This window comes from Stenotrophomonas sp. 2201_Sma, assembly GCF_056486685.1.
Genome location: NZ_CM151329.1, coordinates 2359490 through 2416337 on the forward strand (window position 1 = coordinate 2359490; position 56848 = coordinate 2416337).

The 56848-nt window shown below is 66.2% G+C and carries 50 protein-coding genes (1 of these 50 only partly in view); 29 read left to right on the forward strand and 21 right to left on the reverse strand.

Features of this window, described 5'->3' with window-relative positions; genetic code table 11:
* The first annotated feature begins 122 nt into the window (after positions 1 to 122).
* From ACZLIF_RS11110 to ACZLIF_RS11125, 4 genes are read left to right on the forward strand one after another with little or no spacing between them, the layout of a single operon-like run.
* Positions 123 to 2486 carry a TonB-dependent receptor plug domain-containing protein gene (locus ACZLIF_RS11110; protein ID WP_241685945.1) on the forward strand — a complete coding sequence of 788 codons (2364 nt, stop codon included), beginning with the start codon at positions 123 to 125 and terminating at the stop codon, positions 2484 to 2486.
* A gap of 5 nt (positions 2487 to 2491) precedes the next feature.
* A complete protein-coding gene (locus ACZLIF_RS11115) occupies positions 2492 to 3955 on the forward strand; it encodes a DUF3526 domain-containing protein (RefSeq protein WP_128988190.1) in 1464 nt (487 codons plus the stop codon).
* A complete protein-coding gene (locus ACZLIF_RS11120) occupies positions 3952 to 5310 on the forward strand; it encodes an ABC transporter permease subunit (protein ID WP_128988189.1) in 1359 nt (452 codons plus the stop codon). The genes ACZLIF_RS11115 and ACZLIF_RS11120 overlap by 4 nt, the downstream gene beginning before the upstream one ends.
* 9 nt (positions 5311 to 5319) lie before the next feature.
* Positions 5320 to 6030, forward strand: a complete 711-nt coding sequence (locus ACZLIF_RS11125; protein WP_053515807.1) for an ABC transporter ATP-binding protein — start codon at positions 5320 to 5322, stop codon at positions 6028 to 6030.
* Here the strand turns inward: ACZLIF_RS11125 and ACZLIF_RS11130 are convergent.
* The 3 genes from ACZLIF_RS11130 to ACZLIF_RS11140 form a co-directional block, all read right to left on the reverse strand.
* Complete coding sequence (locus ACZLIF_RS11130) at positions 6027 to 7868, reverse strand: asparagine synthase-related protein (RefSeq protein WP_128988188.1); 1842 nt, start codon at positions 7866 to 7868, stop codon at positions 6027 to 6029. The genes ACZLIF_RS11125 and ACZLIF_RS11130 overlap by 4 nt on opposite strands.
* Positions 7869 to 7881: 13 nt before the next feature.
* On the reverse strand, positions 7882 to 8583 hold the full coding sequence (locus ACZLIF_RS11135; RefSeq protein ID WP_128988187.1) for a lasso peptide biosynthesis B2 protein: 702 nt from the start codon (positions 8581 to 8583) through the stop codon (positions 7882 to 7884).
* Positions 8584 to 8661: 78 nt separating this feature from the next.
* Positions 8662 to 8823, reverse strand: coding sequence for a hypothetical protein (locus tag ACZLIF_RS11140; RefSeq protein ID WP_164972351.1), 162 nt, complete (start codon positions 8821 to 8823; stop codon positions 8662 to 8664).
* 192 nt (positions 8824 to 9015) lie between these two features.
* Between ACZLIF_RS11140 and ACZLIF_RS11145 the strand changes: the two genes are divergently transcribed.
* The gene (locus ACZLIF_RS11145; RefSeq protein WP_128988186.1) at positions 9016 to 9942 is read left to right on the forward strand and encodes a ParB N-terminal domain-containing protein; all 927 of its coding nucleotides are present in this window, start codon (positions 9016 to 9018) and stop codon (positions 9940 to 9942) included.
* Between the two features lie 126 nt (positions 9943 to 10068).
* On the opposite strand, the gene ACZLIF_RS11150 is transcribed toward ACZLIF_RS11145, so the two are convergent.
* Together ACZLIF_RS11150 and ACZLIF_RS11155 are read right to left on the reverse strand one after the other, a co-directional pair.
* The gene (locus ACZLIF_RS11150) at positions 10069 to 13797 is read right to left on the reverse strand and encodes an autotransporter outer membrane beta-barrel domain-containing protein (protein WP_478461944.1); all 3729 of its coding nucleotides are present in this window, start codon (positions 13795 to 13797) and stop codon (positions 10069 to 10071) included.
* Positions 13798 to 14266: 469 nt separating this feature from the next.
* Complete coding sequence (locus ACZLIF_RS11155; protein WP_128988184.1) at positions 14267 to 15268, reverse strand: glycoside hydrolase family 43 protein; 1002 nt, start codon at positions 15266 to 15268, stop codon at positions 14267 to 14269.
* Positions 15269 to 15373: 105 nt separating this feature from the next.
* Here ACZLIF_RS11155 and ACZLIF_RS11160 point away from each other — a divergent pair, with 105 nt between their 5' ends.
* The 18 genes from ACZLIF_RS11160 to ACZLIF_RS11245 all read left to right on the forward strand — a co-directional run bounded on the left by ACZLIF_RS11160 (position 15374) and on the right by ACZLIF_RS11245 (position 35830).
* Positions 15374 to 16303 (forward strand): 2-dehydro-3-deoxygalactonokinase, encoded by a 930-nt coding sequence (locus ACZLIF_RS11160; RefSeq protein WP_053515818.1) that lies wholly within the window; start codon positions 15374 to 15376, stop codon positions 16301 to 16303.
* A gap of 104 nt (positions 16304 to 16407) precedes the next feature.
* Positions 16408 to 17550 (forward strand): aldose epimerase family protein, encoded by a 1143-nt coding sequence (locus ACZLIF_RS11165; RefSeq protein WP_128988183.1) that lies wholly within the window; start codon positions 16408 to 16410, stop codon positions 17548 to 17550.
* A 116-nt stretch (positions 17551 to 17666) separates the two neighbouring features.
* Positions 17667 to 18815, forward strand: a complete 1149-nt coding sequence (locus ACZLIF_RS11170; RefSeq protein WP_128988182.1) for a cellulase family glycosylhydrolase — start codon at positions 17667 to 17669, stop codon at positions 18813 to 18815.
* Positions 18816 to 18890: 75 nt separating this feature from the next.
* On the forward strand, positions 18891 to 21602 hold the full coding sequence (locus ACZLIF_RS11175) for a TonB-dependent receptor (RefSeq protein ID WP_128988181.1): 2712 nt from the start codon (positions 18891 to 18893) through the stop codon (positions 21600 to 21602).
* Between the two features lie 93 nt (positions 21603 to 21695).
* Positions 21696 to 22418: a FadR/GntR family transcriptional regulator gene (locus ACZLIF_RS11180; protein WP_053515824.1), complete on the forward strand. Its 723-nt coding sequence runs from the start codon at positions 21696 to 21698 to the stop codon at positions 22416 to 22418.
* 10 nt (positions 22419 to 22428) lie between these two features.
* The gene (locus tag ACZLIF_RS11185; protein ID WP_128988180.1) at positions 22429 to 23064 is read left to right on the forward strand and encodes a 2-dehydro-3-deoxy-6-phosphogalactonate aldolase; all 636 of its coding nucleotides are present in this window, start codon (positions 22429 to 22431) and stop codon (positions 23062 to 23064) included.
* Positions 23061 to 24209, forward strand: a complete 1149-nt coding sequence (gene dgoD, locus ACZLIF_RS11190) for a galactonate dehydratase (protein WP_065175640.1) — start codon at positions 23061 to 23063, stop codon at positions 24207 to 24209. The genes ACZLIF_RS11185 and dgoD overlap by 4 nt, the downstream gene beginning before the upstream one ends.
* Positions 24210 to 24214: 5 nt before the next feature.
* On the forward strand, positions 24215 to 24979 hold the full coding sequence (locus tag ACZLIF_RS11195; protein ID WP_128988179.1) for an SDR family NAD(P)-dependent oxidoreductase: 765 nt from the start codon (positions 24215 to 24217) through the stop codon (positions 24977 to 24979).
* Positions 24976 to 25911, forward strand: coding sequence for an SMP-30/gluconolactonase/LRE family protein (locus tag ACZLIF_RS11200; protein WP_478461946.1), 936 nt, complete (start codon positions 24976 to 24978; stop codon positions 25909 to 25911). The genes ACZLIF_RS11195 and ACZLIF_RS11200 overlap by 4 nt, the downstream gene beginning before the upstream one ends.
* Positions 25908 to 27467 carry a sodium/sugar symporter gene (locus tag ACZLIF_RS11205; RefSeq protein WP_128988177.1) on the forward strand — a complete coding sequence of 520 codons (1560 nt, stop codon included), beginning with the start codon at positions 25908 to 25910 and terminating at the stop codon, positions 27465 to 27467. Before ACZLIF_RS11200 ends, ACZLIF_RS11205 begins: the two co-directional genes overlap by 4 nt.
* A gap of 5 nt (positions 27468 to 27472) precedes the next feature.
* Positions 27473 to 28525: a sialidase family protein gene (locus tag ACZLIF_RS11210; RefSeq protein ID WP_128988176.1), complete on the forward strand. Its 1053-nt coding sequence runs from the start codon at positions 27473 to 27475 to the stop codon at positions 28523 to 28525.
* A 153-nt stretch (positions 28526 to 28678) separates the two neighbouring features.
* Positions 28679 to 29353, forward strand: coding sequence for a response regulator transcription factor (locus tag ACZLIF_RS11215; RefSeq protein WP_053515840.1), 675 nt, complete (start codon positions 28679 to 28681; stop codon positions 29351 to 29353).
* Complete coding sequence (locus ACZLIF_RS11220; RefSeq protein WP_478461947.1) at positions 29350 to 30705, forward strand: sensor histidine kinase; 1356 nt, start codon at positions 29350 to 29352, stop codon at positions 30703 to 30705. The genes ACZLIF_RS11215 and ACZLIF_RS11220 overlap by 4 nt, the downstream gene beginning before the upstream one ends.
* An 88-nt stretch (positions 30706 to 30793) precedes the next feature.
* Positions 30794 to 31627: a hypothetical protein gene (locus ACZLIF_RS11225; RefSeq protein ID WP_128988175.1), complete on the forward strand. Its 834-nt coding sequence runs from the start codon at positions 30794 to 30796 to the stop codon at positions 31625 to 31627.
* A 131-nt stretch (positions 31628 to 31758) separates the two neighbouring features.
* On the forward strand, positions 31759 to 32982 hold the full coding sequence (locus tag ACZLIF_RS11230) for an efflux RND transporter periplasmic adaptor subunit (protein ID WP_128988174.1): 1224 nt from the start codon (positions 31759 to 31761) through the stop codon (positions 32980 to 32982).
* Complete coding sequence (locus ACZLIF_RS11235) at positions 32982 to 34952, forward strand: MacB family efflux pump subunit (protein ID WP_128988173.1); 1971 nt, start codon at positions 32982 to 32984, stop codon at positions 34950 to 34952. The genes ACZLIF_RS11230 and ACZLIF_RS11235 overlap by 1 nt, the downstream gene beginning before the upstream one ends.
* A gap of 86 nt (positions 34953 to 35038) precedes the next feature.
* The gene (locus tag ACZLIF_RS11240) at positions 35039 to 35419 is read left to right on the forward strand and encodes a BA14K family protein (RefSeq protein WP_128988172.1); all 381 of its coding nucleotides are present in this window, start codon (positions 35039 to 35041) and stop codon (positions 35417 to 35419) included.
* Between the two features lie 33 nt (positions 35420 to 35452).
* Positions 35453 to 35830, forward strand: a complete 378-nt coding sequence (locus ACZLIF_RS11245; RefSeq protein WP_065182286.1) for an EF-hand domain-containing protein — start codon at positions 35453 to 35455, stop codon at positions 35828 to 35830.
* A gap of 79 nt (positions 35831 to 35909) precedes the next feature.
* Here the strand turns inward: ACZLIF_RS11245 and ACZLIF_RS11250 are convergent, their stop codons facing one another.
* The 11 genes from ACZLIF_RS11250 to ACZLIF_RS11300 form a co-directional block, all read right to left on the reverse strand.
* On the reverse strand, positions 35910 to 36332 hold the full coding sequence (locus ACZLIF_RS11250; RefSeq protein WP_065182287.1) for an H-NS histone family protein: 423 nt from the start codon (positions 36330 to 36332) through the stop codon (positions 35910 to 35912).
* Positions 36333 to 36409: 77 nt separating this feature from the next.
* Positions 36410 to 37891 (reverse strand): OprO/OprP family phosphate-selective porin, encoded by a 1482-nt coding sequence (locus ACZLIF_RS11255; protein WP_128988171.1) that lies wholly within the window; start codon positions 37889 to 37891, stop codon positions 36410 to 36412.
* 32 nt (positions 37892 to 37923) lie between these two features.
* The gene (locus ACZLIF_RS11260; RefSeq protein ID WP_478461948.1) at positions 37924 to 38952 is read right to left on the reverse strand and encodes an alpha/beta hydrolase; all 1029 of its coding nucleotides are present in this window, start codon (positions 38950 to 38952) and stop codon (positions 37924 to 37926) included.
* Positions 38953 to 39150: 198 nt separating this feature from the next.
* On the reverse strand, positions 39151 to 40101 hold the full coding sequence (locus ACZLIF_RS11265) for a DUF2268 domain-containing putative Zn-dependent protease (RefSeq protein ID WP_128988169.1): 951 nt from the start codon (positions 40099 to 40101) through the stop codon (positions 39151 to 39153).
* 19 nt (positions 40102 to 40120) lie between these two features.
* Positions 40121 to 40804, reverse strand: a complete 684-nt coding sequence (locus tag ACZLIF_RS11270; RefSeq protein ID WP_128988168.1) for a hypothetical protein — start codon at positions 40802 to 40804, stop codon at positions 40121 to 40123.
* A gap of 11 nt (positions 40805 to 40815) precedes the next feature.
* Positions 40816 to 41412 carry an NADPH-dependent FMN reductase gene (locus tag ACZLIF_RS11275; protein ID WP_128988167.1) on the reverse strand — a complete coding sequence of 199 codons (597 nt, stop codon included), beginning with the start codon at positions 41410 to 41412 and terminating at the stop codon, positions 40816 to 40818.
* 81 nt (positions 41413 to 41493) lie between these two features.
* Positions 41494 to 42717: a hypothetical protein gene (locus ACZLIF_RS11280; RefSeq protein ID WP_128988166.1), complete on the reverse strand. Its 1224-nt coding sequence runs from the start codon at positions 42715 to 42717 to the stop codon at positions 41494 to 41496.
* Positions 42714 to 45245, reverse strand: a complete 2532-nt coding sequence (locus ACZLIF_RS11285) for a TcfC E-set like domain-containing protein (protein WP_128988165.1) — start codon at positions 45243 to 45245, stop codon at positions 42714 to 42716. The genes ACZLIF_RS11280 and ACZLIF_RS11285 overlap by 4 nt, the downstream gene beginning before the upstream one ends.
* A gap of 83 nt (positions 45246 to 45328) precedes the next feature.
* Positions 45329 to 45826, reverse strand: a complete 498-nt coding sequence (locus ACZLIF_RS11290; RefSeq protein ID WP_128988164.1) for a CS1 type fimbrial major subunit — start codon at positions 45824 to 45826, stop codon at positions 45329 to 45331.
* A 66-nt stretch (positions 45827 to 45892) separates the two neighbouring features.
* Complete coding sequence (locus ACZLIF_RS11295) at positions 45893 to 46636, reverse strand: molecular chaperone (protein ID WP_128988163.1); 744 nt, start codon at positions 46634 to 46636, stop codon at positions 45893 to 45895.
* 170 nt (positions 46637 to 46806) lie between these two features.
* On the reverse strand, positions 46807 to 47295 hold the full coding sequence (locus ACZLIF_RS11300) for a hypothetical protein (protein WP_128988162.1): 489 nt from the start codon (positions 47293 to 47295) through the stop codon (positions 46807 to 46809).
* 307 nt (positions 47296 to 47602) lie between these two features.
* Here ACZLIF_RS11300 and ACZLIF_RS11305 point away from each other — a divergent pair, with 307 nt between their 5' ends.
* A complete protein-coding gene (locus ACZLIF_RS11305) occupies positions 47603 to 47908 on the forward strand; it encodes a hypothetical protein (protein ID WP_128988161.1) in 306 nt (101 codons plus the stop codon).
* Positions 47908 to 48177, forward strand: a complete 270-nt coding sequence (locus ACZLIF_RS11310) for a hypothetical protein (RefSeq protein ID WP_128988160.1) — start codon at positions 47908 to 47910, stop codon at positions 48175 to 48177. The genes ACZLIF_RS11305 and ACZLIF_RS11310 overlap by 1 nt, the downstream gene beginning before the upstream one ends.
* Before the next feature lie 60 nt (positions 48178 to 48237).
* Here ACZLIF_RS11310 and ACZLIF_RS11315 read toward each other — a convergent pair whose 3' ends face one another.
* The gene (locus ACZLIF_RS11315) at positions 48238 to 48882 is read right to left on the reverse strand and encodes a LuxR C-terminal-related transcriptional regulator (RefSeq protein WP_164972354.1); all 645 of its coding nucleotides are present in this window, start codon (positions 48880 to 48882) and stop codon (positions 48238 to 48240) included.
* On the opposite strand from ACZLIF_RS11315, the gene ACZLIF_RS11320 reads away from it, so the two are divergent.
* Both ACZLIF_RS11320 and ACZLIF_RS11325 read left to right on the forward strand, forming a co-directional pair.
* Positions 48850 to 49602, forward strand: coding sequence for a response regulator (locus ACZLIF_RS11320; RefSeq protein WP_241685943.1), 753 nt, complete (start codon positions 48850 to 48852; stop codon positions 49600 to 49602). The genes ACZLIF_RS11315 and ACZLIF_RS11320 overlap by 33 nt on opposite strands.
* Before the next feature lie 266 nt (positions 49603 to 49868).
* A complete protein-coding gene (locus ACZLIF_RS11325) occupies positions 49869 to 52295 on the forward strand; it encodes an ATP-binding protein (RefSeq protein ID WP_128988157.1) in 2427 nt (808 codons plus the stop codon).
* On the opposite strand, the gene ACZLIF_RS11330 is transcribed toward ACZLIF_RS11325, so the two are convergent.
* Positions 52269 to 53843 (reverse strand): alpha/beta fold hydrolase, encoded by a 1575-nt coding sequence (locus ACZLIF_RS11330; RefSeq protein WP_478461952.1) that lies wholly within the window; start codon positions 53841 to 53843, stop codon positions 52269 to 52271. The genes ACZLIF_RS11325 and ACZLIF_RS11330 overlap by 27 nt on opposite strands.
* Before the next feature lie 206 nt (positions 53844 to 54049).
* Between ACZLIF_RS11330 and ACZLIF_RS11335 the strand changes: the two genes are divergently transcribed.
* Together ACZLIF_RS11335 and ACZLIF_RS11340 are read left to right on the forward strand one after the other, a co-directional pair.
* A complete protein-coding gene (locus ACZLIF_RS11335; protein WP_128988155.1) occupies positions 54050 to 54964 on the forward strand; it encodes a hypothetical protein in 915 nt (304 codons plus the stop codon).
* Between the two features lie 92 nt (positions 54965 to 55056).
* Positions 55057 to 55752 (forward strand): HAD family hydrolase, encoded by a 696-nt coding sequence (locus ACZLIF_RS11340; RefSeq protein ID WP_478461953.1) that lies wholly within the window; start codon positions 55057 to 55059, stop codon positions 55750 to 55752.
* 5 nt (positions 55753 to 55757) lie between these two features.
* Here the strand turns inward: ACZLIF_RS11340 and ACZLIF_RS11345 are convergent, their stop codons facing one another.
* The 3 genes in view from ACZLIF_RS11345 to ACZLIF_RS11355 are tightly spaced (each overlapping or abutting the next) and all read right to left on the reverse strand, a layout consistent with a single transcriptional unit that may run on beyond the window.
* The gene (locus tag ACZLIF_RS11345; RefSeq protein WP_128989715.1) at positions 55758 to 55979 is read right to left on the reverse strand and encodes a hypothetical protein; all 222 of its coding nucleotides are present in this window, start codon (positions 55977 to 55979) and stop codon (positions 55758 to 55760) included.
* A complete protein-coding gene (locus tag ACZLIF_RS11350; RefSeq protein WP_128989713.1) occupies positions 55976 to 56401 on the reverse strand; it encodes a VOC family protein in 426 nt (141 codons plus the stop codon). Before ACZLIF_RS11350 ends, ACZLIF_RS11345 begins: the two co-directional genes overlap by 4 nt.
* Positions 56352 to 56848 carry the 3' portion of a helix-turn-helix transcriptional regulator gene (locus ACZLIF_RS11355; protein ID WP_128989711.1) on the reverse strand. It continues 25 nt past the right edge of the window, so only the last 497 of its 522 coding nucleotides appear in the window; its start codon lies beyond the right edge, outside the window — the gene reads right to left on this strand; its stop codon occupies positions 56352 to 56354. The genes ACZLIF_RS11350 and ACZLIF_RS11355 overlap by 50 nt, the downstream gene beginning before the upstream one ends.

Here is a 56848-nt window from a genome sequence, read left to right on the forward strand (position 1 = left end):
CGTCTCGGCGGTCCACAGGGCAAGGCAGTCCCTGTACAATTGAATGATATGATATAACATCGCCATCAAGCGCACGTGACCGTGCTGCAGGCCGATATCGGATGAGAGTGATGGACCGGGGAATGGAACAGGTATTCAAGGGCGGTAGGCGCGCGTTGCTGGCGGCGAGCATCGCCGCCGCGCTGCAGATCGGAGCACCAGCCCAGGCGCAGAACGCGGGCACCGACGACGACGCACCCACGGCCACCCTGGACAAGGTGCTGGTGATTGGCAGCAACATCCGCGATGCCGTCGGCGCTGGTGCGTCGCCGGTCATCGTGATCGACCGGGAGGCCATCGACCGCACTGGCGTGGCCTCCCTGCAGCAGCTGTTCGAGAAGCTGCCGCAGAACTTCGGTGGCGGCGCCAATGGTGCCAATGTGGCCAATCTCGGTGTTGACCGTGATACCGGCAACAACTTCGGCCAGGGCACCGCGATCAACCTGCGTGGCCTGGGTACGGGCACTACGCTGACCCTGGTCAACGGCCATCGCGTGACCTCATCGAACCGCTACCAGTATGTCGATGTATCGCTGATTCCACTCAGTGCGGTCGAACGCGTGGAGATCCTCACCGATGGTGCCTCTGCCATCTACGGCACCGATGCCGTCGGTGGCGTCGTCAACATCATCCTGCGCCAGGACTTCACCGGCTATGAGTCGTCGCTGCGGTACGGCACGGTCACCACCGGCAACATGGACGAGTACCAGGTGTCGCAGTCCGCAGGGTGGGCGTGGGACCGCGGCCGTGTGCTGGCAAGTTACGAGTTCCTGAAGCAGGGCAACCTGCCCGCCACCGACAAGGATTTCTCCCGGAACGTCACGGTCAGGCCCTACGATCTCTATCCAGGATCGAAGCGGCACAGCCTGTATATCGATGGCGTGCAGGAGCTCAGCGATGTGCTGACGCTGAATCTCACCGGCTCGTTCGCCAGGCGTGAGATGGACACCACCATCTCCGGCACGGCCGACGAAACCCGGTTGTTCCCGCACACGCAGCAGTTCGATGTGTTCGCGGGCCTGACCCTGGAGCTCCCGCGCCAGTGGCAGGCACGCCTGGACGCTGGATTCGGCAGGAACGAGGTGTCCTACGAGCGCACGACCATTACCGGCAGCACCGTCAGCACGGCGCCGCCAACGGATACGAACTCTGAATCGCGCTATCTGGACGTGGTGGCCGACGGCGAGGTGTTCAGCCTGCCCGCCGGCCCGGTACGCGCAGCGGTCGGCGTCGGTTACCGCCGCGATGGCTATGAGCTGCTCGATCACCGTGGGCTGGAAAAGCCGCTCGATCTGCAGCGCACGATCAGGTCCGCCTTTGCCGAGCTCAACATCCCGCTGCTCAAGGAGATGCCCGGCGTTCGCAGCCTGTCGCTGACCGCGGCGGCGCGCTACGACGACTACAGCGACTTCGGCTCCACCTTGAATCCCAAGCTGGGGCTGCTGTGGGAAGCCACCGAGGGACTCTCCTTCCGTACCAGCTACGGCCGCTCTTACCGCGCGCCGGTCTACCAGGACATGCAGCTGAACAACACCGTGGTCGTGGCGAACGTGCCGAACCCGAACGCGGCCAACGGCAGCACCGTCCTGATGATGCTCTCCAACGGCAATCCCGATCTCGGCCCCGAGCGTGCGAAAACCTGGACCGGCGGGTTCTCGTTCGCGCCGCCCTCCGTTCCCGGCCTCACGGTTGATGCCAACTACTATCACATCGACTATGCGGACCGGATCGGCAGCGGCTTCGGCGGCAGCTTCCCGTCCCTGTTCCTGCAGTCCACGGCCCCCTACGCGGACATCCTGACCGTCGATCCATCGCAGCAGCAGATCCAGCAGGCGCGCCAACTGGGCGTGTCGGGCCTGGGGCTGTTCGTCTCACGTGTGGGGCCGTATGCACTCCCTGCCGGCCTGGATGAGACCAGCAGCCAGGTGATCCTGGACAACCGCTTCCGCAACAACGCATACACCTCGCAGCGCGGCGTCGATCTCAACGCGTCCTATCGCGTCGATGTGGGCCAGACGCGGATCGCGATGAACCTGGCCGGGCAGTACATCCTCGAATCGACGCGGCGCGTGACCAGCACATCGCCCGAGCTGGACGCGGTCAACGCGGTGTACTACCCGGTCGACCTCAAGCTGCGCGGCGGCCTGACCCTGGACCGGGGCCAGGCCGCAGGCGGCGTCTTCGTGAACTACGTGGACAGCTACCGCGATCCGGCCAACATCGCCCACCCACACGTCAGCTCCTGGACGACCGTCGACCTGAACCTCAAGTACCACTTCGGCGCCCCGGCCGGCGACCACGAAGGCACGTCGCTCGCCCTCAACGTGCAGAATCTGCTCGACCGGGATCCGCCCTTCATCATCAACAGCATCAACACCGGCTACGACCCCACCAATGCGACCGCGCTGGGGCGCTTCCTGTCGGTGACCCTCACGCATCGCTGGTAAGCCGGATGAGCCCTCCCTCCCCCGCCCGCTTCCGGCCTGCGTCGACGCTTCGGCAAGCTGCCGGTGTCGCGGCAACCCAGCTGACCTTCATGTGGCGTGAGCGGCGCCTGCCGTGGCTCGCCCTGGTCCTGCTGCTGCTTGCGGGCGCATCCGTTGCCACGGGTGCCGCGCGCCTGTCCCTGCAGGCGCAGGAGCGCCAGGCCGTAGCAGCGGAGGAAGCGCGGCTGTGGGACGGCCAGGGCGTGATCGATCCCCATGCCGCGGCGCATGTGGGACGCGCCATTCCCGCACCGGTGCGACCCCTGGCCGCGCTCGATCCGGGACTGACCGATGTACTGGGCACCTCGGTGTTCATCGAAGGTCACGCACAGAACCCGGCCAGGCATCGCGCGATGGACGCGGGTACCGCCCTCAGCCGGTTCGACGGTTTCTCTGCCGCCTGGGCGCTGCAGGTAGTAGCGCCGCTGCTCATCATCCTTGCCGGCTTCGCCACGCTGTCCGGTGACGTCGCCCGCGAAACCCTTCGCCAGGAACTCGGCACCGGGGCGTCGCCTGCGGTGCTGATCATCGGCCGATTGATTGCTCTGGCAAGTGCTTCCCTGCTGCTGGTGCTTGCCATGCTGGCGGCGACGGTTCCCGCTGTGGCGGGACAGAACGCCGGCTGGATGGACATCGCCGCGCTGCTGGCCATGTGCGCGGCCTACGGACTCTATCTGCTGGTGTTCTGTGCCCTCACGGTCGGTGTCTCGGCGTTGTCCAGCTCGGCGCGGACCTCGCTGGTGGTGCTGATGGGGTTGTGGGTGGTGGCCACCGTGCTGGTGCCACGAATGGCGCCAGCGGTGGCCGAATCGCTGGATCCCACGCCCAGCGCGCCGGCGTTCAGGGCCGCCGTGACGGAAGAGGCGGAGAACGGTGTGGATGGCCATGACCCTGCGGACAAGCGGCTGGACGCCCTGCGACACGCGCTGATGGCGCGCTACCAGGTCGACACGGTGGAAGAGCTTCCCGTCAACTTCCGGGGCGTGGCCCTGGAGTTCGCAGAGAGGAACTCGACGGACACCTACAACCGCCACTTCGAGCGGATCCATGCGACCTATCGGCAGCAGCAAGCAACACAGCGCGCATTCGCCGTTGTTTCTCCTGCCATCGCGCTGCAGTCATGGTCACGCGCATTCGCCCGCACCGATTTCGCGGCGCACCTGGCCTTCCTGCAGAGCGTGGAAGACTACCGCTACCGCCTGATCCAGGCACTAAATGCGGAAGTGAAGCAGCACAAGGCGCCGCAGGGGGAGAAGCATCGTGCCGACATCGCGACCCTCACCCGGTCCGTGGCCTACACGCCGGGGCAACAGTGCCTGGCCGGCATTGCCGCGGCACAGGCGGCGAACCTGGCCATTCTGCTGGCCTGGGTGCTGCTGGCGCTTGGACTGGTGTTCTTCTCGGCCCGGCGCCTGGGGACGACTCCATGAGCAGTCTTTCCGTTGCCGGCCATGAGGTGCGCAGGCTGCTGCGCGATCGGGCGCTGCCCACCCTGCTGGTGCTGCTGCTGGCGCTGGCCGCCTACGCCGCGTGGAATGGCAGGGCGTGGGTCGAACAGCGTAACGCCGCCATCGGCGTGATCCAGCTCGAAGAGCGGCAGACCCATGACCGCAGCCGGGTGTTCGTCGGCAAGGCGCCCTCGGTGTTGCCGCGCGTCCAACCCGTGCTGCCGTCCGCTGCGATGGCGTCGGTGTCGATCGGGCAGGCGGAGGCCTATCCCTATACGGCCGATGTGGTGGCGCTGGGCGATCGCACCCAGCTTTTCAGGAACGTGTGGGCCGACATCGGCAATCCGGCAGCGCGGGCCGCAGGCCGGTTCGATCTGGCGTTCGTCATCGTCTTTCTGCTGCCCTTGGTCATCCTGGCAGCCAGTTATGACCTCTGGTCCCGCGAGCGCGAGCGTGGCATCGCTGCGCTGGTACTGTCGCAGCCGGTCGCGGTGGGACGGCTGATTGCGGTAAAGGCGCTGGCCCGGGGCGCAGTGGTGCTGCTGCCTGCGGGAGTGATCCTGGTCGGCGCGGCGGCGTGGTCCGGTGCGGAGAGCCTTGCCGGCCTCGGCCTGCTCTCGCTGGTCATCCTCGCCTATGGCGGCTTCTGGCTGGCGGTAGCGGTACTGATCGGCTGTTTCGCCCGGCGCACCACGGAGGCGGCCATTGCGGCCGGCGGAGTGTGGTTGCTGATCGTGGTGATGGCCCCGTCGTTGACCCTCGCCGCAGTGAATCTGGCCGTTCCGCCGCCATCACAGATGCAGCTCGCGACCGACGTGAAGGCGCGGCTGGCCGCAACGGACAGGCAACAGACACTCCATCGCCGCAGTGTTTCAACGGCTGTACGTTCTTCGACACCGGTGATTCCGGACCACGTGCGCGAGGCCTATGCCGACCTGCTGGCGACCGATCTCGACCTTGCGCCGCTGATCGAATCGCATGAGCGGGCGCAGGATGCACGCCGCCGGGTGCTGGACAACGTGCGGTTGCTGATGCCCGCGGTCGCAGTACAGGACGCGCTGGACCGCATCGCCGGCTCGGACGCGGATCGCGCGCTCGCCTTCCAGGACCAGGTCCATGCGTTCTGGCAGGCCCGTCGGTTGCTGCACAAGGCGTACCTGGATCGCGACGCGCCGCAGACACTTGCCGAGTATGAAGCCCTGCCCCGCTTCCGGTTCGTGGAGCCGGCCGGCGTGGGCCGGCGTGGAGTGCGTGCCGATCTCGCGGCGTTGCTCGCCGCCACCCTGATTCTGCTGATCGCCGCCGGATCGATGCGTCGCCGGTTGGCGGCCCCTTGAGGAGCCCACATGCTTTCTGCAAAGAACCTGGTCAAGGAACACGGCACCCACCGGGCACTCGACGACGTCAGCTTCGAGGTGGGACCCGGCGAGATCTTCTGCCTGCTCGGAGCCAACGGTGCGGGAAAATCGACCACGATCAAGCTCTTTCTGGGCTTCCTCACCCCTACCTCCGGATCCGCGGAAGTCGATGGACTCAGCGCGCACCGGCACCCGCAGGAGGTGCGACGCAGGCTGCTGTACATCCCGGAGACCGTGGCGCTGTACGACGAGCTGTCCGGTCTTGAGAACCTGGACTACTTCGCGCGTCTGGCCGGCGTGGACGACCGCTCACCCGCCCGGCTGCGGGATGCACTGAGTACAGCGGGCCTGGCGCCGGATGTCTTCGGACGACGCGTGGGCCTCTACTCCAAGGGCATGCGGCAGAAGGTCGGCATTGCCCTGGCCATCGTCAAGGACGCCAAGGCACTGCTGCTTGACGAGCCAACCTCCGGCCTCGACCCCACCGCGTCGGCCGAGTTCCATGACCTGATCGTGCGGCAGCGTGATCGTGGCACCGCCATCCTGATGGCCACGCACGATCTGTTCCGCGCCCGCGAGGTGGCCACCACGATCGGCCTCATGCAGGCCGGACGGCTGCGCAGGACATTGGATGCCACCACCATCACCGCCAACGATCTTGAGAGCCTGTACCTTGAGGAGATGAGCCGGAGCGCCTAGGCGACTCCGGCTCCCTGCCCTGCGGGCCGCCCTGCCCAGCGCCTGAGCCAGGCTTCGATATTGACCTGCGGGCCGAAGATGCCGAGCACCTGCGACGAATGATCCGGGCCGACCCGGCGGATGCCGGCGTCGGCCGACGCGCTGTCGATGTACCCACGCCGGGCCAGCAGCCCATCGACAAGCAGGCTGCGGATGAACGCCTGATGGCCCTGGGTGAGCGCGACCGAATGATCGTCGAGGTAGGACTTCACCTTCCGCGACAGCAGAGCGTCCGGCAGCAGCCCCTGCAAGGCACGCCGTGCGATCGTCCGGTCCTCCGCGTCCGCCATGAGCAGACGCAGCGGCATGCGCGCGAACAGTTCGACCAGCGGTTGTGCGCTGATCGGAGAGACACCGTGCCAGCGACCCGCGCCCTCGAACGGATCAAGGACGCTGGTCGGAAACACCATCCGGCTGATGTGCGCAAGCTTGTACGGTGACACCTCATGGCCTTCGTTGCGCGCATGGCGCAGCCAGGCCGGTGGCGTGACGTCCTGCTCGGTCGCGTCGACCTTCACCCATTCGCAGGGGTTGCCCCAGCGACCGTTGATGCTGGCCGGCCGCCTGAGCAGCCCATGGAGCACCGCATCCTTGAGGACGCCATAAAGCGAATCGCCCGACTGTGCGGTTTCAAAGGCGACCCGGAAGAAGTGGCGGTCGATGCCGCGCCGCCAGGCATGGTCGATCGCCGCAGCGTTGCCCTTGAAGCGCAGGAAGACCGCGTCGCCGCCGACGCCGGTGAACTGCACGGTATCTGCGTCAAAGGCGACATCACGGCGATGCAGAAGGTAGCCCGAGCAATGTGCCGGCCGCGCCGTCCGCGGGAAGGTCATGATCTCTTCCAGCGCGCAGTGGGGTTGCCGCCGGTACTCGACGAACCCGCAGCGCCGGCCCGACGACTCACTGGCACCGGCCACCGCCATGCGGGCGAACATCCGCTCATCGGCACCGATGCCGTCGTCATAGTGGTGGACACAGTCCACTTCCGGCATGGAAGGTGCGTGCAGCAGGCCGGCGAGGATGATGGAGGAATCCAGCCCACCCGACAGCTGCAGCTGGATACGCCGGTGTCGGCTGGCCAGGGCACCGATGCAGCCCAGCAGCGTGGAGCGCGCGAGCTGCACCGCCTCCTGCAGGTCTTCGATCGGTTCGTCGCGGGCCAGGCGCACGATGTCCCACTGGCACTGCCGGCTGACCGGCTCGCCATCGCGGATCGAAACGGCCTCCCCGGCCTCGATGGCGGTGACCTCCCTGAAGCCGGTCTGCAACCCGTCACGGAACGGAAACAGCAGCGAGTAGGACAGGAAGGGCCAGTCGATGCTGAAGTCGCGCAGGCCCAGTGCAAGGCAGTCTTCCATGCTGGAGAAGACCACCGTCAGCTGATCCGCCGTCGTCATGTAACAGGGAATTTCAGCGGTGGGATCACGCAGGACGAACCAGCTCGATGACTGCGGCTGGTAGCCGAACGCTACATAGCGGCCCCAGTAGTGCTGCACGAGGGTTTTTCCCTGCGTGTGGCAGGCCGCATCGGCGGCGGCCGCATCCAGTGGCACGCGCGCGGGCACGGTATCCCGGCCGAAAGTCCTGTCGAACAGCGCGCCGAGCACGACCAGCGAGCCGCAGCGGCTGCAGTCCAGGTAGCCCGGGTTGTCACTCTGGACATAAATCGCGGCGCCGTGGTCGTTCATCACGCAGGTGATGCCGGCGTGCATGGCCTCGATGCGCTGCATCGCCTGCTGCGCCCGGGCGGTTGCGGAGTCGCAGGAGGTGTTCCAGAGCACGGCGATGTGTCGATACATGCGTGAGGCGCCTCTACAGCACCAGGATGGGAACCATCCGGCGCAGGTTGAAGGGGATATCGGTCAGGACCTGATCGCCGTGCTGCAGCCAGCAGTGCGCCGCGAAGGGCTGGGTCCTGACCGCGAACACCCAGTCCGCGACGATTCCATGCCTGGACAGGAATTCGCGCATCGCCAGGCAGTAGAGAAAGCACTCGTCCGTCTTCCTGAAGGCCAACGGCCGCAGCCAGTCGAACACCCGGACCCGCAGGGCCAGCTCCTGCACGCTTACGTCCCTGCGCTGTGATGCCTGCGCACGCCTGCGCGCCGAGGACACGGTGTGGCTGAAAGGAAGGAACGTCCTGCTGCATCCGGCACGCACGCACGCAGCCATGAATCTGCGGACGTCACGTGCGGTGATGCGCGGACAACCGCGAGGTTCACCGTCGCGTATCCAGCGGCGCGGCAGCGCGATCGAAGCACTGGTCGCGGCTTTGCCTCGCTGCGGATCGTCGGTGATCAGCCCGCGTTGCAGCAGCGACTGCAACAGATCCGGCATCCGCCGGCCGTCTGCCGGCAACGGCCAATCCAGCACCAGCCCGCCCAGGCTGGCAGCACGATGGCGGTCGAGCGACAGGTATTTTCCCGTCGCCTGGTCCAGGATCACCATTGCATCGCCGGTGACACAGACATGGGCCTGCTTCGACAGGAAATAGCGCGCCGCAGGCTGTTCCATTACGTGATCTCTTCAGTCCAGGCGGAGAAGCGGTGCATGCGCAGGGCATGCACCGCAGGTCATGCATGCCGCAGTGGATCAGGGCGAGGTGGTCGGGAACACGCCATCCCACAAGGTGCCGTGGTTGTGTGCCTTGGTTTCCGAAACCACCGCGCCCAGCTCGATCAGATCACCGCCCACACCCTGGTCTTCAGGGTTCTGCTGTCCTGCCACTACACCCAGCTCAATCAGCTCGTTCATGAACATCTCCTCTTGTCAGTGGATGTATCCGGGCGTCGTGCCACGGATACGGAGCAGCCAAGCCACCATCGCTGCGCGTGTTGCAGAGCGATTGCCGTCAAGGCATGCAAATGTTACGCTATAACATATTATTTCAGTGTGACGACTGTCGCTGTCCGGCAACGTCGACACGCCTTCTTGAAGGGGAAATGGATGAGCGACCCGATCAGTGACGATGGCCTTGAGCCCACCCTTCTGCTCAAAGGACCGTTCCCGCTGCCGAGGTTCATCCGCTTCATCAGGGAGCGATGCCCGCCCGGATGCTTCGATGAGGCGATGCTGGTGGAGGAATGGAAGAACGCCCGCGCCGACGCGCTGCGCCAGCTGAAGGAAGAGGCCAACGACGCCGACGCGGTCGAGGTGCATGCACTTCCTGCGGAGATGGCGGCGCTGGCCGACCACGCGCCACGCCAACCGTCGATGCACCGCATGACGCACAACGTGCCGCGCGCATGGCAGATGGTCGAGATCGACCGGCTGGTGGTCTTCCAGGAGTGCATCAACCTGCGCCATGTCGGCGAGCTTGCCGCGGCCTTCCCCGCCTCCCCCACGGCACAGGACATCATGGAGCTGGTTGCACGCAACGGGCGGCACGCTCACCCGCCGGTCCGCGCGTCCCGGTCCGAAGGCAGCTACACCTTTGCGTCCAGCTCCAACGACCTGCGCTTTCTGGACGTGGCGACGATCGACCCGTCCGCCATCGCCGGCTACGAACCCTTCGGTGCAGCCAGCCACGCGCTGGTCATCTATCTGGGCTTCAGCGACAACCTCGTCAGTGCCACCCGGATCGGCAACCGCCTCATCCTGACCAATGGCTCCCATCGCCTGTACCTGCTGCGCCAGCTTGGGCTCCGCCATGTACCGTGCCTGGTGACTGACGCCTCCGACAGCGACTTCAGTGACGTGCTGTTGCCGGCAGCAGTCAAGCAGGACCGTGCGTTCTATCTGGGCTCGGCACGGCCGCCGTTGTTCAGGGACTACTTCGATCCACGCCTGACCCGCATCGTGCCGGTGATCCGCAAGAACTATGCGCTGCGGGCCACGCTGGACCTGCAGAGGATCACGGTGCCGGCGGTGTAGCGCATGCGTCAACCCAGCGCCGAAGGTTTATGCCGGCCCAGCCATTGCTGCGGCCTGGAAGGAAGGCGCCGGATCGTTCCGGCACCTCCCGCCTCCAGCTTTACCTCTGGATCAGCTGTCTGGTCGTCACCAGGCGTACTTCACACCCAGCTGCCCCATGATTTCCCGATAGCCGTGCTGCCCGCGGCGGGCACCCCACTCGCCCCAACCCGACCAGCCGCTGCCAAGCCTGGCCTGTGCGCCGGCTTTGACCTCGTAGCGATCCTTCGGCTCATCACTGCGCAGGCGCTCACCATCGAATACCACGCCGTTGTCATCGCGGCCACGCAGCCAGTTCAGCGCCAGATACGGCTGAACCCGGGTTGCTCCACTCGTGGCGTGGCCGTAAAGGCGCGCACCGACACGGGTGTGGATTCCGTTGTCGGCGTCACTGCGGACTACGGTCCCGTTGCGTTCGACCAGCGAGTCCGCGTCGTAATGACTGTAGCCGATCTGCATCTGCGGCTGGACGAAGACCTGCGAATCACCGGTATCCAGAATCAGGAACGCACGGCCGGCCTCGATCGAACCGGACCAGCTGCGGGCGTCGTAGCGCTCCTTGGCCAACGCAGTCCCTTCAACGGTATTGTTGAACTTGCCGTACTGAAGGCTGCCATCCACATACCAACCATCGCTCCGTCCCGGGTGCTGCAGCCACGTCGCATAGACGCCGGCCGAGTAGCCTTCCACCCGGCCCTTGGCGGAGTAGCCGGTAAGCGTGGATGTGGCTGTGTTTGTCACCCGCCCAGCGCCGAGCATGCCGCCCACACGAAGCCTGCCGTCGCCGGCAACCCATGCATCTGCTCCGGCCTGGAGCAGTGAACGATTGCTGTCCACGTCCAGCTGCCGGGCAAGCGCACCGAAATCGGCCTGGCTGCGCGACGTACGTACCCAGACGGTCCGGGCTGCATCATCGAATGCGGGCTCGCCGATCCGGTCGTGCATCGAGTGCTGGAACAGCGAGGCCGCCGAGCTCTGATTGGCCAGGTACACGCCCGGCTCTGGACGCAGCACGGGTTCGGTCGGGCATTCCGGTGCGGTAGGATCGGTCAGGCAGGGGTCGCCTGGATCGAGGTACTCGGAGCGCAGATACCAGTCACCGTCGTTTGGGTCGGCCTTCCCGCCCTGGAAGACGAAGTACTCGTACTGGCCGGCAACTGCGCGCCCGCGCAGATGGAACTGGCCACTGGAGGCGCCGTCCACCTGGACGATACGGATGCCGTCGGTCGTCTGCGCCCCTGCACCGCCGACATTGTTGATCACCAGGTCCGCCTGGCCGGACGTATTGCCCTTGATGTGCAGACGGTCGCTGCTGGAGTCGTCCCCGCCCAGCATCGCATCCATCTGCACGGTGCCACCTGCACCGACGAAGTCGCCATCAATGGTGAAAGTGCCGAGAGTGCCCGCGTCGCCGCCCGGCGCCAGCACACCGCCCGCAGTGAGCGTCACACCCCCCGCCGTGCCTGTGCCTTCGAGGCGACTGCCGGATTCGACCGTGATGTTTCCGCCCAATGCGCCATCCAGACGCAGGGTGCCGCCGCGAACACTCGCACCACCTGCGAAGGCGGACGAGTCTGCGGTCAGGATCAAACGCCCCAGATCGGTCTTGAGCAACGTGCCGGTCCCTTCCAGCTGCGATGCGACGGTGGCGGTGATCGATGCGCCGTCGGCCGTGCCATCACCCGCGCGGATGACGGATTCGGGCGCACTCAGACCCAGCGCGGCGCCCTCGATGCGGTAGCCATCGACAGCGAACTGCATGCCTGTCGCCGTGATGCCACCATGGCTGTCATCGACCAGAACCGTTCCCGCATCGCCCTGGAAAATGGCGAACTGACCGCCCCACTGGTCATTGGCCGATCCGTTCGCCTTGGTCCACTGACGATTGTCAGCATCCCAGGTGCCACTGCCACCGTTGATGGTGCCGTCAGCGGTTTCATTCGGGCCGTCCCAGAACTGCACCGAGACGCCCGTGCTGTTGACCAGGTTGACCTGGTTGGCGATGGCCGTCTGGATGGCCAGATCCGCCGGATCCGTGCCCGCCGGCGCGCTGGTGATATCCAGGCCGTTGTCGGTCAATGCACCGCCGTAGTCGAACAGGCGGTAGACGCCCGGCCCGAATCCTCCCAGATCACTCACTTCCAGGCTGCCATCCAGGATCAGGTTGCCATTGACATTGAACAACGCCGCTGAGCCTGGCATGCCAAGCGCGGTCTGCACGATGCTGCCGCCCGACAGCTGCAGCGAGTCCATCGCCAGTGCATTTCCCTGTTGGCCGTAAAGCGTCGCGCCATCTGCGATCGTCACTGCGCCGGAAACGGTGCCGTAGCCACCGAACGTCGTACCGCTGCTGGCGATCAGCGTCGGCGTGACCAGGCTGGCACCGTCCAGATGCAGAGCACCGCTGTTCACGGATACGGTGTCGCTGAAGGTGGAGGAACCCGACAGGCGCCAATCGATGCCGTTCATGGCCAGCGACGCGAATCCAGCCACATTGGCGTCCTCGCTGCCGCTTCCTGCCAGGATGAGGCGACTGTTGGCACCGGTGCTCTGTACGTCGCCGTCCAGACGGGAGCCGGTGTCCAGCGTCAGCAGCGTGTCGTCACCGCCGATGCTGATGGCGGTGCCGCCCGTGCCACGGATGGTGCCGGTGTTATGGAGGCTGTTTCCGTTCCCGCGAAGCCGCACGCCCTGGCCGCCCTCGATCAGGCCGCTGTTGGTCAGGGTCAGCGTACCGGCGGCAAGCGTACCCAGGCCGATCGTCCTGATGCCGTAGTTGGTCCCCATCAGCGTTCCGCTGTTGTCGACGACGGCATTGGCTGCCGACAGCGACAGTCCGATATACGAGCCGGTCACATTGGCGGTGTTGGTGAGATTCACGTCGATGAGCGTGCCCTTGCCGTTAACCGCGATCGCCGAGCCACCCGATGTGCTTCCTACCGACGTCACATCACCGCTGTTGGTGATCGTGGCCTTACGGCCGCCATCGACGTAGATGCCGGTGACGTCGCCGATGATGGCGCTGCGATTGTCGATTTCGTAAGTTGCAGCGCCTGAGCCATTGGAACCGACCGAGATGGCTGTCTGCCGCACATCAATGGTGCCGGTCTGGACAATGCTGATATTACCGGTCCGGTTCATCTGAGCATTGATGCCGCCACCAGCCGTACTGGCACCTGCGATCGTTCCACTGTGGTTGATCGTCATGTCGCCGGTGCCACCTGCGTTGGCAACGGCCTTGATGCCGCGACCGCCTTGACTCTCGGTGCTGACAGTGCCGCGGGCGATGATATCGATGGCGCCGCCGACATCGACGTACATGGCTTCGCTGCCCAGGCCGCTGATGTCGATCTCGCCATCGTTGACGAGGGTGGCGTTGCTGCCGGCTCCCTGGTCGCGCATCAGCACGCCCATCTGGCCGGTGGTCAACGCGGAGTTGCCCACCACGATGCGCGCGCCGTCCTCGATGGTAACCCCCAGGTTGCCCGCGACCGCCGCTGCACCATTGGCGGTGCCCGTGGCAAAGCCCACCGTAGTCGTGGCGCTGTTGGTCGGCGCGCTTCCTGTGGTGTCCACCACTGCGCCGGATGCCAGCGTCAGATGGACGTCGCTGCCGGTATAGATGACGCCACCCGTGTAGGGGTTGCCGCTATCGTCACAGACGATGATCGTGCCGGCGCCACACTCGTCGGCAGCGAGCGCACCGCCGATCTGGCTCAGGAACAGTGATGTGGCGATCGCGAGCGGGGCAAGGCGGCGGAGTGGCACTACCTGGCCACGCATGCCCGGCATGGCCATGATCTTCTTGGTCTTCATTCAAGTTTTCCTTTTGACGAAGTAGCCGAGAACTGCGCGTCGGCGACGGCCCCGCCAGACATGCCCGGGGATCCGTGCCCTGATCTCACGAACGCTCTGTCCTGCAATGCCCCCTGCGTACCGTGAGCATGGTGCTGCTCCTGGAGTGCGAAGCGTCACATCTGAAGGTCAATGAACGGCGTATCCAATCGGGCGAGCACAAAGCGTAGTGCGGCTACAGAGATGCCTGGTGCACTGCGCGGCAGCGCATCAGGCCGCCGGGATGCTCTCAGACCCCGTCAATCGCTTGAATAGAGAAAGTTGCGGTTTCAGTCCCTGCATGGAGGGAGCTCCTTGCACGGGACTTGCGCCTGTATAGATCAACCTTGATAGGCACAACCGTGACACGCATCGCATTTATGATACGAAGCGGATCGCAATCCATCTCCATACCCGGTGTCCCGGACGCGTGTGCCGCCACCGGGCCCCTCTAGTCCACCCGCACACCGCGCCCGGACGGCGCATCCAACAGCGGCATGCCGTCCTGGCTCCAATGCACCGGCTGGATGCGCGGCGAGCGCTTGGCGGTGCAGCCCATGTCCGGCCCCGGGTTGGCGTGGTAGATGATCCACGGCGCGCCGTCGGCCATCTGGAAGAAACCGTTGTGCCCCGGCGCGTACACGTTGCCAGCAGGATGCTTGGCAAGGATCGGCTGCTTCGCCTTGTGCCACGCGCTCGCATCCAGCGGATCGGCGCCGGCCTTGGCGTGCAGCAGTCCAATCGCGTAGTCATCCGACCAGCACGCACTGCCCGAATAGGTCAGGAACAGATCGCCGCGTGGACCCTGCAGGAACTCCGGCCCCTCCAGGATCTGCCGCCCGCCCTGTCGCTCCCACGCCTGGTCGGGCCGCGCAATGATGGTTTCGCTGCCCCGCAGGGTCCAGGGATTGGCCATGGCCACGATGGCCAGCACGCTGTCCGGTCCCACATAGGGTGAGTACACGAAGTAGCGCTTGCCGCCGGTCACGAAGGTGGTGCCGTCGATGCCGGGGTGTGCCGTGGCCAGCCGTCCGCGATCGGTCCATGTGCCCCGGGTCGGATCGGCATTGCCGTTCTCCAGCACGAACACCCCCCGATGGGCGTCTTCCTGGCCTTCGGGTGCATCGCCCGCTGCCGCCGTGTAGTAGATGTACCAGCGCCCATCAATGCGATGCAGTTCCGGCGCCCAGATCGACTTGGCATTCGCCCCCGTTGCCGGCGGACGCCACACCGTGACTTCGCGCGCGTCAGCCAGGTGCGCAAGGTCGCGGGTGCCGCGGATGGCCAGGCGATCACCGTGCGTGCCCATGTAATAGAACACGTCCCCATCGCGGGTGATCCACGGGTCCGGCCCGGAGTCCAGCAGCGGATTGTCCACCGCCGGTGTTGCGGCGGACGCGTTCGTCGATACCTGAAGCAGCGCTGCAAGCGCCATGGAAAGCGTGCCGTTCATTGCGTTCCCCTCCCGACTGGAACTGCGCCGGCAGGCTTGCCAGCGAGCGGCAACCAAACCATATAATCAGACAATAGGCAACACCATCGCCGCCAAGGAACCGCCATGCAGCAGGACCACCCCGACAGCATCATCGGCATCAACTGGGGCAGCAGCAATCTGCGCGCCTATCTGATCGGACCCAACGGTGAGCGGCTTGATGCCCATGAAATGCCCGCGGGCGTGGCCACGCTGGACCGTGACGACATGGTGGTGGCCGCCAACACGATCCGCGCACGCTGGCCGGCTGCACGCCACGCCTATGCGGCCGGCATGATCGGGTCGAATGTCGGCTGGATCGATGCCGGCTACGTGGAGTGCCCTGCAGGTGTTGCCTCGATCGCGCAGCAGCTGGTGCCGACCCGGATCGGCGAGCTCTCCGTGAGCATCGTGCCCGGCATGGCCTGCGTGCGCCCCGTGGATGGCATGCCGGACGTGCTCCGCGGCGAGGAGACCGAGCTGCTGGGGCTGCTGCGCGGCGGCGATGTCGGCCCCGATGCCATCGTGGCGCTGCCGGGTACGCATACCAAGTGGATCCAGCTGATCGACGGCCAGGTGCAGAGCTTCATGACCTCGATGTCCGGCGAACTGTTCGATCGACTGGCCAGTGGCGGCCTGCTTGCCTCGGTGCTGGACGGACCGGGTGAGCCAGGACCGGCCTTCGTCGAGGGTGTGCATGCAGGCGCCGACCGCCGACTGGGCCTGGGTGCGCTGCTCTTCGGTGTACGGGCACGGATGATCCGCGGCACCCTGCCGCGCACGGCGACCAGCGCTTACCTGCGCGGACTGCTGGCCGGTGCGGAGATTGCAGACGCATTGGCGCTGTTCCCCGGGCTGAGGTCGGCGTCGGTGCCACTGGTCGGCTCCGGACCGGTCACCCGGCTGTACCAGGCGGCGCTGTCGGAAATCGGCATCGCCACGCACGCGGTGGCGTCCGCCGACGCCGTGGTGCGCGGCTTCTCCGCACTGCACGCGATGACCGCGACTGCGCGTTGACCACGGGTGGGCACGGCGGTCTGATCACGTGTTGCGTCGCAACGTGCGTATTGTCTGATTATATGTTTTTGTACGCATCACGACATCGAGAGGGGTCTTGAGCAATGCGTGCTGGCAAGGGGAAGACGGCAGGGCTGATCGGCGTACTGGCACTGTCTGCAGTGGGCGCAGGTCAGGCACAGGAACGCGCTGTGGTAGGCCGGACGGCCGATGGCATCGTGGTGGAGTCGATCCTGCTGCGTGACGGCACCGGCATGCAGGCCACGGTACTGACGCTGGGCGCTGCACTGCATTCACTGGAAGTGCCGGACCGTGATGGCGCATACGCCGATGTACTGCTTGGCGACGCGACGCTCAAGGCGACGCTCGACAATCCGCAGTACTTCGGCACGATCGTCGGCCGCTTCGCCAACCGCATCGCCAAGGGTCGCTTCACCCTGGATGGCAGGACCTATCAGGTACCGGTCAACAATGGGCCGAACAGCCTGCACGGCGGCACCCGCGGCTTCGACAAGGTGGTGTGGAAGATCGTCGACGCCGCCGCCGATCACGCCACCCTGCAGCATGTCAGCCCTGACGGCGACCAGGGTTATCCGGGCACGCTCACGGTCACGGCAACCTACGCATTGAAGGGCAATGGCCGGCTGGAGGTGGAGTACCGCGCCACGACCGATGCACCGACCATCGTCAACCTCAGCAACCACGCATACTGGAATCTGTCCGGCGAGGGTTCCGGCTCGGCGATGGATCACGAATTGACCATTCCGGCCAGCGCCTATACGCCGGTGGATGCGAGCCTGATTCCCACGGGCGTGCTACAGCCGGTGCAAGGCACCGCCTTCGACTTCCGCACGGCCAAGCCGATCGGGCGCGACCTGCGCCAGGGCAATGAGCCACAGCTGCTGCACGGCCGCGGCTACGACCACAACTGGGTCATCAGCAGATCTCCCACGCGCGAGCCGCGCGAAGTCGCCCGCGTGCACGACCCGCGCTCGGGCCGGGTCATGACCGTGCTGTCCACGCAGCCTGGCCTGCAGTTCTATTCGGGCAACTTCCTCGACGGCAGCACCGTGGGCAAGAGTGGCCGTGTCTATCGCCAGGGCGATGCCATCGCGCTGGAACCGCAGCTGTTCCCGGACACGCCGAACCAGCCGTCGTTCGGCTCGGCGCGGCTGGGCCCGGGCGAGACCTATGTGAACCGTATCGTCTACGACTTCTCGACCGACCGCACACCGCCCGCCCGCTGATCCCGCGCAGCTGGCACGCCGGTCGCCCACGGCACCGGCAATCCGACGCAGTACGCACCGCCCGCCTCCTGGCTCACGCCAGGACGGGCAGCTCATGAACCAAGGAGATGCATCTCATGCGAAAGTGGCTTACCCCTTTGCTGGCAACGCTGCTCGCCGTCGCACCGATGGCGCATGCGACCGACGCCGCACGCTGGACCCCGGCCGAAGCCGACGCCTGGTATTCCAGGCAGCAGTGGCTGGTGGGCGCGAACTACACCACCTCCAACGCCATCAACCAGCTGGAGATGTTCCAGGCCGAGACCTTCGATCCGGCAGCCATCGACCGCGAACTCCGCTGGGCGCACGAGCAGTTCGGCATGAACACCATGCGCGTCTACCTGCATGACCTGCTGTGGCAGCAGGACCCGCAGGGCCTGCTGAAGCGCATCGACACCTTCCTGTCCATCGCCGAGAAGAACGGCATCCGCCCGATGCTCGTGCTGTTCGACAGCTGCTGGGACCCGGATCCGGTGCTCGGCCCGCAGCGCCGTCCGATTCCCGGCGTGCACAACTCCGGCTGGGTTCAGAGCCCGAGCCGCCACATGCTGGTGGACCGCGCCAACGACGCGCACTTCCAGGCCTATGTGGAGGGCGTGATCGGTCACTTCGCCAACGACACGCGCGTGCTGGCCTGGGACCTGTGGAACGAGCCGGACAACCCCGGGGGTGGCAACTACATGGACAAGCAGCTGCCGGGCGAGCAGGAACGCATCGCCGAACTGCTGCCGAAAATCTTCGACTGGGCACGCGCGAAGAAGCCGGTGCAGCCGCTCACCAGCGGCGTGTGGATCGGCGATGACTGGTCGCCGGGCGCCGCATCGCTCACCGCGATCCAGCGCACGCAGCTGGAGCAGTCGGATGTGATCACCTTCCACAACTACGAGCAGCCGGAGGCATTCGTTGCCCGCATTGCACAGCTGCGCAGGTACGGCCGCCCGCTGATCTGCACCGAATGGTTGGCACGCGGCGCAGGCTCGAACGTGGACACGATCCTTCCGATCGCCCGCCGCGAGAACATCGGCATGATCAACTGGGGGTTCGTGGACGGCGCGATCCAGACCCGCTTCCCGTGGGACAGCTGGCAGCGCCCCTACACGATGGAAGCCCCCACCGTGTGGTTCCACGATCTGCTGAAGGCCGACGGCACGCCCTACCGGGCACGCGAAGCCGAGCTGTTCCGCAGGCTGGCCAAGACCCCGCGCACCTCCATTCCCGCTTTCTGACCCTACTGGCGCCCGCCTTCGCATGAAGGCGGGCCACTCAACCGCGACTGCTTTCCGGAATCCGGAGATACCGCCATGACCGCTCGTTCTTCCCGCACCGTGCTTTCCCTGGCCATCCTTTCGGCCCTCGCCCTGCCCTCTCTGGTGCAGGCGCAGGAGGCCGGCCCGCAGGAGGCCGTCAACCTGGACACGGTCACCGTGACCGCGCTGCGCCAAAGCCTGCAGACCGCCCAGTCGATCAAGCAGGAGGCGGAGATGGTCGTCGATTCGATCGTTGCCGAAGACATCGGCAAGCTGCCCGACAACAGCGTGGCCGACGCCCTGCAGCGCGTTACCGGTGTGCAGGTGGCTCAAGGCAACCAGGGCGAGACCACCGGGGTGGTGATCCGCGGCCTGCCCAACGTGATCAGCACCCTCAACGGCCGTGAGATCTTCAGCAGCTCGGGCCGCGGCTACGCCTTCCAGAATCTGCCGGCCACCGCCATCAAGAGCCTGAACGTCTACAAGAGCAGCGAGGCGAGCCTGCCACTGGGCGGCATCGCGGGCCTGGTGGACATCCAGCTGCGCCGCCCGCTGGATTTCGACGGTGCGGAGATCGCCGGCACCGTGACCGGTACGCACAGCAAGTACGGTGGCGACATCGATCCCTCCGCCAGCCTGCTGCTGAGCAACCGCTGGGACACCGATGCCGGCGAGATCGGCGCCATGGTCAACTTCGGCTATGTCGGCAAGCGCTATGCGTACGATGCGGTGTGGGGTGACTTCCCGAAGGTGCTGGAGAATCCGGATGGCACGCCGGCGCGTACCGATGACGGCAACCTGATCGCCGCCCCCAATGGCTGGGGCACCAACTACAACCATGGCGACCGCAAGCGCAGCGCGTTCAACTATGCCCTGCAGTGGAAACCCAGCGAACGCACCGAGGTCTATGTCGAGGGCCTCTATGATTTCGTGCGAGACGATTATGACCAGGCGTTCCTGTTCAGTTTCCCGGTCGGGGTGGTGCCGCCGACGGGGCTGCAGGTCGGCGACAACTGCTATGCCAACCGCCTGGATGGGCCGCTGTCCGGCCAGACCATCTGCGACGCCACCGCAGGTACATGGACCGGCGACAGCTATGCCGCCAGCAGCACCCAGGCGCACAAGCAGCGTGGCCAGGACATCCAGAACGCGCTGGGCTTCAAGTGGCGCGGCGACCAGCTGCGGCTGTCCACCGAGGTGGCCCGTACGTCCGGGTACTACCGCGATGAGAACTTCATCATCGACACCTTCCTGGCCGGGCCGATCACCACCGTATGGGACGGCACCTCGGGCAAGCACCAGAACTGGCACCTGGCCGGCAACCCGGCCATGGATCCGTCGCGCTTCTACCTCAATGGCCTGTTCCAGACCTGGGGCGAGTCGCGCGGCGAGGAAAACAGCTGGCGCGGCGACGGACAGTTCGAGTTCCTCGACGGCCCGATCGCCAACCTCCAGTTCGGCCTGCGCTATGCCGACCGTACCGCCAGCGCCAAGGGCAGCGTGGAAATCAGCACGCCGCCGCCAGGCGGTGCCGGTACGGGCAACATCACCGCCTCGCCCAACCCGGCCAACCAGGTGGTGGGGCTGTTCCCGGCCAGCAGCTTCTTCTGCAGCAAGCGCGGCAACTCCGCACTGAGCCAGTCGTTCCTGACGCCCTGCTACGACTACCTGATCGACAACGCCGACGCGCTGCGCCGTTACTACGGTCTGCCGGACGGACTGGCGGCGGAGAATCCCGGCCGCTTCTTCGATATCGAAGAACGCAAGAGCGCCGGCTACCTGCAGGCGAAGTACGACTTCGATCTGGGCGGCCTGCGCGTGGATGGCCTGGTAGGCGTGCGTGCGGAGAAGATCAAGCGTGAACTCAACGCCTTCTCGTTCGACGCGGGCACGGGTGTCTACAGTGCCATCACCCGCAGCACGCAGGACACCAATGCCCTGCCCAACGCGAGCCTGAACCTGCACTTCAACGATGCCTGGCAGCTGCGCGTGCTGGCGGCCAAGACACTGAGCTATCCGGACTTCGGTGCCTTGAATCCGTCGATCTCGCTGAACCCCGGCACCGTCAACCGGGCGGGCGTGGCCAGCAGTGGCAACCCCGACCTGAGCCCGATCAAGTCGACCAACTACGACATGTCGCTGGAGTGGTACTTCTCCCCGGTGGGCTACGTCAGTGCGGGCGTGTTCTATCGTGACATCGATGGCTACATCCAGAACTACATCACCAATGTGGTCATCGCCGGAGAGGACTACGAGCTGTCATCCCCGCAGAGCGCCGGCAGCGGCCATCTGCAGGGTGTCGAGCTGGCCTACCAGCAGACCTTCGACTTCCTGCCCGGCGCCTGGAGCGGCCTGGGTGCGCAGTTCAACTACACCTACATCGAAGGCGATACCAAGTCTCCGGAGTTCCTTGGCGGGCCCGTGATCTCGCGGCCGCTGCAGAACGTCTCGAAGAACAACTACAACGCCGTGCTGTTCTACGAGAACTTCGGCCTGAGTGCGCGCCTGGCCTACGGCTACCGCAGCCGGTACATCGATTTCTTCACCCAGCCCACGGTCGCCGGAACGGAAGACCAGGTCGAGCCGGCCAGCTCGCTGGACTTCTCGATCAGCTACGACGTGACCCCTCGCGCCACGGTGGTGTTCTCGGCCACCAACCTGCTGGGCAACAACCTGCACCAGTACTGGGGCAGCGGCAACACGCGGCCGCGCGACATCCGTTACCAGGACAAGACCCTGGGCATGGGCTTCCGGTTCAAGCTCTGATGAGGACGCTCCCCCACATGCCTCACACCCTGCACCCGTCCTTTTGTCGGATAATAGGAGTGACCGCAGCCTGCGGTGCACCAAGCCAAAGGGATGCCTGTGAAACCGATCGAGGTACGCAACCTCTACGACCAAGTGGCCCAGGAGATCGGGCAGCGGATCATCAGCGGCGCACTTCAGCCGGGCGAATTCCTGCCCAGGGAAGAGCTGCTGTCACAGACCCTGTCCGTCAGCCGCTCCGCCCTGCGCGAGGGCCTGAAGGTGCTGGGCTCCAAAGGGCTGATCGAAACCCGGCAGAAAACCGGTTCGCGGGTGCGCGACCCGCGTCACTGGAAGCAGCTGGACAGCGACATTCTGGCCTGGCGCTGCGCGCTGATGCCCACCCAGGACTTCGTGGAAAAGCTGGTGGAGATGCGCGAGGTGATCGAACCGGCGGCCGCGGCTTCCGCAGCCGAGCGGCGTTCGCCCGCGCAGCTGGCCAGGATCAAGAGCGCGTACCAGGCCATGGCCGATGCACCGGACCAGGATGCGTGGGCCAAGGCCGACCTGATGTTCCACGAGAGCGTGCTGGAAGCCACCAACAACGAACTGCTGGCATCCCTGTTCTCGGTCATCGACGCGGCGCTGGGCACCTTCTTCCTGCTCTCGGCGCAGACCGCGCAGGACTTCAAGTACTCGCTGCCGCGCCACTTCGACGTGTACGACGCCATCCGGCAGAAACAGCCGGACGCGGCGCGCGCCGCCATGCTGGACATGATTGCCGACTCCCGCGCCAATCTGAAGGGCGCGCGGCTGTCCAGAAAACCCCCACGCTGAAGGAAACACCATGAGCACCGCCTGGATGCAACCCCTCCCCTTGGTTGCCATCCTGCGCGGGCTCACCCCGCAGGAAGCGCCCGCCATCGGCGCGGCGCTGGCCGAGGCCGGCTTCCACATCCTGGAAGTCCCGCTGAACTCGCCGCAGCCGCTGCAGAGCATCGAACTGCTCGCAAAGCAGCTCGGCGATCGCTGCCTGATCGGTGCCGGCACCGTCCTGTCCACCACGCAGGTGCAGGACGTGAACAATGCCGGTGGCCGGCTGGTGGTGATGCCGCACGCGGACGTGGAGGTCATCGCCGCCGCCCACGCCAGCGGCATGGTCTGCACGCCCGGCGTGGCGACGCCCACGGAAGCCTTCGCCGCCCTGCGTGCCGGTGCGGATGCACTGAAACTGTTCCCCGCCGAACAACTGCCACCTCCGGTGCTGAAGGCGTGGTCCAGCGTGCTTCCGGCCGGTACGCCGCTGCTGCCCGTCGGCGGCATCACCCCGGAGCGCATGGCCGCCTACCGCCAGGCAGGTGCGGCCGGCTTCGGTATCGGCTCCGCCCTGTATGCCCCCAAGACCCCCGCGGACGACGTCGCACGCCGCGCGCGCGCGTTCATCGACGCCTGGAACAGAACGAACACGGACTCCCCCGCATGAAGATCACTGCCATCACGACCTACCTGGTGCCCCCGCGCTGGCTGTTCGTCCGCATCGATACGGACGCCGGCATCTGCGGCTGGGGCGAGCCCATCGTCGAAGGACGCGCGCACACCGTGGCGGCGGCCGTGGAAGAGCTGTCCGACTATCTGGTCGGCAAGGACCCCCGGCACATCGAAGACCACTGGAACGTGCTCTATCGTGGCGGCTTCTACCGTGGTGGTCCAATCCTGATGAGCGCACTGGCGGGCATCGACCAGGCGCTGTGGGACATCCACGGCAAGGCACTGGGCGTGCCGGTGCATGCCCTGCTGGGCGGCCCCGTGCGCGACCGCATCCGCGTGTACTCATGGATCGGCGGCGATCGGCCGGCCGACACCGCCCGTGCCGCCCGCGACGCCGTGGCACGCGGTTTCACTGCGGTGAAGATGAACGCCACCGAGGAAGTGCAGTTCGTCGATAGCCATGACAAGGTCACGCGGGTACTGGAGAACGTGCAGGCCGTGCGCGATGCGGTGGGCCGCGATGTGGGAGTGGCCGTGGACTTCCATGGCCGCGTGCACAAACCGATGGCCAAGGTGCTGATGCGCGAGCTGGCGCCCTTCGGGCTGATGTTCATCGAAGAGCCGGTGCTTTCCGAGCACCTGGAAGCCATCCCGGAACTGGCCGCCCTTTCGCCTGCGCCGATCGCGCTGGGCGAACGCCTGTACTCCCGCTTCGACTTCAAGCGCGTACTGCAGACCGGTGGCGTGGACATCCTGCAACCGGATCCATCGCACTCGGGGGGCATCACGGAAACCCGCAAGATCGCGGCCATGGCCGAAGCCTACGACGTCGCCATCGCTCTGCACTGCCCGCTCGGTCCGATCGCGCTGGCGGCCAACCTGCAGCTGGATGCGGTCTGCTACAACGCCTTCATCCAGGAACAGAGCCTGGGCATCCACTACAACGCCAGCAACGATCTGCTGGACTACCTGGTGGACCGCGCGCCCTTCGAGTACAGGGAAGGCTTCGTCAGGATTCCCGACGGCCCGGGGCTGGGCATCGAGATCAACCAGGCTTACGTTGACGAGCGAACCGCCGAAGGCCACCGCTGGCGCAACCCCATCTGGCGCCATGCCGATGGCAGCGTGGCTGAGTGGTGAGCGCCATGACCGATCAGGCACGTTATCCCAGCCTTGAGAACCGCGCGGTGCTGATCACCGGTGGTGCCACCGGCATCGGCGCCGCCTTCGTCGAGCACTTCGCGCGGCAGGGTGCGAAGGTCGTCTTTCTCGACATCGACGACAGCGGCGCCCAAGCGCTGCTGGAAAGCCTGCGCGACGTTGCGACTGCCCCGCGCTATCTGCATTGCGACATCACCGATATCGAGGCACTCCGGTCCGCCATCGCCCACGCGCGGATCCTGGCTGGACCGTTCTCGGTGCTGGTCAACAATGCCGCCAACGATGCCCGTCATGCCCTGGCCGACACCGGCATCGCGGACTTTGAACGCAGCATGGCGGTGAACCTGCGCCACCAGTACTTCGCCATCCAGGCGCTGGTGCCGGACATGCGCGCCCTCGGCGGCGGTTCGATCATCTGCCTGGGTTCGACGGGCTGGATGATCAAGAACAGCGGGTATCCGCTGTACGCGGTGGCCAAATCCGCGGTCCACGGCCTGGTCAACGGCCTGGCCCGGGAACTGGGGCAGGACCGCATCCGCATCAATGCGCTGGTACCGGGCTGGGTGATCACCGAGAAGCAGCAGCGGCTGTGGCTGGACGCGGAGGGCGAAGCACAGCTGCGTCGTGCGCAATGCCTGCCGGGCTATCTGCGCGCGGAGGACCTGGCGCGCGCCGCCCTGTTCCTGGCCGCCGATGACAGCCGCATGTGTACCGGCCAGGACTTCATCATCGACGGAGGCTGGGTGTGAGCGGGTCCGCCACTGTCGCGGTGCCGGCCGCAAACACTCTGGGCGAAGGCGTGCTGTGGTGTGATCGCGAATCGGTGGTGTACTGGACCGACATCGCGCAGGCGCAGCTGTGGCGCTATCGCCCCGGTGACGGCGCGCTCAACCGCTGGCCGATGCCGGAGCGGCTGGCCGCACTGGCATTGTGCGAAGCCGAAGGCTGGCTGCTGCTGGCGTTGGCGTCGCGGCTGGCATTCTTCCATCCGGCGCGCGGCGAGCTGCGTGACGTGCTTGTGCTGCCCGACACAGGGGCGCGTCTGCGCGCCAATGATGGCGCCTGTGACCGCCAGGGCCGCTTCGTGTTCGGCATGCTGCATGAGCCCACGAACGGTCCGAAGCAGGCCGTCGCACCCTTCTACAGGCTCACCGCCGAGCTCGTGCTCGAGACGCTTCCGCTACCGACCGTGGCGATTGCCAACAGCGTAGCGTTCAGTCCGGACGGCCGCACGATGTACTTCTGCGACTCGCTGCAGAAGCAGATCCTGCGTTGCGATTACGGCGACAGCCCGGGTGCGGTAACAGTGTTCGCCGATCTGCGCGCCGAGGATGGCGAGCCCGATGGCAGTGTGGTCGATGCTGAAGGCGGACTCTGGAATGCCCGCTGGGGCGGTTCGCGCGTGGTGCGCTACCGGCCCGATGGACGGCAGGACCGCACGCTTTCCGTCCCGGTCGCGCAGCCCACCCGCCCGGTCTTTGGCGGCAGCATGCTGCGAACGATGTTCATCACCAGCGCACACGACGGCCTGGACGCGACGGCGCGCGCGCGCGACCCCTTCGCCGGCCATCTGTTCGCCACCGACGCCGGCATCGCCGGCGTTCCCGAGCCCCGGTTCGCCGGCAACCCCAATGACGTGCCGCCGTGCCCACAGCGCGGACCCATCGCGGAGCTTCCATGAGCCTTTCCCCCCTGGATATCAGCATCGTGCTGGCCTATCTGGCCGGCATCTTCATCCTCGCGCAGTGGGTTTCCCGCGAGAAGGCCGGCCGGCAGAAGTCGGCCCAGGACTACTTCCTGGCCAGCCGCAGCCTGCCGTGGTGGGCGATCGGTGCCTCGCTCATCGCGGCCAACATCTCGGCAGAACAGATCATCGGCATGTCCGGCTCGGGCTATGCCATCGGCCTGGCCATCGCATCCTATGAATGGATGGCGGCGATCACGCTGCTGATCGTCGGCAAATGGTTCCTGCCGATCTTCCTGCGCAACGGCATCACCACCATGCCGCAGTTCCTGCAGGAGCGCTACGGCAACCGCATCCGCACGCTGATGGCCGTGTTCTGGCTGGGCCTGTACGTATTCGTCAATCTCACCTCGATCCTGTGGCTGGGTTCGATCGCCATTGCCGGCGTGGCAGGCCTCAACCAGGACGTGGCGCTGGTGCTGCTGGGCGCCTTCGCACTGGTCTATCAGCTGTATGGCGGCCTGAAGGCGGTCGCGCTGACCGACATCGTGCAGGTCTCGCTGCTGGTTCTGGGTGGCCTGCTGGTCACCTTCATCACGCTGGGCCAGATCGGCAACGGCAGCGTCACCGACGGCTTCATGCAGCTGTGGCAGCAGCATCCGGAACGCTTTGAAATGATCCTCAGCAAGGACAACCCGTTCTACAAGGATCTGCCCGGGCTGTCGGTGCTGCTGGGCGGCATGTGGATCGCCAATCTCAGCTACTGGGGTTTCAACCAGTACATCATCCAGCGCGCACTGGCCGCCAAGGATCTGCGTGAGGCGCAGAAGGGCGTGGTGTTCGCAGCGTTCCTGAAGCTGCTCATTCCGGCCATCGTGGTGCTGCCCGGCATCGCCGCGGTCATGCTCGCCCCCGGCTTGGAACGCCCGGACGCGGCCTACCCGACGATGCTGGCGCTGCTTCCCAGCGGCATCCTCGGCCTGGTGTTCGCCGCGCTGGTGGCCGCCATCGTTGCGTCGCTGGCATCGAAGATCAATTCCGTCGCCACCATCTTCACGCTCGACTTCTATGCCAAGCGCGCGCCTGATGCCTCGGAAGCCAGACTGGTGCGTGTCGGCCGGTTCGCGGCGTCCGTCTCGATCATCGTGGCGGTGCTGACCGCACGCCCACTGCTGGGCGGGTTCGACCAGGGCTTCCAGTACATCCAGGAGTTCACGGGCTTCTTCACCCCCGGCATCGTGGTGATCTTCCTGCTGGGCCTGTTCTGGAAGCGTGCGAACGAAGCCGGTGCGCTGGCTGCGGCGGTCGGCTCCTTCGTACTGTCGCTGGCCCTGAAGCTGCTGTGGCCCTCGCTGCCCTTCATGGACCGCATGGGCGTGGTGTTCCTGGTCACGCTGTTGCTGGGCGTAGGCGTCGCGCTGGGCACCCGCGCCAGTGGCGATCGTGATCGTATCCGCACCGACGATGTGAGCTATGCCACCGCCCCATCGTTCAACGTCGCTTCGCTGGCGGTGCTGGCGATCCTGGTGGCCCTCTACGCAACCTACTGGTGACCTGGATGCGCCTGACTGTCCGACACACATTCGTTCTGCGCAGTGGTATGCGCTGCCTCGCCCTGCTGGCCCTGAGCGGGTTCGCCTCTGTGCTGCACGCAGCGGAGATCACATGGACCGGCACCGCCACCGTGGCTGCCCGCAACGCGGGCTGGGGGCGATTGGCGCAGCTGCCGGATGGCCGCTGGCTGGCAGTGACCACGCGCTTCAATGAAGGGCAGCCGACCACCCTGCAGCTCTCGATCAGCAGTGACCGGGCCCGCAGCTGGGCGCCCTGGTCCGACGTGGCCGAGCCCGGCCGGATGATCGACAACGGCGAACTGCTGGTGCTGCCGGAGGGGCGTGTGCTGCTGGCGATGCGTTCGCTGGTCGAAGGCGTCTCCTACCGGCTGCATCTCTATGCCAGCGACGACCTGGGAGCACACTGGACCTTCCTGAGCACCCTCGCCGGCAACGAGGCACCGAACGGGCGCAAGGACCGCGGCGTGTGGGAGCCGGTGTTGACGCGCCTGGACGACGGCACGCTGTCGGTGGTGTATGCCGATGAAACCCGTGCCGACGAGCATCCGTCCTACAACCAGGTCGTTTCACAGCGACTGTCCAACGATGGCGGGCGCACCTGGGGACCTGCGATGACGATTGCCGAACAGCCCGGCGGTGGGCAGCTCCGGCCCGGCATGCCCGTCATGGCACGCCGCCCCGCCGGTGGCTACCTGATGGTGTTCGAGACCTGCGGCGATGACCCGCAATGCCCGGTGTCGTACAAGGTCTCGACGGACGGGCGGACCTGGCCGGCCGGCCTCGGTACGCCGCTCGCCGACCAGCGCTGCGGCCCCCACGTCATGACCAGTACGCGCGGGGTGATGTTCGTGACCTCGTGCCTGAACGAAGTCAGCTGGAGCGAGGACAGCGGATCGAGCTGGCGCACGGTAACGCCTCCCGCATGGCCGCTGGATTTCCGCCATTCCTGGCCCGCGGTGATCGAGCTCGGCCCGGCGGAGATCGGCGTCGTGAACGTGGTGGACGGCGCAGTGCAGATCCGTTTCGGGAGCTACTAGGGGGGGGCGGATGCGGGGCAACCCGGCAGGACGAGGCTGCACATGCGGTGCATTCACGCCATGTTGGCGCAATGTTTCCGTAATACCTTGCCAGCGCCCTGCCCTTTGCGCCTTCTGGAAGGGCCGCCCCCCGCCCATTCCTGGACGCCACCGATGCACATCCTGCTGGTCGAAGACGAGCCAGAACTGGCTGCGGCCCTGAAGTCCGCACTGCAGCGGGACCATCATGTCGTGGACCTGGCAGATACCTTCGGACTTGCCCGGGAGGCTGCATTGCACGGGGCACACGAACTGATCCTGCTGGACCGGACGCTTCCGGATGGGGATGGTCTCGCTCTGATACCGCTGTTGCGTGCACGCAACTGCCTCGTGCCCGTCATCGTCCTGAGTGCCTTGGGTGGCCTGCCAGATCGGGTCGAGGGCCTGGACGAGGGTGCGGACGACTATCTCGGCAAGCCCTTTGCACTGGAAGAACTGTTCGCACGCATACGCGCCGTCGGCCGTCGACCCTCCGGGATCCAGGAAGAGTCGATCCGCGCTGGCGATCTGCTGTTCGACCCGATGACAGGTGAGGCTACCGTCCGCGGCGAGCGCCTGGAGCTTCCCCGGCGCGAGATTCGGGTGCTGACCGTGCTGACCCGAAGGCTGGGGCGTACCGTGCTGCGGGAATCCATCGAGATGGCGGTGTATGGCTTCGACGACGGCATTCATTCCAACACGCTCGATTCGCACGTATCACGACTGCGCAGGAAGCTGGCTGACGCCGACGCGGGGGTGGAGATCCATGCGATCCGTGGCGTCGGCTACCTGATGCGGGAGCGCACGTGAGCAGGCGACAACCCTCGCTGAAATGGCCGCTCATCATCAAGCCCCTCATCCTGCATCTGTTGGCGCTGCTGATCGCATTCTTCACACTCCTCATGGTGCTGGTTCGCATGGACAGCGGCGGCTACTACACGCTGCAGACCTTTGCCCCGATCGCCGCCAACGCCGTACACCGCGACAACCAGGGACGGCTCTACGTACAGCGCACGCATGAACTCGACGAACTGCTGAAAGTGGCGCCAGGTGCCTGGTTCGTCGCCGAGGATGAGCAGGGACAGACGGTCAGTTTCGGAAACGTCCCGCCGACCTATGCGTCGTTGATCGGCAGGCTTCGGGGCGTTCCGTTCGGCGACCTGCGCGGCCACGAGCGTGGCGACGGACTGGCCATTGTGATCCGTCGGCACACCGGCCCGGCCGGCAAGCTGACCATCATGGCCCATGGTGAAACCGATTCACTCACCTGGCAGATGGCGATCGCGGCGCATGTGTTCACTCTACCCATCTTCGTGCTGCTCGCGCTGGTAACGCTGATCGCCACCCCGTTCATCGTACGCAAGGCGCTTGCAGGGGTTGAACGGATCGCCCTGGAGGCCAAGCATATTTCGGCGAGTCGGCGCGGGATCCGCCTGACCGAAACTGCCGTGCCAGTGGAGATCGCGCCCTTGGTAGCAGCCGTCAACGAGGCACTGGACCGGCTTGATGACGGTCATGTGCGGCAGCAGCGCTTCATCGCTGCTGCCGCACATGAACTGCGTACACCGATCGCCATTCTTCGGGTGAAGATCGAAGCAGCCGACGATGTCACCTCGCGCAGCCTGTCCGTGGAGGTCGCGCGTCTGGCCACGCTGGCGGAGCAGCTGCTGGACCTGCACCGGCTGGATAGTGTCGCGCATCTGGAAACCATCCACCTCGCCCGCCTGGCCACGCGCGTCGTTGCCGACCTGGCCCCGCTGCTGATCCAGTCCGGGCGCACGGTCGCCGTGGTGGTCGAACCACACCATCCCATACAGGGCGAGACAGGTGCGGTCGAACGCGTCCTGACGAACCTGGTGTTGAATGCAGCGGAACATGGTGGACGCAACATCACTGTGCGGGTACAGGGAACACGCCTGGAGGTGGAGGACGACGGCCCTGGAATACCGGAGGCCGAGCGCGAGCGCGTATTCGAGCCCTTCCAGCGCCTGCGGCCGCGCCAGACCGGCGCAGGACTTGGCCTGAATCTGGTACGGCAGGTCCTCGAGCGCCATCGCGGCCATGTCACGATTCTCGATGCGCCAGGCGGCGGTGCGCTGATCCGCGCCGAGTTCCCTGCGCATCCTGCCGGCGGGAACCTCGCGTCAGGTCACCCGCTGTAGCCCGTTGCGGCGGCGCAGAGGATTCCTGGGGATGTCCCATTCCGGGTTCCGGGCTGACGCAACCCTGGCGCAATGTTGGCTATCCAGCATGACCTTGATCGGCGCGCATGCGTCGCGATGTCGGGTCACGAAAGGAAGCCACATGTCTGACGGCAGCGCCGCACGCGGCGACGCACGCGCCACGTCCTCCCGTGCGCACGAGGCCCCCCCGGCCCTGACTGCTGCGGCCTGGAGGCGCCGCCCGCGGAAGGCGGACAGGTGGGGCCTGGAGCATTGGCCGGATTGGCTGCGTGTGATACCCGACAGCGCACGCGGCCAGGTGCTGATTCTTCTGTTCGGCGGGCTGTTCTTCGCCCTCCCCGGCGCCGCGCTGATCATTTGCATCGGCGTACGCGGGTCTTCCGGGCTCGCGCTGGCTGTCCTGCTGTACGTGGCGGCGCAGGCGCTCCTGCACGGACTGCGTGCTGTCCGCTGCGCGGGCGAGAGCACGGTATCTGGCCTGCAGGTGCTGCTGGATCGCCATTTCCCCCATCTTTCGATGGTCTCATTGATGGTGCCGTTGGCCGCACTCGCAAGCACGGATGCCAACACGGCGACGCTGCTCGCAGGCGGTGTGCTGGCCGGCCTGTCCGTCCCCGTGCGGACCGCGTTCGTCCGCCCCCGTCATCTGTTGCTGCACCCTGTCCTGCAGGTAATGGCGACTGCCGTGATGCTGGGCTGCATCGCACTGCTGAGCGTGGACATGGCCCCGTTCGCGCAGTACCTCACAGGCGCCGGCGTACTGGTCTACCTGGGCGGGCTGGCCCTGCAGCGGCGGCACCCCCTGTCCCCGGCAGGCGTGACATGGTCGGGCCTGATGGTGGTTGGGGGCCTGCTGCATTTCATCACGATCGCCCTGCTCGGCATCTCTGCGGCTGCCTGAGCGCAGCGATCACGCAAGGTTCGCGCAATGCAGCGCGGCAAGACTCGGTGTCCGCAGGTGCATGTCCCCATGCGCCCTTCATCACCGATGCAAGGACACCCGATGATCTGCTGCTTATGGATGTCGCCGTCATGACGCGTCCTGCTTCCACGCGTCGCCGACGCAGGCTGTTGATCGGCGGTGCAGCGCTGCTCTGCGTCCCCGCTCTGCTCTACATGTGGCTGGCACCGCCAGCACCACCGGAACTGGAACGCGCTGCGGTCACCCGCGGCGACATCGAACAGGTCGTCGAAGCCACTGGAACCCTGAAGCCATCGCGTCTGGTCAGTGTCGGCGCCCAGGTTTCCGGACGCATCGAAACGCTGCATGTGAAACTGGGCGACAAAGTAAAGGCAGGTGACCTGATTGCAGAGATCGATTCACGCACGCAGCGCAATGCCCTGCGCAGCGCGCAGGCGGCCGAGCGCAGCGCCCGCGCCAACCGCCAGGCGCTGTCCACAGAGCTGGCACAGCAGGAACTGACGCTACGGCGGCTGCGGCAGCTTGGCGCAGCGCAACTGGTGGCCAGGGCAGATGTCGACGCCGCGCTTGCCCGTGTTGACGCAACACGTGAACAGATCGATGCCCTGGACGGCGAGATCGTACAGCGCCTGACAGACGTGGACAGTGCGCAGACCAGCCTGGGTTATACGCGCATCACCGCTCCGGCCGACGGCATGGTTCTGGCCGTGGTGGCCCGCGAGGGCCAGACGGTGAACGCAGTACAGAGCGCCCCCACCATCATCATCCTTGGCAACCAGGACACGATGACGGTCTATGCCGAGATCTCGGAGGCCGATGTCGTTCGTACCGCTCTGGGCCAGGAGGCGTTCTTCACCATTCTCGGAGATGCAGGCCGGCGCTACACCAGCACCCTTCGCGACATCGCGCCGGCCCCCGAATCGATCACCCGGGAGGACACCTCCAGCCTGTCTTCACCGGCCCTGTCCGGCAGTGCCAGCCGTACGGCGATGTACTACAACGGCCAGTTCGACGTGGACAACAGCGATGGTCGCCTGCGCAGCTACATGACCGCCCAGGTCCGCATCGTGCTGGGGCGCTCGCGCAACGTGCTGACCATTCCTTCCGCGGCGCTGGGTGCACGGGGCGCAGACGGCAGCTACACGGTGCAGGTGCCATCCGCCAGTGGCCATCCGGTCCCCCGCCGCATCACCATCGGGCTGGACGATCAGATCAGGGTCGAGGTGAGGAGCGGGCTGCGGGAAGGCGAGCAGGTCGTCCTGGGCCAGGCGGATGCTGACGGCGCGACGCCGGCCACGGCAGGCAAGGCGGACTCCCCGCCGACGCAATCATGATGGCGGACCAGTCGCAGCCACGCCCCCTGCTGTGTGTGCGCGGACTGCGCCGCGAGTTCCCGGCGGGCGAGCAGACACTTGTGGTCCTGGACGGCGTCGACCTCGACATCCATGCCGGAGAGCTGGTCGCCATCATCGGCCAGTCCGGCTCGGGAAAGTCCACGCTGATGAACATTCTCGGCTGCCTCGACCAGCCTACGGCGGGCACCTACCAGGTGGACGGCCGCAAGACAGCGGACATGGACGCCGACGAACTGGCTGCGCTGCGCCGCGAGCACTTCGGTTTCATCTTCCAGCGCTATCACCTGCTCAACGAGCTGTCCGCGATCAGCAATGTCGAGGTCCCGGCGATCTATGCCGGCATGCCGTCCGCGTCCCGCCATACGCGGGCGGCACAGCTGCTGGTGCGACTTGGCCTGGGCGACCGCATGGACCACCGCCCGGGCGAGCTCTCCGGCGGCCAGCAGCAACGCGTATCCATCGCACGTGCATTGATGAACGGCGGAGAGGTGATATTCGCCGATGAGCCGACAGGTGCGCTGGACACGCAATCGGGCAAGGAGGTGATGAAGATCCTTGGCGAACTGCATGCGGAGGGCCACACCGTGGTTCTGGTTACCCATGACCCTGCCGTAGCCGAGCACGCCCAGCGGATCATCGAGATCAGCGATGGCCGCATCGTTTCGGACCGCCCTACCCGCACCGCCGCGATGTCATCGAACGGTGCCGCGCAGCCGCTCGCTGCACAGGCGGAGGGTGGTGGCCTGCAGGCCGTGCGCGACCGCTTCGGAGAGGCCTTCCGGATGGCGCTGCGGGCCATGAACGCCCATCGCATGCGCACGTTCCTCACCATGCTTGGCATTATCATCGGCATTGCTTCGGTGGTATCCGTAGTGGCGCTGGGGACCGGTGCACGCCAGGCGATCCTGTCCAACATCGCGTCGCTGGGCACCAACACCATCGAGATCTATCCCGGCGCAGGCTTCGGTGACGTGCGCGCCGCGCAGGTGGAGACGCTTACTCCGACTGACAGTGTGGCCCTGGCCGGGCAACCCTTCATCGACAGCGCTACACCCGGTGTGGCGACCACCGCGACAGCCATGCGTGGCAACCGTACGGCCAGCCTCCAGATCCACGGTGTCAGCGAGCAGTATTTCCGCGTGCGTGGGCTGGAACTGGGCGAAGGCCGCTTCTTCACGCGGAACGCCGTGGACGGCTACCAGCAGGTGGCAGTGATTGACATCAATACCCGCAACCGCCTGTTCGGACCAGGTGAAGACCCGATCGGGAGAACCCTGCTGGCAGGCAATGTTCCGCTGCGCGTGGCCGGGGTGACGAAGAAGGATTCGGCCGCCGTTGGCGATGGCTCGGTGCTGAGCATCTGGGTGCCCTACACAACCGTCATGGCGCGCATGCTCGGCCAGAGCCATGTCTCCAGCATCACCGTGCGCGTGTCCGATGCGATCAGCATGCAGGCTGCCGAGGCCGCGATTACCCGCGTCCTCGGCCAGCGCCATGGCACGCGTGACTTCTACATGAGCAACAACGCGCAGATCCGCAGGTCGATCGAACAGACCACGGGCATCCTCACGATGATGATCAGCTCCATTGCCGCCATTGCACTGGTAGTAGGCGGCATCGGCGTGATGAACATCATGCTGGTCTCGGTCACCGAACGCACTCGGGAAATCGGTGTCCGCATGGCCGTCGGCGCGCGACGCGGCGACATCCTGCAGCAGTTCCTCATCGAATCGGTGCTGGTGTGCCTGCTGGGTGGTGTGCTGGGCATCGTGGTCGCGCTTGGCCTGGGCCTGGCTATGGAACTGGCCAGGGTCGGCTTCAACCTGGTGTTTTCCTTTGCGTCCATCCTTGCGGCATTTGCCTGCTCGAGCGCCATCGGCGTGGGCTTCGGCTTCCTGCCGGCCCGTCGTGCTGCGCAGCTCGATCCTGTCGAAGCATTGATCCGTTGACGTCGACGGCGGGAAATCACGGCAGATTCGCGCAATGTTCGCAGCGTCTACTGTCGATATCAAACAACGCCGCACAGGAGCGGGAAATGATTCTGAAGACAGGACGTATGGCGCTGCTGCTGGGTGCAGCCGTGCAGCTGCTGGTGGTGCTTCCGTACGCGGGGGACGCGCACGCCCAGCATCGTGATGGCTATCGCGGACAGTGGGGCCATGGCTACGCGCAACGCGAGCGCGAGGAGCGGGAACGACGCGAGCGGGAACGGGACCGCCGCGACGACGCCAAGGCCAAGGGCATCGTGGTAGGTGCGGTGGGCGCTGCGGTGGTTGCCGGAGTGATCGCTGCCGCCGCCAAACGCGAACGCGAAAACCGGGAGCGTGCCGATTACTGCATCAGCCGCTACGGCAACTACGATCGGCGCACGGATACCTATCGTGGCGGCGACGGCTACACATACCCCTGCCGCTGATCAACACAACACTCATCAAGGGAGAACTGACTCATGAAGAAGACCGGACTTCTGATCGCGCTGTGTGCGATGCCTGCCCTCGCCCATGCCGCCGGCAACGACCCAAGGCAGGCCTACGTCGATTCCACGTTCTCGGCAATGGACGCCAACGCCGATGGCCGCGTCGACAAGCTCGAGTACGCGAAGTACCAGAACGCACGCTTCAGCAAGCAGGCCGATTCCATCGATGCAGCCTTCAAGGCAATGGACAGCAACAAGGACGGCAGGATCAGCAAGGATGAGGCTGCCATCGTGCCCGAGATCGCCAAGTATTTCGCGGGACTGGACGTCAATGGCGACGGCTACCTGTCATTGGCTGAAATGCAGCAGGCGATGGTGGCGGCACAGACAGCCGATGCCCCGGTGAAGTAAGTCCGGGCGGCAGGTCCGGGGCCTGATGTTGATCCAGGCCCCGGACCCGCGCCGGGGGGGGCGCGAGGCAGCCCGCCCATCACTTCTGCTTGAACACACTCCTGCGCCCGATGACCACATCCTTGCCCGTCGTCGGCCTTGCCAGGCCCGGAATCAGGAAATCGGTCGCGCTGCGACCGTGCCGGGTCTTGTCCGCAAGCCAGCGCGGCATGCGCCCTCGGCCGGTCCAGGTGTTCCGTCGGTTCTCGGGGTCGCGGTATTTGGGTGCGACCTTGCCTGTCTTCCGGCGCCTGTGGGAAGCGCTGCCCGCAGGCACGGGCACCGCGCTGGCGCCGGCGAACAGTTCCTCGATTGAATAGCCGCATTCTGCGGCAGCGGCGACCAGCTCACGCCTGACGACGGCCGCGGAACGTCGCTGTGCGAGAAGTTGCAGCCGCCGCTCGGCGGCCGCGATGAGTGCCTTCAACTGCCGCTCGTTCAGCGCCTTGATATCGATATGCATGGCACGCAGCGTGGTGGGGGCGCCGTGACCTGTCAAGGGATGCTCCGCGGGTGCCGCACCCGGATCGCCGGCCGGGCTCAGAACGAGACCTGCGCCCGTACGCCGACAGTATTGCCGGAATCCGGCCCCTGGGCATTGCCCACCTTGTTGTCGGTCTTCCAGTGAACGTAGTTCAGCATCAGGCGGGACCAGTTGTTGAGGTACCAGTTCAGCCCGAGCGTCCATGCCGTGCCCTCGCCGCCGCGCGCGGCATCGAGAAAGTCGTAGCGGTCATAGCGGGCCGCCAGCTCGAAGGCGCCGATGCCGCCTTCCTGCACGGGGCGAAGTACGCGCGTGGTGCCCCAGACGCCGGAGCGGCTGCTGAATCCAGGGCGCTCACCGGTGATCAGCCAGCCTGCGTAGATCGATGTGGCCTGCTGGTCGACCGGGTCGACCGTGCGCGACTCGATGGTGCGCGTGGTGTGTTCGGCAAAGGCCCACACCGGGCCGTACACCCCACCCAGTTCCAGCCCCCAGGCGCGGTTGTCGGTGACGTTGGCGATGGAACTGGCCGATACGCGCACGTTGCCGTTCCAGCCCAGTGCGATCGGCGAGGTCTTGTTGATGCTGCCGACGTCCTGGCCGAGATCCTCGTACCAGTACCAGCCGCCCAGGTGCAGGAAGCCGGCCTGGCCACGCAGCGGGTTCCAGTGCGCGCGCAGCAGATACGCAATCGTGTCGCTGGCCGTGCTGTCATTGCCGATATCGTCGCCGGTCACCGCGACGCTGGCATGCCAGCCATCGCCGATCACCTTGGTGGTGACGCCCAGTCCGTAGTACCCGCTCTGCTGGGCGCCCACCGAGGCCACGGCATTGCGCTGCATGAAAGGCGTGTTCACTCCAGTGGTGCCACCGTCGAGGCCACGGTCCTTGAGCTTGTTGCCCACGTAGATCTCTGTCGGCAGCCCTCCCATCCGCGTGTCCCAGGACAGGTAGGTGTCCTTCAGTGATACCTCGTTGCCAGCAAAGTCCGCATCGATCTTGTAGCCCAGCGGTCCCATCTGTCCCTCTGCACCCAGGCGGCCGCTGGCCAGATCGGTGCCGGTGACGTTGCGCGCGTCGAATCCGGATCCGTGGGTGGTGCTGAAATCCACCAGCACGCGGCCACGGGGATGGAAAGTGAACCGGCCATCACTGCTGCGCAGCTCGGGGCCACCCTTGCGCCAGCGCACATTGCCATCGCCTCCCCCACCGGTCGCGGCAAGCTGGGCCACCTGTGCCTGCAGAATGGCCAGGTCGTCCTGCCGGGTGTCGGCGATTGCGGCGGCTACCTGCGCGTCAACGTTGGCGTCGCTGCCGGGCACTGCGGCAGCGCCCTGCGTTCCCCCTTCCAGCGCAGCCAGGCGTGCGCTCAGCTGCTGCAGCAGGGTTGCCTGTTCGCGCAGCTGTCTGGCCTGCTCCTGCACCTGTGCACGCAACCCGGCTTCGGTATCGCTGGCCGCGGCCAGCACGGAGGATGACGCCAGCAACAGGCCGCCGCCGGCAGCCGCGGCGAGCGCGGCACGCTTCAGTGAATTCATGGAGTTCTCCCGAATGAAGTACGGTGCGCGGCTCAGTCGCCCGCGCCATCGTCGTCCAGCGCAGGCTGGGGCTGAGGTGCAGCGGCCGGCGTCGCCTGGCCACCGTGCGGGGGCAGCCGCGCAGGCGCTGGCCCGAGGTAGCCGTGACTGCGTGCCCAGTTGGCGAAGAGCCGCGGCCACTGCGCCACCAATGTGCCGGGCCGGCCCAGCCCCCAGCTGTGGCCTCCGGCCTCGAACAGATGCAGCTCCACCGGAATACCCGCTGCATGCGCGGCCTGGTACATCGCCACGCTGTGGCCGACATCCACGATGCGGTCATCCACGGCCTGGGCCAGGAACACCGGCGGCATGTCCTTGCGGATGTGTTCTTCAACCGAATACGCCTGCTGGGCGTCGTCCTGGCTCGCCAGCTCCCGCTTCGACCGGGTCTGGTCCAGCGGCGCACGCATTGAAACGACCGGATAGATCATGCCGAGGAAATCCGGCCGCGCCGACAGCTGGTCGGCCGCATCCACCGGCGCATACAACGGGGCATCGAAGCGCGTGGCGACGATCCCGGCCAGGTTGCCTCCAGCGGAAAAGCCCAACGCGCCGATGCGCTCCGGATCGACCCCCAGGCTGGGCGCCTGTGCGCGCATCAGCCGCATGGCGCGCTGGCCATCCTGGAAGGGCGAGACAGGTGCCCATCCATCGGCAGGCAGCCGGTAGTAGACGACCGCAGCCGTGACCCCCAGCGACTGCAGCCACTGCGCCGTCGGCTTGGCGGCGCTGCCGATCTGGATCCGGAAGTAGCCGCCACCGCCGAAGATCACCACCGCGGAGCCGTTCGGCTTCAGCGGGCGATAGATTTCCATGCGCGCATCGCTGATGCCCGAGACCGCGCCCTTCGCGCTGCCTTCGATCCCGATCCGTTCCGGGCCACGCGCGCGTTGCTGCCAGTGGTCCTGCGGCCACAGCGGAACCATCTCGGGTGCAGGTACAGGTGCTGCGGCCGGCGCCGCACCCGCAAGCAAGGGATTCAGCAGCAACACAAGCACTGCCAGCCTGCGCAGTCTCCCCATGTACAGACTCATCTCACGCCCCTCCCTTCGGCCTTCACGGGACGAAGTGTGCGTCGAGCCGCGCGGGGCTCCTATAGCCGGATGGGACTAGCTGTGCTGCGTATTTCTGTGTGCACTGCAACATCGTCCTGCGCCCCGCCGATGTCCGTGGCGCCGACCGCCGGCACTGCCTGAAGTCATGGCTCCAGCACGACCTGCCTACCGCGCCCCGGTACTGTCGGGAACGCACGCCGGCGTCCAACCACTGGCGCTGAACAGCGCCTCTGCGGTTTCGGGCCTTACTTCCAGCAGCTCGGCAATGGCCTTCTGCCTGTCGTCGGCGCGGTTGACGTACGCCCGCGCGATGCGCTGCCCGACCCAGTAACCCAGATCGCCGCGGCGGGTGTCGTCGCCAGGGCCGTTGTACAGCCACCGCGACAGGTCGGTGCTGTCGCGCTGCGCGACGAATTCCCGTTCCAGGGCGCATTCGCGCCCTGCGGCCCAGCGCCGCAGATGGCTGTTGGCGGGCTGCCCGGAGATCAGTTCACCCACATACTCTGCACCGCCCTCCAGCAGCGTCTGGTACAGCAGCGTAGGCGCCGGTACTTCAACAGCGGCGCCGTGCTGTTGCACGTGCACATACTCGTGCGCAATCAGGTGCACGAAGCGTTCCGTCACATCGGCCTGCATCCAGTCCGCGTTGCAGAGTGTCTCCAGGCCGATCACCACGCCGTCGGGCGTGGTAACGCCACCGGTGGTGCCCCGTCCGACGAGGAGGGTGACCGGAGGAAAACGGGCCGACGGCACGATCTCGCCGAGATTCCGCAGCGCACGGGCCACTCCGCTGCGGATGCCCGGCAGTGCCGCAGCACACGTGCGCGCCTTCACATACAGCGCCGGCTTCTGCTGGATTGCATCGGCAAGCCGCTGCATCGAGCCGATACGCAGTTCGCTGAACTGATGCAGCGCATCGCTGCCCGGCTCCAGATAGCGGCGCTGCAGCAACAATGCATCCGGCCTGCCACCGCTGGCGTCCATCACCGCGAAGAAGCGTGTCACATCATCGGTTCGCACGATGGGCGCGCGCGCCCGAGTCTCCGCCTGTGCGGCCGTGGCCAGCAAGGCTATTGCCAGCCCACCGGCGATCCATCTGCAGATGACCGATGCCATCGACCGCCGCGTCCGGCGTCTACTGCGCACCGGCTTCCGGGGCCAGCGTATGCACCACCCTGCCCTGTGCATCGAGGAACTCGATGGCACCATGGCCTTCGGCAGTGACGGTCAGGCGCAGGCGGGTCCGGTCCTGCTTGTCATTCAAGGCGATGGCCGGCGTGCCGTCGGCGCCCACCACCATCTGGATACGCGTCGGAACCTGCACCCCCGGTACCAGCTTGTTGCCCAGTGCGGCATCGCGGATCGGTGGCGGTGCCTGATTGATCGAGAAGCGGACCTCGCCATCGGGCGATACCCGCCAGCCGATCGCATCCATGGCCGGGTGATCCAGCGCCAGCACGGCCATCCCGCCCTCGATGTCAGCGGTGCCGAACCCGCCGCGTTCACTGCCCTTGTCGTCGTATAGCACCATGCCCGCGACGTTGAACGCGCGCTTGTACTGGATGCCATCGATGATCGGTGCCGGCGTCTGCCCCGACAGCGTCATGCGGATCACGCCCTTGTCATCCACGATGTCGATGCGGCGGGCTGTGATCCGCTCGCTGTCAGGACGTTCGACGCGAGTCTGCGGCGAGCGGTCGACAATCAGCCGCTGCAACTGCTCGGCCGACGGGCGCTTGGTGCTCTCGTCTGACTCGGCCCAGGCAGTGCCGGTCAGCATCGCGGCCAGTGCAAGGGCAAGGCATCCAATCGGTTTCATGCGAGTGTGGTTCATGGCGTGCGCTCCCCGCGCAACTGGTGAATCCAGCTCTGGAACCCCTCCAGGAAGCGGTGCAACCGCTTGCGGGTGGCGTCATCGAAGTCATTCGTTGCGGTGTCGAGTGCCGATGCCGCCTCGGCAATGTACAGCTGCGGCGAGGTCATGACGAGTGCCCCCATCGCGGCCAGCGCGTGGCGCAGCTGCGATTGCGCCAGCCGTGTGCCCCACCGCCCCGGGGTGGCGCCCATGACGGCGACCGGCTTGCCGGACAGCACCTCACCCAGCGCGGCATCGTTGCGCGACAGCCAGTCCAGGGTGTTCTTCAACACGCCCGGCAGGGACTGGTTGTATTCGGGCGTGGCGATCAGCACGCCGTCGGCCGCAGCAACCGCAGCACGCAGGCGCATCACGCCGTCCGGACCACCCGCAGCGTCTGCTTCCAGGTCTTCGTTGAACAGCGGAATGTCAGCGATGCTGTCATGGACGGTCAGCGACAGGCCGGCCGGCGCCGAGCCTGTTGCAGCGTCGATCAGGTGCCGGTTGTAACTGTTCCGGCGCAGGCTGCCGGCGAAAGCGAGTACGCGCAGGGGGGCGGAATTGTCAGGCATCAGAGGTTCCCAGGAAGGACCGGATGGAGAGCACTCGTCCGAATGCTCTGCCGATGATGCCAGACACCACACGTCGCAGCGCTATGGATCTGCGTCGAACACCACGGTGACGCTGCCCTGATACGTGGTGCCCGGGTGGTCCAGCATCTTCCGTACCGGCTCGCCGTTCACGGCGAACCGAAGCGTCGACGAACGCCCGATGATGACGGCATCGGCGGTGAATACAGGCGGAGGCTGGTTCACCCGCAGCGGCAGATCCACCACCTGGCGGCCGCTCGCGCGATCACGAAAACCTGGCAATGTCAGGCTGACATCCAACGGAACGTCATCGGCATCAACGCTTGTATTGCGGATTCCGCAGCGTCCGTCCGCCTGCAGGTGCTCGCACTGTATCGAGACACTGAACTGGCCGGAACTGCTGATGTGGAACGGAACTTCCTGCTGCAGCCGCGCCGGTGCGATGCCATGGTCGGTCCACTGGCTCCACCCGCCTTTGGGTGCCAGCACCGCGTGGTCCATGCCGGGGGCCACATCCAACCGGAACGCATGGCGCACCTCCAGGCGGAAATGCACGTTCACCAGGCTGTCGGACAGGGATACCCGGTGCCCGAGGTCGAAGTCACTGCCCTGCCCGGTTCCCCCGAACGAGAATCGGGTCGAACCGGTGTAGATGCCACTGCGCATCTCCAGCGGCGCCGGGGTTTCCAGCGCATAGACGAAATCCAGTGCTGGAATGGCATAGTTGTTGGTGTTCACCCAGTGCAGGCCGCAGGCGACGGCGCCCTGTCCGTCGTCGCGACGCAGGAGCATGCGCATGACGGTATAGGGACTTGATCCTGTCACCCCATACGAGCAGTTGTTCGGTCCGCCGCTGGAGTAGAACCCGCTCGGCGCCCCGTCCCTGTCCTCATCGGTGAACCGCATCGCCGCGCCGATCACCCGCAGGGTGAGGTCGAAACTGCTGGCGCCATCCTCGGACGTGACGGTCACGATGCGCGGTGCCGGCATGCCGATATAGAAGCCGTCCGGGCCGTAGTCCGCATTGCGGATCACCTCCTTGCTGCCACGGACGGTCGTATCGATGCTCCACCAGTTGTTGGCGATGCAGGTCGCCATATGCGCATTGGCGCAGACCCCGCTCCACGGCGTGGTATTGACGAATCCCCGTTGGTTGGGGTTTGCCAGGTCAGGCTTGAACTCGGCCGTGATGTACACGTCGCCCGCCTGCGCAGCCAGCGCAGGCAGCAGCATCGACACGCCGAGCGTGAGCCGGCGAAGGAAGCGGCGCAGCAGACGGAACATCATGGGGCTTCTCCAGCATGGCCGGCCGCAGTCTGTGCGGCCACGGCCGAAGGTGGACATTTGAGGATGCCGGCCATCCACATCTCCCCTCGCGGCCGGGTTGTGCGGCCATCGAGCTCGAAACTGCACGTGCTGATGTCCGGATGACGCACGACCAGCGTCGGCATCCGGCTGTTCATCTCCAAAGCGAAGAATCCATCGGCTTCGGCGACACTGCGCCCGGCATGATTGATCACGTGCGCACCTGCGAGCGGCCGCCCTTGCGAGTCCTGCAGATGGCCCAGCACGGTGATCGTTCTGATGACATCCACCTGGTTGTAGGCGATGCCACCCTTGTTGAGGTGATAGGGCAGCACCGACGGCTGGATCGCGGCGGCAGGCGCATGGTGATCATCGAAGTCGAGCTGGATCGACCCGGGCCTGTAGGCGGACACCGGCAGCAGATTGCGGCCGGGGCGCAGGATGTGGGAGCCGCCACGGCTGTCGTGCGCGCGGATCGTGGCGCCGGCCAGGTCCGAACGCACATCGATGATCATGCCGGTGTCAACCGTGCTGGCTTGGCCGTCGCCTGCGATCGCCAGGGTGCCTCCGCCCACGGCAAGCGTACTTTCCAGATTGACGCCCCCGCTCACACCACCGTCCAGCGAAGAGCGCTGCAGATGGAGATCCCCGCGCAGTGCAGCCGACTCGAAGTGGGCGTTGCCGCCCAGGCCGATGCCCGTGCTGTCCACGGTGGCCTGCCCGGCGACACTGCGCACGATGCTGCCTGCGAAGCTCTGCTGCACACCCGCACTGGCGTAGACGTCACGACCGCCCCGGGCCCCGGTACGTGAGCCAAGGCTGCCGCTGTAGCGCCGCCCGTCCTGGCCGAGCGCGATGTTCAGGGTGAACTCCACGCCACGATTGCGCCGCAGGCCCGAGCTGATGCTGCCGGGGCGATCGAAGACCGAGGCCCGCCAGTTGGCGTCGCTGCCGAACAACATCTGCCGGCGGCTGAAAGAAAGGTCGAAGCCGGTGCCGCGGCTGATGCCCTGGCTGTGTGAGACCCGGGCCGAGACCTGGCCATGCCGGCCGAACCCGTGGTTGACCCCGACTGCCGAGGTGCGCAGCCAGCCCTCGCGCACGGGCGCGCTGGTGTACCCGGGAAACGGCGGAGGCTCGATGAGGTCGCCCTGCACCTGCCAGCTCCGCGTATGCGAGGCGACCACGCTGCCATTGCGGTAGCGCAGCAGACCCTGCAGGTCCACGCCCTTTCCGGTCCGGTTGGAGGTATAGGCGTTCGTGTAGACATTGGCCCAGTCATTGACCTGCCAGTCGACTGAACCGGCAAGCGAGCGCTCGTCCCCGATGGATTGCACGGCAACGCCAAGTACCGCACGCGGATGCGCAAGATAGTTGACCACGCCGCCCACGGCAGGCCGGCCTGCGCCGGGATCATCGAAGCTGTCCAGCAGGCTGTCCTGCACGCCGGCAAAGGCACTGTAGCGCCAACGCCGGCTGGGATCGCGCCACTGGGCGGGTTTGTGGATGATGGACGTTGTCCGTGACGTTTCGCGTCCGTCCTCGATCACACGCAGTTCCACTTCATAGATGCCGCCAGGCAGACGTCGCGTCTCCACCTGCTGAAGCCCCGGACGGACCGCCTGGGTCAGGATCAGGCTGCCGTCACGGTAGACCTCGACGCTGCCCTCGCGGTTGGCAGTCACATATACCGGGTACAGGCTGGGCGAACGACTGTCGACCAGCAGCGTATCGGACGAACCGGCCATCACCCCGAAGGTGGTGAAACGGGTGCGTCCGGCGCCACGGGGCTGCCGTGTAACGCCGTCGAAATTCGGGAGGAACCATCCTGCACGCAGGAAATGATCCTTGAACTCACGCTGCGCGTGCAGCGACTGCAGAACATGGCGGACGCGACGATCATCCTCGCCGCTGCGGTCCGCCTGGTAGCTGGCGTCCAGTGTCCAGTTGCCGACGCTGCCCTGTGCGGCGAGCGCGTAGCGACCGGCAGCCCGCTGGCCCTCTCCGCCATAGGCATTCAACTGGTGGCGCAGGATCAGGCCGCTGCTGCCGGAATCGGGCAGCGACAGGTGGCGCTGCACCGCCAACGCCTGGCCGGCCGCTTCAGAGGCGATTGAAAGCAGGGAGCTCTCGAGGCTGTAGTGCAGGCCGGCGAGCCCATCGCGGCACGCCTTCGTGCACGGGCCGAGGGCATGTGGGGAGGCCAGCACGGCCAGCCAACGCTCGCGCTCGCTCTCGGGCTGGGTGCTGCCGTGCGCATCGGTGAACTCCAGCAACGACACCGCGTTGCCGCGGGTAAGCACGGCGCGCGCGTCGCCGAGATACTCGCCGTCCCGCTCTACCCTGACCACCAGCGGCACATCGAAGAAGTGATCGCGGAAGTCATCCGGCAGGGCATCGGACTGCTCCAGCAGATTCAGTGTGTCCAGCGCGCCCTCGGCAGCCAGCACGGCAGGCGCGGTGCAGAACAGCGCGAGGGTAATGGCGAAAGGGAGGATGCGCGGAGACATGATGGCTTCTTGTTGAGTAAGACTGACGGGCGCGCCCGCGCTCCAAAGGGGCACGGGCGCGCCCGGTCTGCACAGGACTGTGCTTACGGCGAACGGCTTTCGAACATCATCGAAACGGTGCCGCTGTAGTTGCCCTGCAGGTAGTCGCCGCCGGCCGGCGCCGCTGCGATGGACACGAGGGCACGCTTGCCAGCCGCGGCCTCGACTTCAGTCGCGACTTCAACGGCGGCCGCCGGGCCCACGGCCAGGGTCTTGCCGGCCACGGAAACCGACATCGGCATTTCACCGGCGTCCGCCGCCAGTTTGGCGTCGTAGGCAAGGTGCGCAGTGATCGCGCCCAGGCCGCTCTTCATGTCGATCTGCTTCTGCACCGGCTCCAGACGCTGCGTGGTCATGTTCCACGGCAGGTCCTGGGTTTCGCCGGCCCAGTCACCCACCGGGGAAATCTGCAGGCCGGTCGGCGACGGCACGGTGGCCGTGACGTTGATCTGCAGCGGGAACTGCTCCGGATCGGCGAAGGCGACGGCCGGCGACAGGGTAAGGGCGGCCAGGGCGGCCACGGTGATGGACTTCAGGTTCATTGCAATTGCTCCAGGGTTGGAAAATGCCGACGTGTGCGGCGGTGGACGCAGCTTCAGAGGAAGCTGCTAGTCGAGCAGGACGGATTTGCGGGATTTCCCCTCGACAATTTCAAAGCGATGGTCTTGGCCAGGCAGATGCGCGAATGCTTCGCTGCGCCCGGGCAGCAGATGCACCCTGCGCGAGGCACCGCATTGCCCGGGCTGCGTGCCGGTGCTGCACTGGCGCACGTTGTCGAGCACCACGGTGCTGTTGCCCGCGTTGTGCACCACGGTGCGGTCGGCCTGGCGATCGGTGCGCAGATCGGGCGACGGCGCTTCCGGATGCACGATGACGAAGACGCCATAGCCGGTCAGCACGTTGACGCCGGCCGCGATGGCACGGCGATAGTCCTCGGACTGCGCCTCGGTCAGGGCGAACTCGTCCTCCTTCTTCGGCAGCACAGGCACGAAGCGCACCCGGTAGTAGCGCTCCTTGTCACGATTGCCGTGGAAGAGCAGCCGCGTGGCCTGCTGCCCCTGGCGGGGAACGATGAGGCGCGAAGGGCTGGCAATCAGCGCACTGCCGTCACCGCCGTACAGGCCAGGCTCCACATCGACCTCGTAGGGCGTGTTGTCCTGCGTGTAACGCACCTCGGTGACCTGCACACGCACGAATGCCGTGGCGTCACCGCTGTTGCGGACACGCTTCAGCAATGCGCCCTGGTCGGGCAGCAGATACTCGTACATCGCCCCGACGTGGATCGATGGCATTTCGGCGCTGGCGAACGTGGGCAACAGCAACGCTGCGCCCAAAAGAATGAGGCGTTTCATCGAGGCTTCCTTGAGGCCGGGGTGTGGCGCTGCCGACACCGCCTTCACTGAAGGGCGCTACGATAGGGAGGGGTACTCTCCCTGGGTATGCAACTTTTCCGAATAATTCGAAGTTCCGGGCCGAGCGGATGAACGGCTCAGGTTTGTGCAGTGCGCGCTGTACCGTCGAATTACGTGATGATGCCGCAGCTGGAACAGTAGTTTGACAACCCCATCAGATCGATCACGTGCCGGCGGACCCCATCGTCAGCGCACAGAATCAGCACGCCTTCGCCATCGGGCACCGAGCGGAACATGCCGTGCAGCGTGATCGGCGCCGCAGTGCATGTGGCGATGGCGACAGTGTGGATGCGACCGCGACCGCACGCGCTGCGGAGTGCGCGCAGTTCTGCTGCCGTGGGCGGCCTTCCCGCGTGACCGACGCCCCGGGGCTCCAGCCCGATACTGACCGTCAGCGACCGGCCCATGAACCGGCTGGTGATCACCGGCACATCGCGATCAGGGAATCGACACAGGAAGGCAATGGCGCTCCGCACCCCCGCGTCTTCCGATGCAGATGATGGATCCACGATGGCAGCGTCATTGCGCGGCGTCGTTGCGGAACCACGGCACAGGCAGTGACGCAGGTCCGACAGTACTCCGGCTCCCGCTGCGAACATCGTCTTACCCCTCGACATGATCCATGTAGGTGATGGCCACCGACCGTTCCCCGTGCCGGCGCGCCGCTCATGCTATGACTGCCAGTCCAGGCGCTCAATCGAACAACTCCGAAATTCAGCGCCGACTGCCCCACCCCTCTGTTCAGCAGCGGATGATTGATAAAAGTTCTATGGAAAGAACGCGCACTTGATTGCACTGTTGCCATATTGCACTGCAGCGAAATCCGCTGGAGCTGCACTGGCGGCGCGATGGCGTGCCGTTTGACCAGGCCGGAGATGCGGTGTTCGGATGCGTGTGTGCTTTCTGATGAAGTTCGACCTGCGGCGTGATCGCCATGGCCTGGCGCCGCCGCTCTACGCCTATGTCTGTGCCCACGCATCATCGCGGGAGATCGCATTGCGCAAAGCATCGCGCGTGCTTTCGAGAATCGTGATGGACGACAGTCAGACGAAATGGATGATGATGGAATGCAAGGACGTGGTGCATGCATGTCGCTCGGCACTTCTGCCCGTAGAAGAGGCATTGCTCGAGCAGGCAGGCGCCGCCAGGTCGGGCGTTGCTGCGCTGTACCGGGAATCGGTGCAGATCCCGGCCATCACGGAACAGCGATGATGTCTGCGCGCACTCCATCCTACCCGCATGCCCGTCTAGGCCTGCCGGGGCACGGCGCGGCGGCCGCCGATCTCGTCGCGACGGCGGCTTTCCCACCTGCTGCGCAGTTGCTTCCGCTGCGGCGCGGACGCATACATGTAACCGTTCAATGCATCAAGGAAACACCGCTGCTGCTCGAGATCCAGGGCAGCGAACCGTGCGAGCACTCCGGCTACGCAGGCATCCAGTTCAATGGCCATTCCGCTTCCCCGGACTACGAGTTAAGTTGAAGCCACTGTATGGATGGGAATTCACTTCCACAATCGAATTAGTTCGCAAAAGCCGCAGGGCTATCCGCCATCGGCACAGGTCACCCAGCCGTTGGCGGCAGCATAGCGATGGACATCGATGGTACTGCTGAGGCCGAGCTTCTTCATTGCCGAGCGCTTCTGTGCACTTATGGTCTGTACACTTCGGCAAAGCTGGCGGGCCACCTCGCGCTGGCTGTAACCTTCGACCAGAAGGCGCAGGACCTCCAGCTCGCGCCCGGACAGCACCACGCCCGGTGACTGCTCATGCAGCGAAGCGAGTTCGAGCATCCGCGGCGACAGGTGGCTCTTGCCGACCGCCGCGGCGAGGATGGCCGGTGGCAGGTACTCCAGCGGATCGGACTTGGCAACGATGCATTTCACGCCGGCCCGCTGCGCATGCTCGATGATGTGGCTGCTGTCGTTCCCGGTGAGCAGGACGAGTGCCGTACGAGGAAAGCGTCGCAGGAGGAAGCGGATCAATGACAGGCCGTCGCCATACTCGCCACCCGGCATCGAGTAATCGATCACCGCGACCTGCACGCTGGTGGTGGCCAGCAGGTTGACGAGCTCGCTCGAGTTCCTCGCGCACCCCCGCAGGGACAGGTCCGGGTGTGCGGCGACGAGCCGGGCAACGCCGATGGTGACCACGGGGTGATCATCGGCGATGATGAATTCGACAGGCATTATTCGCGCCTCCTTCTGTTGACGCTTGTCAGGTTGGCCGGAAGTTTCCTGTTCGCGAAACCCAATGCGAAGGAAAACACCATGAGAGACCGAGTCGAGCATGTTGTCATTGCCGACGATCATCCGATCACACGCTTTGCGGTTGAGGCGATCATCGATGAGCAGGCAGGATTCCAATGCCTGGCCAGCGTTGCGAACGGCGTCGAACTGCTGGACCTCCTCACTGTCCAGCCTGCCGATGTCGCTGTCGTCGACTACTCCATGCCCGCTGGCGACGGCAGCGATGGGCTGGCGTTGGTGGACGCGTTGAGCAGCAGACACCCCGCACTGCGGATCGTGGTGCTCACCGCGATGGACCAGTGGCCGATCATCCAGGTGCTGCTCACGCGGGGGGTGGCTGCGGTGGTCAGCAAGTCGGATGACCTGCACCATGTCGCCAGAGCACTGCTGGCCGCATCACAGGGGCGCCGGTATTTCTCACCTGCCATCCTGGCCAGCCGGGATGTGAACGGATTCGACTCCGCTGGCGAACTGCTCTCGCCCCGCGAAGCGCAGGTGGTACATCTGTTCCTGGCGGGCAAGGGTGTGAACGAGATCGCGCTCGAGCTGGCGATCACCAAGCAGACGGTCAGCACCCAGAAGCGTGCAGCAATGCGCAAGCTCGGCGTAAGCAGCAATGCCGAACTCTTCAGGTTCGCATCGGACTTGGGACTGGAGTGAGCGTGTCTGCCGATGGGGCACGCCCAGAGTCGCGTTGGCACCTCGTGTAGTGGGACGGCAGCAGCGGGCCGGGGCACGAATGATGTACGGCTCGTTCAGGTTCTCCAATACAATTAGTTGCAAAGACGCATCGGGCACTCTTTGCTAGCCTTCCAGCACCGAAATGGAGGAGCACCGGGGGGGTGACAGCACCGTGCCGCCACGGCCTCTTCAGCACAACGTCCCGTGAGATCCGCTCACGTGCTTTGCCCGCCTCTGGAAGGCCGATGAAACGATCAACAGGAATGGCCGGGCTGCTGGCTGCAGCCGCGCTTGTGCTCTGCGCGCTTGCTGCCGGCGTCCATCACTCCTCCCGCAACGACGACGCCACGCAGGCGCGCATCATCCGTGTGGCCGCCGATCCGCAGCTTGATGGAGGGCGTGCGGTTGGCTTCGCCACCGGGAAAGGTGCTTCCGCCTATCGCTACATGATGCACATCGCCGGGCTCGCGGGCGTCCGCTTCCAGTTCGTACCCACCGGATCGCCCGCGGAGGCCTACCGTCAGCTTCAGTCGGGCGAGGTGGATCTTGTGCCTTCGGTCATGGACCTGGATCTTCCACAGGATGACCGCTTCCTGGTGTCGCCACCCTACTTCGAGGGCAGGACATTGCTGTTCTCGCGAGCGGCGGGGCCCGGTTTCGCTACGCTTGGCGCGCTGGCCGGCCACGTGGTCGCCGTACGCGAGGGCAGCCAGTACGTTGACTGGATCCGGCGCCATCATCCGGATATCAAGGTGCTGGAGTTCACGGGAGTGCCGCAGATCCTCGGTGCGGTCGAGTCGGGAACGGCGGATGCGGCGCTGGGAACCGATGCGCTGTACAACCCGGTGATCCGTCGCTATTTCCAGCACACTCTGGTCGCGTCCGGTGCGGTCGCGGAGCTGCCGATCGTGGTGCGTGCGGTGGTCAGGCGCGAGGACAAGGCGCTGCTGGACACCATCGACAGCGGACTCCGCGCGCTTTCGGTCGCGCATCACCGGGATGTGATCGATGGCTGGCTGGAGACGGTGTACCGCACGCCGCCCTCGATCGGCGCAATCCTGCTGTACTACCGGACGGAAGCGATTTCCGCCGCCCTCGTCCTGCTGGCGCTGGCGTTCGCGGCCTACCAGATGAAGCAATCACGGGATCTGGCCAAACGCGCCGCGCAGGAGAAGGCAAGGATGCTGGCCGTGGTCAGCCATGAAATCCGCAATTCGGCCAATGCGCTGCTTTCGGCAACCGACCTGCTCGGCAAGGGACCCGTGCTTCCGGAGCAGGAAGAGGCCCTCGATGCAGCCCTGGCCAGTGCCTCCAGCCTCAGTCTTCTGCTGAACAACGCATTGGAGTACTCGCGATTTGAAGGAGGCAGCCGCGCAGCGGAGCCAACGCGGGTCGCGCTGCGCCCCCTGATCGAGGAGTCGGTGCGCGCGTTCCGCCCGCAGGCGCGCGAGCGCAACGTGACATGCCATGTCGAACTGCCCGGTGGCGAGCCGGGCGATCTGTGGATCGATCCCATCGTGGTGCGGCAGGTGGTCGTCAACCTGTTGTCCAACGCGATCAAGTTCACACGCAACGGTGACGTACGTGTGCGCCTGTGGGTGGAGGCCGGCACGTCCGGGCACTGCACGCTGAACATCGAGGTCATCGACAGCGGCATCGGCATGAGTGCCGAGGAGCGCGAAGCGTTGTTCTCCGACTACTGGCAGAGCCGGCAGGGACGCGCCCTGGGCGGCGCTGGCCTGGGCCTGTCCATCTGCTCACGCATCACGCAGCGGCTGGGGGGTTCCATCCGTGTGGAGAGCAGCCCCGAACAAGGCAGTCGTTTCCACGTCGTGCTTCCCGCGCGTCACGCGCGGCACGGCGAACCTTCTGCTCCGACGCCCGCACTGCAACCGCAGGCGACTGCTCCGCTTGGAAATCCATCGGTACTGATCGTGGAAGATCACATCTACAGTGCACGGATGTTCAAGGCGCAGATCGAGGCGATGGGGCTGCCGGTGACCTTGGCGACAGACGCCGCACATGCCCTGCGCGTGATCGAGACGGATCCTCAGTTCGGCTCGATCCTGCTGGACTGCAACCTGCCCGACATGGACGGCTACGCACTGTGCCGACGGATCCGCGCGATTGAACGCTCGCGACAGCAGGGGCGTGCCAGAATCCTGGCGATCTCAGCGATGGAAGGCGTCGAACATGCCAGGGAGTGCGCCGAAGCAGGGTTCGATCACGTCGTGACCAAACCTCTCTCCACCTTCCAGCTCAGGGCCTGGCTGGGCCGGGGACCGGGGGATGAAGTCGCACGCGGAATGCTGGAGGTCTTCTGGGAATCGTATGACAGCGACCTGCAGGATCTCCAGGTCGCGGTCGAGGCGGGTGTCTGGGGCAAGGCCGGCGACCTGGCCCATCGCATCTGCGGCAGCGCGGCCATCGCTGGCGAGCGTGGCATCGAAGCCATCGCGCGGGCCCTGATGCCGGCACTGCGCCAACGCACGGCAGACCCGGCGTTGGCCCGCGACATCGCGGGCTTCATCGCAGACCTGCGATGGTATGCGGCGCATGGCACGCGGATGCAGCAGGCGCCGCTGGCAGCGGCGCCGCGCACTTCCTCCACCGTACGCGCCTCCGTCAAGGAAGGCGGCATCGCCTCAGTGCAGGGGCACCCGCAGGACTGAAGGTGCGTTGGCCGGGGAACTGAAGGTGACCGTTCCACCCAGCTGGCTGACGCCGGCATAGCGCAGGTCCACGGTGTCGATCACCAGGGTCAGCCGGCTTCCGGCCGGGATGTTCCAGCTGCTCGCTTCAAGACGCAGATCAAGCGTGCTGGCCTGCCCTGGGGTCGCGCCGCGCAGGGTGTACGGCTTGTGGCTGATCAGCTGCCCGTTGCCGAGGACGTCCTCGACGAACAGATACGCGTAGAGCGTGGTGTCGGCCCGGCTGGGGGTGACGGTGACGCGTACTTCCGGCATGCCATCCAGGCGACGGGCGCTCCAGTAGACCGGGCTCTGCCAGACGCCGGCGGCATTGCGGCCAATGAAGGGCACGTAGGCGCCAGGCGCAACGTTGATCATCTGCAGGGAGCCGGACACCATCGCGACACCGGAGTTGGCAGCGGTCGGCAGGCCACTGCCGATGCGGTAGCTCCAGCCACTGCTGCGCCCGTTCTCGACCAGGCCGCCCGTGGGAAGCAGCAGTCCGCCCGGCGCGGTCAGCGCGTACTGGGTCGCGCCGGCACGGGTCGCCTGCCAGTCTGCATAGGTGTTCCAGCTGCCCTTCTGCGACTTCAGCTGCACGGCCGGGGCACGATCGATGCCGTTCGCCACGCCCTTGAGGTAGTGATCGAACCAGTCCCCCACCGAGGCGTAGACCTCATTCGGCACCCCCAGCGCACCCAGCGCCTCGTTGAGGGCGTGATCGCCATGACGCAGCTGCAGCTGCTTGGGACCGGTCAGCGCATTGAAGAAGTCCACCAGCTGGCCGGGCGGGAACAGGCTGTCGTTGAAGGCATTGGCCAGGAAAATGGCGGGGCGGTTGGCGTTGATCTCCGCCACGCTGGCGGACGGGCTGCGCAGTGCCGCAACCGGCAGCAGCGATTCCACCGCGCCCTGGAAGTTGCCGGTCACCACCTTGCGGTTGATCGTGGCCAGCTCCTCACCGGGACGACCGGTGGCCAGGCCGGCGGCCACCAGCAGGGCAATGCCCTGCGCGCTGGGCGTGTTGTTGCTGTACAGCGCCGCCTCCAGGTCGGCCCAGCCGCTCAGTGCGGCCACCGCCTTGATGCGGGGATCACGCGCCGCCGCCAGCAGGCTGGTGCCGGCGCCGTAGGAGATGCCCGAGACACCGATGCGGGCAGGATCGGCCCGGGTGTTGTCCAGCGCCCAGTCGATCAGCGCGCTGACATCCTCCACGGTGGCCGGTCCGGCGATGTCGATCGCCCCACCCGACTCCCAGAATCCGCGCGAACTGTAGCTGAGCACGATATAGCCGCGCTGGGCGAGCGACTGCGCGACGCCGACATATTCCACGCTGGGAACGGCCCAACTGCTGGGCATGACCAGCAGCGGAAGGCGTCCCTCGCCCTGCCCCTGCGGCTGGATGACGAATACCCCGAGCGGTGTTCCGTCCCAGCTGGGTATCGTCTGATGGGTGGTGGTAACCGTCACCGCCCAGGCGGCAGGTGACAGGCCGGTCAACAGGATCAACAGCAGCAGCATCTTGCGCATCGTCGTTTCTCCCCGTCGCTGCAGTGCGACGAGCCGGACCGTACCAGTGCGAATGGTGGGAGACACCTTGCGACGCAACATGGCGGGAACGCCCCGTCTCGCCGGGCTTGAACATGAATGCGGCGTGCTAGGCTCGAGCGTGCCGATGCAGGCATACAGACAGCTCCCTGCCCGTGCCGGTGGATCCGGTTGCCAAGAAGAGGTCGATGGTGAAGTTCCCGTTCCGGCTGGCCGCGTGCGTGGCCGCCCTGCTGGTCCTCCTGGCGATGACGCTTGTCGTCGCCTCGCGGCGGTCTGCGGACAGCACGCAATCACCCACGGCCACTACCGGAGCCGAGGCTGCGCTGCACGGTGCGCCGGCGTCGGCAGCCGCCGCAGGTACCGGACAGGCCAAGCCCGTGCTTTCACCCATGGCGCGCTACCGCGAGGCGGCCCGCCTGGATCTGCTCATCGCCGACCTGGAGCAGCGCTCGCGCACCGGCGACGCCGACGCCAGCCTGGCCCTGAGCCGGATCTACGACGAGTGCACGATGTTCCTCGACCCTGCGGCAATCGCGACGATCGACATCCCGCCCGAGCGCCGTGCGGCTCTGATACGCAGCCATGCCTGGTTGCAGAGGCGCTGTGCCGGGGTGTCGCTGCGCATTCTCGAGAGCATCAGGAACGTCCGGCACTACCGAAGCCTGGCCGCCCGGCAGGGCAGTCTGGTGGCGCAGATAGAAGAGCAGATCCTGCATGCAGGTTTTGACCTGCCCCTGGCCGATCACAGGACACTGATTGAAGCCGTCCTCCTGCAGGAGGATGGCGAGGCGTACGTGGCTCTTTCCAACCTGATGGGTTCGACGGCGGCCGGCAGGCGCGAGCAGCTGCAGGCCGTTCCCGCCGGCAGCGAGGTCGCCACAGCGGCGTGGATGCTCGCCGGATGCCGGCTCGGCATCCCCTGCGGAATCGACTCTCCGCTGCTCAACCGCCTGTGCGGCCAGTCGGGCATGTGCGGGGCGGAGTCGGTCGAGGACCTGTTCACCAGCAACCTGCAGCCGGAAGACAGGGACGCTGCCCAGGCCGGGGCCGATGCGATCTTCGCGTTGGCGCATCGCATGGGACGGGAGCCGGGCCTGTAGTCGGCGCGCCCTCGGCATCCCATCCGCAGCCCGGCAACCCGGCGCTGCGCGAACCGGCGATAATGATGGGCTTTCACTGGCAGGAGTTGTCGATGTCCCCCTACCCCTTCGATGCGGTGCTGTTCGACTGCGACGGCGTACTGGTGGATTCCGAGCCGCTGGTGGCCCGCGTGCTCTCCGAGATGCTGAGTGCGCGCGGCTGGCTGCTGACCCCCGCCCAGGCAGGCGAGGTCTTTCTCGGCAAGTCCGTCGCCGGATTGGCCGGCCTGATCGAGGAGCGCACGGGAAAACCCTTCACCCCCGAATGGCTGGAGGAGTTCCGTCAGCAGCGCAATCGTGCCCTGGAGCGGGACCTGACCGCCATCGCAGGTGCCCCTGAAGCCGTGCGCGCCATCCACGCGGCCACCGGCGGCCGCATCGCCTGCGCGTCCGGCGCGGACCTGCACAAGGTCGAGCTGCAACTGCGCAAGGTCGGTCTGTTCGACGCCTTCCAGGGCCATGTCTTCAGCGGCCAGGACATGCCGCGCAGCAAACCGCATCCGGATGTCTACCTGGCCGCTGCCGCCTCGCTGGGCGTCGAGCCGCAACGCTGTGCGGTGATCGAGGACACCGTGACCGGCGCTGCGGCCGGCGTAGCCGCGGGCGCGACCGTGTTCGGCTTCAGCGAGGGCGGGCCACACCACAGCACCCCGGAGGCACTGCGCGCCGCAGGCGTCCATCGGGTGTTCCAGCGCATGGATGAGCTGCCGGCCCTGCTGGCAGCCCACGCGGCCGGCGCCGTGGCGTGATGGGGTCAACCGGACACGGCATGGCGGCGCCGCCCGGTGTAGTGCAGCGCAAACAGATACAGACCGGTGAACAGCTGCAGGAACAGGGGCGGCAACGGTGAGTATGTGATCCACGGCGGCGGTTCGCCGCCACCGAGGCCCCTGGCGACGAAGTTGGCAATCACGGCCACGGTGAACACGATCGATGTCCAGCGGTGCACGGGGCGTGCCCAGCGCCCGCGGGTCATGCCCGGCGCCTCGCATCAGACCGGGCCTCGATCATCTTCCAGCCATTGCCGGAAGGATCACGGAATCCGGCGTCGACCGCGCCGTAGCGCTCGACCGGCTCCTGGGTGAACTCGACCCCGCGCTGCCGCCAGGCCTCGTAAGTGGCGCGGCAATCGTCCACTGCGAGCACCAGTGGCGGCATCGCGCCCTTGGCCAGCAGCTGCTGCAGGCTCGCTGTGGTGGCGGCGTCGTGGACCGGCGGACCGGGCCGGAACAGGCCAAGCTGGACGCCGTCCTGCCCGGGGCTGCGGACCGTCAGCCAGCGGTAGTCACCGTTGCGCACATCGGTATCCACCTCGAAGCCGAGCTTGCCGACGTAGAAATCGAGTGCTTCATCCTGGTCGCGCACGTACAGGCCGACCACATTCACGCTGTTCGTCATGGGACCTCCCTGAGTCGGGGGCGACGTTAGCAGCGCTGTCGCGTCGCCGCTTCTCCAGAACTGCGCTCTTCAGGTCCGGGCGTCGCGCCGCACGGGCGTGGCACTCCGGCACCCGACCCTGCGCTGCCCCCTTCGCTTGCTCGCGCTCGCGGAGAGCACCCGGGCTGGCGCCGGTGATGTCACGGAAGACGCGACCGAAGGTGCCCAGGCTGGCCCAGCCGGTCGCCAGTGCGATCTCGGTGATGGGCAGGTCTGTCTCGCGCAGCAGGGCAACCGCCCGCTCGATGCGTCGGCTGAGCAGGTAGCGATGGGGCGGTATGCCAAACGCCTGCTTGAAAGCGCGTGCGAAGTGCGCCACGGACACTGCGCTGACGTCGGCCAGACGGGCGACCGGCCACGGTTCGTGGCTGGCGCGGTCCATGCAGTCGCGGGCGCGCAGCAACCGGC

Bases quoted from the DNA above. Each gene is read 5' to 3' on its own strand.
- ACZLIF_RS11110 (WP_241685945.1), top strand. From the start codon at position 123: ATGGAACAGGTATTCAAGGGCGGTAGGCGCGCGTTGCTGGCGGCGAGC.
- ACZLIF_RS11115 (WP_128988190.1), top strand. From the start codon at position 2,492: ATGAGCCCTCCCTCCCCCGCCCGCTTCCGGCCTGCGTCGACGCTTCGG.
- ACZLIF_RS11120 (WP_128988189.1), top strand. From the start codon at position 3,952: ATGAGCAGTCTTTCCGTTGCCGGCCATGAGGTGCGCAGGCTGCTGCGC.
- ACZLIF_RS11125 (WP_053515807.1), top strand. From the start codon at position 5,320: ATGCTTTCTGCAAAGAACCTGGTCAAGGAACACGGCACCCACCGGGCA.
- ACZLIF_RS11130 (WP_128988188.1), bottom strand. From the start codon at position 7,868: ATGTATCGACACATCGCCGTGCTCTGGAACACCTCCTGCGACTCCGCA.
- ACZLIF_RS11135 (WP_128988187.1), bottom strand. From the start codon at position 8,583: ATGGAACAGCCTGCGGCGCGCTATTTCCTGTCGAAGCAGGCCCATGTC.
- ACZLIF_RS11140 (WP_164972351.1), bottom strand. From the start codon at position 8,823: ATGAACGAGCTGATTGAGCTGGGTGTAGTGGCAGGACAGCAGAACCCT.
- ACZLIF_RS11145 (WP_128988186.1), top strand. From the start codon at position 9,016: ATGAGCGACCCGATCAGTGACGATGGCCTTGAGCCCACCCTTCTGCTC.
- ACZLIF_RS11150 (WP_478461944.1), bottom strand. From the start codon at position 13,797: ATGAAGACCAAGAAGATCATGGCCATGCCGGGCATGCGTGGCCAGGTA.
- ACZLIF_RS11155 (WP_128988184.1), bottom strand. From the start codon at position 15,268: ATGAACGGCACGCTTTCCATGGCGCTTGCAGCGCTGCTTCAGGTATCG.
- ACZLIF_RS11160 (WP_053515818.1), top strand. From the start codon at position 15,374: ATGCAGCAGGACCACCCCGACAGCATCATCGGCATCAACTGGGGCAGC.
- ACZLIF_RS11165 (WP_128988183.1), top strand. From the start codon at position 16,408: ATGCGTGCTGGCAAGGGGAAGACGGCAGGGCTGATCGGCGTACTGGCA.
- ACZLIF_RS11170 (WP_128988182.1), top strand. From the start codon at position 17,667: ATGCGAAAGTGGCTTACCCCTTTGCTGGCAACGCTGCTCGCCGTCGCA.
- ACZLIF_RS11175 (WP_128988181.1), top strand. From the start codon at position 18,891: ATGACCGCTCGTTCTTCCCGCACCGTGCTTTCCCTGGCCATCCTTTCG.
- ACZLIF_RS11180 (WP_053515824.1), top strand. From the start codon at position 21,696: ATGCCTGTGAAACCGATCGAGGTACGCAACCTCTACGACCAAGTGGCC.
- ACZLIF_RS11185 (WP_128988180.1), top strand. From the start codon at position 22,429: ATGAGCACCGCCTGGATGCAACCCCTCCCCTTGGTTGCCATCCTGCGC.
- dgoD (WP_065175640.1), top strand. From the start codon at position 23,061: ATGAAGATCACTGCCATCACGACCTACCTGGTGCCCCCGCGCTGGCTG.
- ACZLIF_RS11195 (WP_128988179.1), top strand. From the start codon at position 24,215: ATGACCGATCAGGCACGTTATCCCAGCCTTGAGAACCGCGCGGTGCTG.
- ACZLIF_RS11205 (WP_128988177.1), top strand. From the start codon at position 25,908: ATGAGCCTTTCCCCCCTGGATATCAGCATCGTGCTGGCCTATCTGGCC.
- ACZLIF_RS11210 (WP_128988176.1), top strand. From the start codon at position 27,473: ATGCGCCTGACTGTCCGACACACATTCGTTCTGCGCAGTGGTATGCGC.
- ACZLIF_RS11215 (WP_053515840.1), top strand. From the start codon at position 28,679: ATGCACATCCTGCTGGTCGAAGACGAGCCAGAACTGGCTGCGGCCCTG.
- ACZLIF_RS11225 (WP_128988175.1), top strand. From the start codon at position 30,794: ATGACCTTGATCGGCGCGCATGCGTCGCGATGTCGGGTCACGAAAGGA.
- ACZLIF_RS11230 (WP_128988174.1), top strand. From the start codon at position 31,759: ATGACGCGTCCTGCTTCCACGCGTCGCCGACGCAGGCTGTTGATCGGC.
- ACZLIF_RS11235 (WP_128988173.1), top strand. From the start codon at position 32,982: ATGGCGGACCAGTCGCAGCCACGCCCCCTGCTGTGTGTGCGCGGACTG.
- ACZLIF_RS11240 (WP_128988172.1), top strand. From the start codon at position 35,039: ATGATTCTGAAGACAGGACGTATGGCGCTGCTGCTGGGTGCAGCCGTG.
- ACZLIF_RS11245 (WP_065182286.1), top strand. From the start codon at position 35,453: ATGAAGAAGACCGGACTTCTGATCGCGCTGTGTGCGATGCCTGCCCTC.
- ACZLIF_RS11250 (WP_065182287.1), bottom strand. From the start codon at position 36,332: ATGCATATCGATATCAAGGCGCTGAACGAGCGGCAGTTGAAGGCACTC.
- ACZLIF_RS11255 (WP_128988171.1), bottom strand. From the start codon at position 37,891: ATGAATTCACTGAAGCGTGCCGCGCTCGCCGCGGCTGCCGGCGGCGGC.
- ACZLIF_RS11260 (WP_478461948.1), bottom strand. From the start codon at position 38,952: ATGGGGAGACTGCGCAGGCTGGCAGTGCTTGTGTTGCTGCTGAATCCC.
- ACZLIF_RS11265 (WP_128988169.1), bottom strand. From the start codon at position 40,101: ATGGCATCGGTCATCTGCAGATGGATCGCCGGTGGGCTGGCAATAGCC.
- ACZLIF_RS11270 (WP_128988168.1), bottom strand. From the start codon at position 40,804: ATGAAACCGATTGGATGCCTTGCCCTTGCACTGGCCGCGATGCTGACC.
- ACZLIF_RS11275 (WP_128988167.1), bottom strand. From the start codon at position 41,412: ATGCCTGACAATTCCGCCCCCCTGCGCGTACTCGCTTTCGCCGGCAGC.
- ACZLIF_RS11280 (WP_128988166.1), bottom strand. From the start codon at position 42,717: ATGATGTTCCGTCTGCTGCGCCGCTTCCTTCGCCGGCTCACGCTCGGC.
- ACZLIF_RS11285 (WP_128988165.1), bottom strand. From the start codon at position 45,245: ATGTCTCCGCGCATCCTCCCTTTCGCCATTACCCTCGCGCTGTTCTGC.
- ACZLIF_RS11290 (WP_128988164.1), bottom strand. From the start codon at position 45,826: ATGAACCTGAAGTCCATCACCGTGGCCGCCCTGGCCGCCCTTACCCTG.
- ACZLIF_RS11295 (WP_128988163.1), bottom strand. From the start codon at position 46,636: ATGAAACGCCTCATTCTTTTGGGCGCAGCGTTGCTGTTGCCCACGTTC.
- ACZLIF_RS11300 (WP_128988162.1), bottom strand. From the start codon at position 47,295: ATGTTCGCAGCGGGAGCCGGAGTACTGTCGGACCTGCGTCACTGCCTG.
- ACZLIF_RS11305 (WP_128988161.1), top strand. From the start codon at position 47,603: ATGAAGTTCGACCTGCGGCGTGATCGCCATGGCCTGGCGCCGCCGCTC.
- ACZLIF_RS11310 (WP_128988160.1), top strand. From the start codon at position 47,908: ATGTCTGCGCGCACTCCATCCTACCCGCATGCCCGTCTAGGCCTGCCG.
- ACZLIF_RS11315 (WP_164972354.1), bottom strand. From the start codon at position 48,882: ATGCCTGTCGAATTCATCATCGCCGATGATCACCCCGTGGTCACCATC.
- ACZLIF_RS11325 (WP_128988157.1), top strand. From the start codon at position 49,869: ATGAAACGATCAACAGGAATGGCCGGGCTGCTGGCTGCAGCCGCGCTT.
- ACZLIF_RS11330 (WP_478461952.1), bottom strand. From the start codon at position 53,843: ATGCGCAAGATGCTGCTGCTGTTGATCCTGTTGACCGGCCTGTCACCT.
- ACZLIF_RS11335 (WP_128988155.1), top strand. From the start codon at position 54,050: ATGGTGAAGTTCCCGTTCCGGCTGGCCGCGTGCGTGGCCGCCCTGCTG.
- ACZLIF_RS11340 (WP_478461953.1), top strand. From the start codon at position 55,057: ATGTCCCCCTACCCCTTCGATGCGGTGCTGTTCGACTGCGACGGCGTA.
- ACZLIF_RS11345 (WP_128989715.1), bottom strand. From the start codon at position 55,979: ATGACCCGCGGGCGCTGGGCACGCCCCGTGCACCGCTGGACATCGATC.
- ACZLIF_RS11350 (WP_128989713.1), bottom strand. From the start codon at position 56,401: ATGACGAACAGCGTGAATGTGGTCGGCCTGTACGTGCGCGACCAGGAT.